41 protein-coding genes and 5 tRNA genes (1 of these 46 only partly in view) are annotated in these 57,671 nt (G+C 56.6%); 20 read left to right on the top strand and 26 right to left on the bottom strand.

Annotated elements, in window-relative coordinates:
* The 8 genes from thrS to HMPREF9238_RS00760 all read right to left on the bottom strand — a co-directional run.
* On the bottom strand, positions 1-1,975 hold the 5' portion of the coding sequence (gene thrS, locus HMPREF9238_RS00795) for a threonine--tRNA ligase (RefSeq protein ID WP_016443530.1). The gene continues 23 nt to the left of window position 1, outside the view; 1,975 of the gene's 1,998 nt are visible here — the first part of the coding sequence; the start codon lies at positions 1,973-1,975; its stop codon lies off the left edge, out of view.
* 81 nt (positions 1,976-2,056) lie between these two features.
* On the bottom strand, positions 2,057-3,106 hold the full coding sequence (locus HMPREF9238_RS00790; protein WP_016443529.1) for a lipid II:glycine glycyltransferase FemX: 1,050 nt from the start codon (positions 3,104-3,106) through the stop codon (positions 2,057-2,059).
* A 92-nt stretch (positions 3,107-3,198) separates the two neighbouring features.
* A tRNA-Val gene (locus tag HMPREF9238_RS00785) sits at positions 3,199-3,273 on the bottom strand.
* A 1-nt stretch (position 3,274) separates the two neighbouring features.
* Positions 3,275-3,345 (bottom strand) — tRNA-Cys (locus HMPREF9238_RS00780).
* 33 nt (positions 3,346-3,378) lie between these two features.
* Positions 3,379-3,451: transfer RNA gene (locus HMPREF9238_RS00775), tRNA-Gly, on the bottom strand.
* 89 nt (positions 3,452-3,540) lie between these two features.
* On the bottom strand, positions 3,541-5,487 hold the full coding sequence (locus HMPREF9238_RS00770; protein WP_016443528.1) for a heavy metal translocating P-type ATPase: 1,947 nt from the start codon (positions 5,485-5,487) through the stop codon (positions 3,541-3,543).
* 84 nt (positions 5,488-5,571) lie between these two features.
* Positions 5,572-5,646: transfer RNA gene (locus HMPREF9238_RS00765), tRNA-Val, on the bottom strand.
* 1 nt (position 5,647) lies between these two features.
* Positions 5,648-5,720 (bottom strand) — tRNA-Gly (locus HMPREF9238_RS00760).
* A 281-nt stretch (positions 5,721-6,001) separates the two neighbouring features.
* On the opposite strand from HMPREF9238_RS00760, the gene HMPREF9238_RS00755 reads away from it, so the two are divergent.
* The 9 genes from HMPREF9238_RS00755 (at position 6,002) to treZ (ending at position 19,075) form a co-directional block, all read left to right on the top strand.
* Positions 6,002-6,682 carry a sensor histidine kinase gene (locus HMPREF9238_RS00755; RefSeq protein WP_016443527.1) on the top strand — a complete coding sequence of 227 codons (681 nt, stop codon included), beginning with the start codon at positions 6,002-6,004 and terminating at the stop codon, positions 6,680-6,682.
* Positions 6,679-7,353, top strand: a complete 675-nt coding sequence (locus HMPREF9238_RS00750; RefSeq protein ID WP_016443526.1) for a response regulator transcription factor — start codon at positions 6,679-6,681, stop codon at positions 7,351-7,353. The genes HMPREF9238_RS00755 and HMPREF9238_RS00750 overlap by 4 nt, the downstream gene beginning before the upstream one ends.
* 115 nt (positions 7,354-7,468) lie before the next feature.
* Positions 7,469-8,848, top strand: coding sequence for an MFS transporter (locus HMPREF9238_RS00745; RefSeq protein WP_016443525.1), 1,380 nt, complete (start codon positions 7,469-7,471; stop codon positions 8,846-8,848).
* A 72-nt stretch (positions 8,849-8,920) separates the two neighbouring features.
* Complete coding sequence (locus tag HMPREF9238_RS00740) at positions 8,921-9,925, top strand: ABC transporter substrate-binding protein (RefSeq protein ID WP_051109744.1); 1,005 nt, start codon at positions 8,921-8,923, stop codon at positions 9,923-9,925.
* Positions 9,922-11,529 carry an ABC transporter permease family protein gene (locus HMPREF9238_RS08510; RefSeq protein WP_016443523.1) on the top strand — a complete coding sequence of 536 codons (1,608 nt, stop codon included), beginning with the start codon at positions 9,922-9,924 and terminating at the stop codon, positions 11,527-11,529. The genes HMPREF9238_RS00740 and HMPREF9238_RS08510 overlap by 4 nt, the downstream gene beginning before the upstream one ends.
* Entirely contained in the window at positions 11,526-12,620 is a 1,095-nt protein-coding gene (locus HMPREF9238_RS00725) for an ABC transporter ATP-binding protein (RefSeq protein WP_016443522.1), read from the top strand. Before HMPREF9238_RS08510 ends, HMPREF9238_RS00725 begins: the two co-directional genes overlap by 4 nt.
* Positions 12,621-12,720: 100 nt before the next feature.
* Positions 12,721-14,838 (top strand): glycogen debranching protein GlgX, encoded by a 2,118-nt coding sequence (gene glgX, locus HMPREF9238_RS00720; RefSeq protein WP_016443521.1) that lies wholly within the window; start codon positions 12,721-12,723, stop codon positions 14,836-14,838.
* On the top strand, positions 14,831-17,332 hold the full coding sequence (gene treY, locus HMPREF9238_RS00715) for a malto-oligosyltrehalose synthase (RefSeq protein ID WP_016443520.1): 2,502 nt from the start codon (positions 14,831-14,833) through the stop codon (positions 17,330-17,332). Before glgX ends, treY begins: the two co-directional genes overlap by 8 nt.
* Positions 17,333-17,335: 3 nt before the next feature.
* Entirely contained in the window at positions 17,336-19,075 is a 1,740-nt protein-coding gene (treZ, locus tag HMPREF9238_RS00710) for a malto-oligosyltrehalose trehalohydrolase (protein ID WP_016443519.1), read from the top strand.
* A 102-nt stretch (positions 19,076-19,177) separates the two neighbouring features.
* On the opposite strand, the gene HMPREF9238_RS00705 is transcribed toward treZ, so the two are convergent.
* A complete protein-coding gene (locus HMPREF9238_RS00705) occupies positions 19,178-20,401 on the bottom strand; it encodes a carboxylate--amine ligase (protein WP_016443518.1) in 1,224 nt (407 codons plus the stop codon).
* A 190-nt stretch (positions 20,402-20,591) separates the two neighbouring features.
* Between HMPREF9238_RS00705 and HMPREF9238_RS00700 the strand changes: the two genes are divergently transcribed.
* Positions 20,592-21,185, top strand: a complete 594-nt coding sequence (locus HMPREF9238_RS00700) for a DUF3000 domain-containing protein (protein ID WP_016443517.1) — start codon at positions 20,592-20,594, stop codon at positions 21,183-21,185.
* Positions 21,186-21,207: 22 nt separating this feature from the next.
* Positions 21,208-22,410 (top strand): ribonuclease D, encoded by a 1,203-nt coding sequence (locus HMPREF9238_RS00695; RefSeq protein ID WP_040316558.1) that lies wholly within the window; start codon positions 21,208-21,210, stop codon positions 22,408-22,410.
* 92 nt (positions 22,411-22,502) lie between these two features.
* Here the strand turns inward: HMPREF9238_RS00695 and dxs are convergent, their stop codons facing one another.
* A complete protein-coding gene (dxs, locus tag HMPREF9238_RS00690; RefSeq protein ID WP_016443515.1) occupies positions 22,503-24,407 on the bottom strand; it encodes a 1-deoxy-D-xylulose-5-phosphate synthase in 1,905 nt (634 codons plus the stop codon).
* Between the two features lie 113 nt (positions 24,408-24,520).
* On the opposite strand from dxs, the gene HMPREF9238_RS00685 reads away from it, so the two are divergent.
* Both HMPREF9238_RS00685 and HMPREF9238_RS00680 read left to right on the top strand, forming a co-directional pair.
* A complete protein-coding gene (locus tag HMPREF9238_RS00685) occupies positions 24,521-26,491 on the top strand; it encodes a S9 family peptidase (protein WP_040316414.1) in 1,971 nt (656 codons plus the stop codon).
* Entirely contained in the window at positions 26,481-28,319 is a 1,839-nt protein-coding gene (locus HMPREF9238_RS00680) for a chloride channel protein (RefSeq protein WP_016443513.1), read from the top strand. Before HMPREF9238_RS00685 ends, HMPREF9238_RS00680 begins: the two co-directional genes overlap by 11 nt.
* 148 nt (positions 28,320-28,467) lie before the next feature.
* Here HMPREF9238_RS00680 and HMPREF9238_RS00675 read toward each other — a convergent pair whose 3' ends face one another.
* The 4 genes from HMPREF9238_RS00675 to HMPREF9238_RS00660 form a co-directional block, all read right to left on the bottom strand.
* On the bottom strand, positions 28,468-31,308 hold the full coding sequence (locus HMPREF9238_RS00675; protein ID WP_051109799.1) for an aconitate hydratase: 2,841 nt from the start codon (positions 31,306-31,308) through the stop codon (positions 28,468-28,470).
* A gap of 195 nt (positions 31,309-31,503) precedes the next feature.
* Positions 31,504-32,472 carry a D-2-hydroxyacid dehydrogenase gene (locus HMPREF9238_RS00670; RefSeq protein ID WP_016443511.1) on the bottom strand — a complete coding sequence of 323 codons (969 nt, stop codon included), beginning with the start codon at positions 32,470-32,472 and terminating at the stop codon, positions 31,504-31,506.
* 81 nt (positions 32,473-32,553) lie between these two features.
* Entirely contained in the window at positions 32,554-33,831 is a 1,278-nt protein-coding gene (locus HMPREF9238_RS00665) for a class I SAM-dependent RNA methyltransferase (RefSeq protein ID WP_016443510.1), read from the bottom strand.
* Between the two features lie 9 nt (positions 33,832-33,840).
* The gene (locus HMPREF9238_RS00660; RefSeq protein ID WP_016443509.1) at positions 33,841-35,685 is read right to left on the bottom strand and encodes a hypothetical protein; all 1,845 of its coding nucleotides are present in this window, start codon (positions 35,683-35,685) and stop codon (positions 33,841-33,843) included.
* Positions 35,686-35,738: 53 nt separating this feature from the next.
* Here HMPREF9238_RS00660 and HMPREF9238_RS00655 point away from each other — a divergent pair, with 53 nt between their 5' ends.
* Both HMPREF9238_RS00655 and HMPREF9238_RS00650 read left to right on the top strand, forming a co-directional pair.
* Entirely contained in the window at positions 35,739-36,404 is a 666-nt protein-coding gene (locus tag HMPREF9238_RS00655) for a potassium channel family protein (RefSeq protein WP_198009451.1), read from the top strand.
* Complete coding sequence (locus HMPREF9238_RS00650) at positions 36,405-37,073, top strand: potassium channel family protein (RefSeq protein ID WP_016443507.1); 669 nt, start codon at positions 36,405-36,407, stop codon at positions 37,071-37,073.
* A 53-nt stretch (positions 37,074-37,126) separates the two neighbouring features.
* On the opposite strand, the gene HMPREF9238_RS00645 is transcribed toward HMPREF9238_RS00650, so the two are convergent.
* Genes HMPREF9238_RS00645 through HMPREF9238_RS00630 form a run of 4 tightly spaced genes read right to left on the bottom strand, consistent with a single transcriptional unit; the run spans position 37,127 to position 39,154 of the window.
* A complete protein-coding gene (locus HMPREF9238_RS00645; protein ID WP_232217580.1) occupies positions 37,127-37,846 on the bottom strand; it encodes a DUF3159 domain-containing protein in 720 nt (239 codons plus the stop codon).
* On the bottom strand, positions 37,833-38,141 hold the full coding sequence (locus HMPREF9238_RS00640) for a single stranded DNA-binding domain-containing protein (RefSeq protein ID WP_040316412.1): 309 nt from the start codon (positions 38,139-38,141) through the stop codon (positions 37,833-37,835). Before HMPREF9238_RS00640 ends, HMPREF9238_RS00645 begins: the two co-directional genes overlap by 14 nt.
* 1 nt (position 38,142) lies before the next feature.
* Entirely contained in the window at positions 38,143-38,811 is a 669-nt protein-coding gene (locus tag HMPREF9238_RS00635; RefSeq protein ID WP_016443504.1) for a DUF3710 domain-containing protein, read from the bottom strand.
* Between the two features lie 43 nt (positions 38,812-38,854).
* Positions 38,855-39,154, bottom strand: a complete 300-nt coding sequence (locus tag HMPREF9238_RS00630; protein WP_016443503.1) for a DUF4193 domain-containing protein — start codon at positions 39,152-39,154, stop codon at positions 38,855-38,857.
* A gap of 175 nt (positions 39,155-39,329) precedes the next feature.
* Here HMPREF9238_RS00630 and sepH point away from each other — a divergent pair, with 175 nt between their 5' ends.
* Complete coding sequence (sepH, locus tag HMPREF9238_RS00625) at positions 39,330-40,298, top strand: septation protein SepH (protein WP_016443502.1); 969 nt, start codon at positions 39,330-39,332, stop codon at positions 40,296-40,298.
* A gap of 11 nt (positions 40,299-40,309) precedes the next feature.
* On the opposite strand, the gene HMPREF9238_RS00620 is transcribed toward sepH, so the two are convergent.
* The gene (locus HMPREF9238_RS00620; RefSeq protein ID WP_016443501.1) at positions 40,310-41,449 is read right to left on the bottom strand and encodes an alkaline phosphatase family protein; all 1,140 of its coding nucleotides are present in this window, start codon (positions 41,447-41,449) and stop codon (positions 40,310-40,312) included.
* Positions 41,450-41,508: 59 nt separating this feature from the next.
* Between HMPREF9238_RS00620 and HMPREF9238_RS00615 the strand changes: the two genes are divergently transcribed.
* The gene (locus HMPREF9238_RS00615; RefSeq protein WP_040316555.1) at positions 41,509-43,932 is read left to right on the top strand and encodes a DNA gyrase/topoisomerase IV subunit A; all 2,424 of its coding nucleotides are present in this window, start codon (positions 41,509-41,511) and stop codon (positions 43,930-43,932) included.
* 112 nt (positions 43,933-44,044) lie between these two features.
* Here the strand turns inward: HMPREF9238_RS00615 and HMPREF9238_RS00610 are convergent, their stop codons facing one another.
* From HMPREF9238_RS00610 to HMPREF9238_RS00600, 3 genes are all read right to left on the bottom strand, one after another.
* The gene (locus HMPREF9238_RS00610; RefSeq protein ID WP_156824355.1) at positions 44,045-44,965 is read right to left on the bottom strand and encodes a GNAT family N-acetyltransferase; all 921 of its coding nucleotides are present in this window, start codon (positions 44,963-44,965) and stop codon (positions 44,045-44,047) included.
* A 102-nt stretch (positions 44,966-45,067) separates the two neighbouring features.
* Positions 45,068-46,087: a GNAT family N-acetyltransferase gene (locus HMPREF9238_RS00605; protein ID WP_016443498.1), complete on the bottom strand. Its 1,020-nt coding sequence runs from the start codon at positions 46,085-46,087 to the stop codon at positions 45,068-45,070.
* 88 nt (positions 46,088-46,175) lie between these two features.
* Complete coding sequence (locus tag HMPREF9238_RS00600) at positions 46,176-48,296, bottom strand: DNA gyrase/topoisomerase IV subunit B (RefSeq protein ID WP_016443497.1); 2,121 nt, start codon at positions 48,294-48,296, stop codon at positions 46,176-46,178.
* Between the two features lie 118 nt (positions 48,297-48,414).
* Between HMPREF9238_RS00600 and HMPREF9238_RS00595 the strand changes: the two genes are divergently transcribed.
* Positions 48,415-48,627: a DUF7455 domain-containing protein gene (locus HMPREF9238_RS00595; protein ID WP_040316411.1), complete on the top strand. Its 213-nt coding sequence runs from the start codon at positions 48,415-48,417 to the stop codon at positions 48,625-48,627.
* A 107-nt stretch (positions 48,628-48,734) separates the two neighbouring features.
* Here HMPREF9238_RS00595 and HMPREF9238_RS00590 read toward each other — a convergent pair whose 3' ends face one another.
* The gene (locus HMPREF9238_RS00590; RefSeq protein ID WP_232217619.1) at positions 48,735-50,456 is read right to left on the bottom strand and encodes an RNA polymerase sigma factor; all 1,722 of its coding nucleotides are present in this window, start codon (positions 50,454-50,456) and stop codon (positions 48,735-48,737) included.
* A gap of 689 nt (positions 50,457-51,145) precedes the next feature.
* Between HMPREF9238_RS00590 and HMPREF9238_RS00585 the strand changes: the two genes are divergently transcribed.
* Positions 51,146-52,240, top strand: coding sequence for a polyprenyl synthetase family protein (locus HMPREF9238_RS00585; RefSeq protein WP_016443494.1), 1,095 nt, complete (start codon positions 51,146-51,148; stop codon positions 52,238-52,240).
* Between the two features lie 31 nt (positions 52,241-52,271).
* Here HMPREF9238_RS00585 and HMPREF9238_RS00580 read toward each other — a convergent pair whose 3' ends face one another.
* The gene (locus HMPREF9238_RS00580; protein WP_016443493.1) at positions 52,272-52,610 is read right to left on the bottom strand and encodes an Rv2175c family DNA-binding protein; all 339 of its coding nucleotides are present in this window, start codon (positions 52,608-52,610) and stop codon (positions 52,272-52,274) included.
* 51 nt (positions 52,611-52,661) lie between these two features.
* On the opposite strand from HMPREF9238_RS00580, the gene pknB reads away from it, so the two are divergent.
* On the top strand, positions 52,662-54,866 hold the full coding sequence (gene pknB / locus HMPREF9238_RS00575; RefSeq protein ID WP_016443492.1) for a Stk1 family PASTA domain-containing Ser/Thr kinase: 2,205 nt from the start codon (positions 52,662-52,664) through the stop codon (positions 54,864-54,866).
* A 66-nt stretch (positions 54,867-54,932) separates the two neighbouring features.
* Here the strand turns inward: pknB and HMPREF9238_RS00570 are convergent, their stop codons facing one another.
* Together HMPREF9238_RS00570 and HMPREF9238_RS00565 are read right to left on the bottom strand one after the other, a co-directional pair.
* Positions 54,933-56,288 (bottom strand): class II 3-deoxy-7-phosphoheptulonate synthase, encoded by a 1,356-nt coding sequence (locus tag HMPREF9238_RS00570; RefSeq protein WP_016443491.1) that lies wholly within the window; start codon positions 56,286-56,288, stop codon positions 54,933-54,935.
* 79 nt (positions 56,289-56,367) lie between these two features.
* Positions 56,368-57,591, bottom strand: a complete 1,224-nt coding sequence (locus HMPREF9238_RS00565; RefSeq protein ID WP_016443490.1) for a pyrophosphate--fructose-6-phosphate 1-phosphotransferase — start codon at positions 57,589-57,591, stop codon at positions 56,368-56,370.
* Positions 57,592-57,671: the final 80 nt, after the last annotated feature.

Genomic DNA, 57,671 nt, shown 5'->3' with positions numbered 1-57,671 from the left:
TCGCTGTGACGATGCGCGCTACCGCCTCGTCAACGGGTACGTTATTGTCTTGTGAACCATCCCGGAAGCGGAACGATACCGCGCCCGCTTCTACGTCCTCGCCGCCCGCAATCAGGGTGAAAGGAATCTTGTCTTTCGACGCGTTCCGGATCTTCTTCCCAAAACGGTCATCCGACTTGTCAACCTCAACGCGAACGCCTTGGGCGCGAAGCTTGCCCGCTACGTCTTCCAGGTAATCAGTGAAAACGTCAGCAACCGGAATTGCCCGCACCTGGACGGGTGCGAGCCATGCGGGGAAAGCCCCCGCATAATGTTCAGTGAGCACCGCGAAGAAACGCTCAATGGAGCCAAACAGAGCGCGGTGAATCATCACCGGACGCTTACGCGTTCCATCGGCAGCCGTGTACTCCAGCTCGAAGCGCTCAGGTAGGTTGAAGTCCAACTGGATCGTGGACATCTGCCAGGTGCGCCCAATCGCATCCTTGGCCTGCACCGAAATCTTCGGGCCGTAGAATGCTGCGCCGCCCGGATCCGGAACTAGGTCCAAGCCGGAAGCCGTAGCCACTTCTTCGAGCGTGCGGGTTGCCTCTTCCCATGTCTCGTCATCGCCCACAAACTTTTCCGGATCCTTCGTGGACAGCTCCAAGTAGAAATCATCAAGGCCGTAATCACGAAGTAGATCCAACACGAACTCAAGAAGGCTGGTGAGCTCATCCTTCATCTGCTCGCGCGTGCAGTAAATGTGCGCATCATCCTGGGTAAATCCGCGCCCGCGTGCGAGGCCATGCACCACACCTGATTTCTCGTAACGGTAAACCGTGCCGAACTCGAACAGGCGTAGCGGCAGATCGCGGTAAGAGCGTCCCTTCGACGCAAAAATCAGGTTGTGCATCGGGCAGTTCATCGGCTTCAGGTAGTAATCCTGCCCCTCCTTCACAACCTTGCCGGTATCCTCATCAACAACCTCATCCAGGTGCATTGGCGGGTACATGCCGTCCTTGTACCAGCTGAGGTGGCCTGACTTCTCAAACAGCGCACCCTTGGTGATGTGGGGCGTGTACACGAAATCGTAGCCCGCCTCGATGTGGCGCCTGCGCGAATACTCTTCCATCTCCATGCGGACAATACCGCCCTTGGGGTGGAATACGGCAAGGCCTGAACCGACCTCGTCGGGGAACGAGAACAGGTCAAGTTCGTTACCCAGCTTGCGGTGGTCGCGCCTCTCGGCTTCCTCTAACCGGGTGATGTAGGCGGTCAGTTCTTCCTTCGAGGGCCAAGCGGTGCCGTAAATGCGCTGCAATTGGTCGTTTGCCTGGTTGCCCAGCCAGTAGGCCGCAGAGGTCTTCATTAGCTTAAAACCGTTGCCGATTAGCTTCGTGTTCGGAATGTGTGGGCCGCGGCACAGGTCAGTCCAGACCGTCTCGTCTTTACGATTACGGTTGTCGTACATCGTCAGCTCGCTGCCCCCAACCTCAACCGAGGCACCCTCAGCATCCGTATTGCCCTTGGAGGAAATGAGGTGCAACTTGAACGGCTGGTCGGCAAGCTCAGCCTCGGCCTCTTCTGGCGAAACCACGCGACGGCGGAAAACCTGGCCCTCCTTCACGATGCGCTTCATCCGCTTTTCGATCTCTTTAAGATCCTCGGGCGTGAACGGATCAACGTTGCCGAAATCGTAGTAAAAGCCGTCCTTAACGGGCGGGCCGATCCCCAGGTTCACCTGCGGATTAATGTCCTGCACTGCCTGCGCCATAACGTGCGTGCACGAGTGTCGCAATATCGCCAAGCCTTCCTCAGAGCCAATGTCAATGCCTTCGACGGTGGCTCCCGCAGGAATTTCCAGGTACAGATCCTTTGCCTCACCGTTTACTCGCATCGCGATAATCGTGCGCTGATTTTTGAAGAACTCCGTACCGGTGGTACCCGCCTCAAAAACGACTTCTTCACCATCAATTTGCGCCCTGATTTCGGCCACGAGAACTCCTAATAATATTCCCAACTATTTACTAGTTGTTATCGTACCGCGCACAAACGCTCCAATGTAAAAGGTAGCAACCTATCTGACTTTATTGAGGAGCTTTTCTCCCAATGCTCGCGCCCCCGTGTATGCCCGTTTACCCTGCTTCGCAAGGCGCAACCCATCGTAAAGAACAGGTTGAACCGGAAGATCCCAGGCACCATCAACCTCCGTGGCAGAAGCGGCGAAACGCCGTTTGTAAATGCCCAGCTCGTACAGTTCTGGGAACCGAGTTGAATCTACGCCCATGAGGTCAAGGCTGACTATGCCCTCCTTACCCAGCTGCACGGCTGTCCAGCAATCCAAATATTCGCTGGCCAGCACTTCCCTCCCCGCGTTCGAATGCGCACCGTAGTATGCTGCGGCCTCACCGTCATTCATAACGATCATGACCCACGCAACGATGGCGCCCTGGTAGCGCACTCCGTACAGGCGCGCATTATTTGGACGAAGGGCATCCAGCATGTTCCAATACACGCTGATCGGGTGAATCGAAAAACCGTTTCGCTTCGCTGTCTCTGCTATTACCGCGTACACCTCATTGAACGCCTCACGATCAATATCGGTAAGGTCAACGGCCTGCGCCTCTCCCTCCTGCGCGCGCTTAAACGAGCGACGCATCGAACGGCGCCCATCTTTTGGCATCGCGGCAAGCATCTTATCCATATCGCCACCACACGTGTCGATTAGGACCGTCCTGTCATAGGACATGGTGTTGATTAGCTCTTTCAGGTCAGGAGCTGAATACCTCGCATGCAGGCGAACGAAAGTAATCTTTGGGTCGCGGCGCTTAACCTCAGCCACCAGCGCTTCCCTTAAAGCCGCCTCGTTATCGGGCGACTGCGAGCGCAACCAAACAGGGCCCTTCTTTGCCCACAGGAACTTAACCCCGCGAATGTCGTGTTCAGTTAGGGAAATCAGTGCGATAGTGCGGCCGGCCCGCACAAATTCATAGCGGCCAAAAACTTTGCGGCCAACCCGCGTTTCAAAGGCATCCCACGCGGCAGATTGTTCAACCGGAAGAGGCTTCACGCCAGCTGCCTTAACTGCCATTTCTTCCGCCGAGATGCGAATCAACTCAAAAGTCATGGAACTCCCCGTCTAGAAATGCTCTAACAATGCTACATGTAAAACCAGGTTGGAATAGCCCGTAGCAACAGGGCGAGGAAAAGAAAAAGTGCTGGTGGGCGATACTGGGTTCGAACCAGTGACCTCTTCCGTGTGAAGGAAGCGCGCTACCACTGCGCCAATCGCCCGAGGTGGGTACCGGATTCGAACCGGTGTATACGGCTTTGCAGGCCGCTGCCTAACCACTCGGCCAACCCACCAAAGTTGGATTACCAGCGACCTGGCCCCAACAGAGCGGATGACGGGACTCGAACCCGCGACCCTCACCTTGGCAAGGTGATGCTCTACCAACTGAGCCACATCCGCGTACCGGACGCACCATTTAGCTGATTGCTGTTTGGTGCATGCGATACTTTACGCGATTTATTCCAGCAGAACAAATCAGCGCAGGCACGCTAAGCCTCCACTATTAACGCCTGCAAAGAATTCAGCTTAGTGGAGCCTTTTTCTTCATCAAACCTCTTCAACACTTCGTCGATAGGTGTTTCGTCCTTACCGGGACGAGATGCCAGGAGCGCCCAAAAGATACATGCTAGGTCGATGATTTCTTGCATGAATGCGCCCACTACGGCGGGCATTATGCCGGTTGCACCGATAAGCATGAGGATGACTGAAAGGCCCACGCCAATGCCAATAGCTTGGATGGCGACCCTCATGGTGCGCTTGCCGATGGTAACGGACCTGGCGGCGCGGTAAATATCATCCAGCATCACTACCACGTCGGCAGACTCAGAGGCGGCGGACGAGCCGCGCGCTCCCATCGCAATACCGACGTCCGCAACAGCCAGAACGGGAGCGTCATTCACCCCATCACCCACTGCGGCAACCGGATGTTTAGCCGACTTCACCACCTCCACCTTCTGTTGTGGAAATAGCGAGTGACGGACTTCGTCAATGCCAACCATCTCGGCGATTGTTTTCGCGGTTTCTTCACCGTCACCGGTAATCATCATGACGTGCTCTACGCCAAACTCTTTGAAGGCTGCGACGGTGGTAGCGGCATCGGGCCGCACCTTGTCTTCCAGGCTGAACGCGCCAGCCCACTTGCCGTCAACGCGCGCGTGCACCAGAATCTGCCCAGAATGTAGCTCCACGTGCTTGGTGCCGTCACTTAGCCACGAGCCAGAACCTACTTCTACCTTGTGGCCCAAGACTTCTCCGATAACGCCCTTACCGGTTATTTCAGTAACGTTTTTTGCTAGTGGAACCGCGATCTCCAACTGGTTAGTAGCCGAAACGATCGCGGTAGCAAGAACGTGGGCGGAATAGCTTTCCACGGCAGCAACCATGGCAAAAAGTTCCGCCCCATCCACGCCCTCGGCAACATAAATGTGTGATAGTTGCGGGTCTCCGAACGTAAGTGTACCCGTCTTATCCATCGCCACCGTGTTGATCTTGGAAAGCCGCTCCAGCGTGCCGGAGTCTTTGATTATGATGCCTTCCTTTGCCGAGCGGTTCATTCCGCCCAGGAATGCAACCGGCGCTGCAATGAGCAGTGGGCATGGCGTTGCCACCACGAGAACCTCGGCGATGCGAACAACGTCACCCGAAATCCAGTACGCAACACCCGCAATAATGAACGCCAACACGGTGAACGGTACCGCCACCCGATCCGCCAGGCGCACTGCCGGTGCTTGCGAGTCCTGCGCCTGTCGAACCAGGTCAATTATTTGTTGGTACTGCGACTGCGCGGCCACCGCCGTTGCAGTCATGATTATCGCGTCTGCGCCATTAACGCCGCCGGACAGCAGTTTATCTCCCTTGTGGTGCTCCACCGGAAGTGGCTCACCCGTTAGCGAGGACTCTTCGGTCAGCGCAAAGTCTGATTCCAACACGCCGTCTACAGGAACTACCTCACCTGGACGCACCAGCAGGCGAGCGCCAAGCTCAACTTCCTCGATCGCTACGTCCCTTGGCACGCCGTCGCCATCCAAAACATGAGCGACCGTCGGCGCCCCCTCCAGCAGACCGGTCAACTGTGACCTCGCCCGGTTACCCGCGAAGTCTTCCAATGCTTCCCCGCCGGACAGCATGAGACACACAATCAAAGCAGCCCAATACTCGCCCACCAAAACCGTGGAAATAATCGCGGTGATAGCCAGCAGATCGACGCCCCACGCGCCTCCCATAATCTCTTTCACCATGTCCCACGCCAGGATCATGGCCATCACCAGGGCGAACGCGGATACATACCAGCGCACCCAGCTCACATCGGCGAGCTCAAGCAGACCCGCAGTCACGCCAACAAAGAGCGTTGCCCCAACCTGCGGGTACGATTTGAAGAAGTTAATAACAGAACGCATAACCACATTGTCATATACGAAAATATGCGTTTCTAGCATGCGTAGGCTGTCCTAACCCCCTCGGGTGCCCAGTACGGACAGCTGATTTTTAAACAATAAAGCGGCTCCCGAGGGCCGCTTAGGTGGTGGGCGATACTGGGATCGAACCAGTGACCCCTTCCGTGTCGAGGAAGTGCGCTACCGCTGCGCCAATCGCCCGAGCGGATGACGGGACTCGAACCCGCGACCCTCACCTTGGCAAGGTGATGCTCTACCAACTGAGCCACATCCGCGTAAGTGTCCGTTTAACGAACATCGACAAGCTTAACGGAGAATCTAATTTTTGGCAAAACCTGCTCCACCTCACCGCGAACACCTGTATTCTGCGGATTACGCGCGTAATACTCACGCAAATGCAAAGATAGGAACGGTGATTTTAGTTACGCCCTCTTTAATCATTTGGCTCTGCTCTCTGGGCTTGCTTGCGCTCATATTGGCACTTCTCATACCGTTTGCATGGCGCAAGCACCGAAAGAACAGAAAGCCAAACTGTGGCGCGACAGTTGTTCCCAGTATGGATGTGCTGTCCCATGAAATACGCACGCCCCTTTCTCTCATCAAAGGGGCGGCTGAGCTTCTCGAATCTGCCGGCCCCCTAACCGAAGAGCAAAAACAGTTCACCAAAACCATCCAAGCCAACGCCGAACATGCCATCACGACCGCAGAAGACTTCCTCACACTTGCCAAACTCGATGCGGGTGAGGGGCGCCTTGCCCTCGAAAACTTTGACCTACGGGAACTTGCTCGCGACACGGCCCGAGAGATGCGCGCAATCCACGACTTTCCGATCCTCCTGACTGACTCTGGCGAACCGCTTCCCATCACCGCCGATCCTGCCCTAATAAAACACGTGCTTTGGAACCTCATCAATAACGCTGTGCGTCACGCAGGGGCGGACAGCCAAATCCTTGTGCACACCTACCCCAGCGCAAATTGCAGGTGCATCGAGGTTCGTGACCTCGGCTCGGGCATTAATCCCACCGACAGAGACTCCCTCTTTGTCCCTTTCCAACAGCTGGGACAGCAGGGGCAGACTGCAGCTGGGCAAGGAGCCGGCCTTGGCCTGGCCATCGTGAATAGAATTGTTACACTTCACGGCGGAGAAGTGCTTGTAGACAGCCTGTGGGGACGCGGAACGTCCATCCACGTCCTGCTGCCGAGCACGGCGACGCAACCGACTAGGAGACACAAGTGAAACACCTCGCACTCGTTGTCGATGACGAGAGGCAAATGACAGAAATCGTCAGCTTCGCCCTCGAAACAGCCGGGTTTGACACAATCACCGCGCACGACGGTGCCGGCGCATGGCAACTCTTCCGAACTCGGCCGGTTAGCCTGGTGATCCTTGATCTCATGTTGCCCGATATTTCCGGGGCTACCCTCGCCAAACGGATTCGAGCCAACTCGGATGTGCCCATCATCATGCTCACAGCGCTTGGTGACACCGAGCAGCGCGTTGCTGGCCTTGAGGCGGGAGCCGACGACTATATTGCGAAACCATTTTCTCCCCAAGAACTAATACTTCGTGCCAAGGCAATCGTTCGCCGCACCGCGCCCGCGCCGGCCGAGCCCGTCACCAACGTCGGGCCGATAATGATCAAAATGGACGCGGTATACGTAAACGGGACGGCGGTAGACCTCTCTGAAATCGAACGTAAACTGTTCCAATGCCTGCTTAATCACCGGGGTGAAGTTGTGCCTGTGCGCACCCTCCTTAACGAAGTGTGGAACACCGCAGCCACTGCGGGTGGGCGCAACATGGTAAAAACCACGGTTTACCGGTTGCGAAAGAAGTTGGAAGCTACGGGACTGCCCGAAACCACTATCCAATCGGTACGCGGACGCGGCTACACGCTCAATATGTAACAAAGCTGTTACCAAGTGTGACCACCGCGCGCGAAGGTGTTACTCCCCCACAGTCAGACTGGAAACGTAGGCCAAATGGCTAAGTTCAATTCTCGACTGCACATTGGAGTGCCAAATGAACAACTCCTCGATTCCAAAGTGGCTGCGCGCCCCCGCACCGGCAAAGCGCCTGCCCCAGGACGTCGTTGACCACATGTACCCCCGCCTTCGCCTCCAAGTATTTCTTGGCATCTTTATCGGCTACGCGGGTTTCTACCTAATTCGCAACAACATTTCTGCGGTCGCTCCGCTCCTTATGGACGACACGGGCATCGACACCGTAGGCATCGGCATCATCGCTAACGCTGTGCTGTTCTCCTACGGCCTGTCCAAGTTCTTCTCGGCGATGCTGTCCGACCGTTCGAACGCACGCTACTTCCTTCCCCTCGGCCTTGCGCTTTCGGCTGTTATGAACCTCCTCGTTGCATTTGCGCCGTGGGCTACCGCCTCCGTTGGCATCTTCGCAACCGTCATGTTCATCAACGGCTGGTTCCAAGGAATGGGCTGGCCCCCGTCTGGGCGCGTACTCGTACACTGGTTCTCCACCTCAGAACGTGGCTGGAAAACCTCCCTTTGGAACACCGCCCACAACGTTGGTGGTGCAGCTCTTCCCGCCCTCATCGGCGTTGGTCTTGCCTGGACTTCCAACAGCTGGCAGGCCGCCTTCTGGGTACCGGCCGTCGTTGCCCTTATCGTTGCGGTAATCGCATTCTTCTTGATCCGCGACACCCCTGAATCGATGGGCCTGCCACCAATCGAAGAATACCGCGATGACCCGGCTAAGGTCAGCGTAGACGATGGCGTGCATATGTCCGCGAAGGAACTCATCTTCAAGCACGTTCTCACCAACCACACCATCGTCATGCTTGCAGTTGCGAACGTATTCGTATATTCACTGCGCTACGGCGTGCTCTCCTGGATCACCGTGTTCCTCGCCGACAAGCACCACGCCGAGATCGGCTCTGGCCTGGTTGGCTACGCCGTGTTCGAACTCGCTGGTATCCTTGGCACCATCCTTTGCGGTTGGCTCTCCGACCACGTATTTAAGGGGTACCGTTCTGGCACCGGCATCCTGTTCACCATCGCCACAGCTATCGCGATCGCTGCCTACTGGCTCATGCCGGTTGGTACCCCGATGTGGATCCTTATCACCCTCGTTGGCCTTATCGGCGGCCTCATCTACGGCCCGGTCATGCTGATCGGCCTACAGGCAATCGACCTGTCGCCCAGCAACGTTGCAGGCACCGCAGCGGGCTTCACCGGCCTGTTCGGCTACCTGCTTGGCGCTACCCTCGCTTCCACGGGCGTTGGCATCATCGTCCACAAGTTTGGCTGGGACGCCACCTTCATCTGCTTCATTGTTTTCGCCATCATCACCGTGATCTTGTTCGCGATCGTTGGTCGCGACGAGAAGAGGCTAATGGCGCAGCGGGCTGCAGGCCACCGGGCCGAGTAGACATCCACCTGGATGAATGGGAATCAAAGTGGGGCGCGGCTTTGCCGCGCCCCACTTGGCTACACTTACACTATGCGTACCCGACTCCGCCTGGTAGTAGGTGCCCTCATCTGTGCCCTCCTCACTGCGGCGTGTACACCCGCAAAAGAGCTCGTCTTCCTGTGTTCGAACGAAGAATCTGTTTGCGAACAGTGGCGGGCAGATTTTGAACACGACTCGGGTATTTCCACCCGATTTTTGCGCTTACCCACTTCCGAAGCCCTCGCACGTCTAACTTCCACACGTGCCGAACCCGAATTCGACATCTGGGTGGGTGGCCCCTCAGACGGATACGTCCTCGCTAAAGAACGAAACCTCCTACAGCCATACAGGCCAAAGCATTTTGCTTCTATCCCCGAGCGGTTTAAAGATGAAGACGCAGCTTGGTTTGGCGTTTACGGATCCGTACTGGCTCTTTGCACCAATCCAGATGTCATCGAAGCAAACGATCTCCCGCGCCCAACAAGTTGGAAAGACCTGGAAAATCCGCGCCTCAAAACGTGGATTTCGGCGTCCTCTCCCCTCACTTCAGGCACCGCGTTCACCGCGCTATGGGCGCAGGCGCAAATTTTTGGATCCGAAGCGGACGACCACCTCGAAAAAGTTTACGCCAATGTCGCAAGGTTCACCCACTCGGGTACTGCACCCGCTAGTGTGATTGCGGCGGGTGATGCGGCAGTTGCGATTACCTTCGCACCCTACTGTGAGCAGCGGTTTGAGTCCGGGGTGCGGCTCGATGTGACGTATCCGAGCGAGGGCACGTTTTACGAGGTTGGTGGCGCTGGACTTCTTGCGGGTACGCGCTCCCAAGCTGAGGGCGAGGCAATGTTGGACTGGCTATCTAGCAAGTCTGGCCAGGAGGCAATGGCGAAGGCCGGTATTTCCCAAAGTCCGATTAGTAGGCAGTTGCCGGACAATCTGGAAAGTCTTTTGGCAACGTCGAATGTGAATATTTTGGATGCGACTTCAGATGAGGTGGCGCAAGATCGGGCGCGGTGGTTGGAATGGGCGGCGAATCATCTGGAGTTTTCCAGATGAGTTGGAAGCGCCTGCAAGCTCGTATGCCCGCGATCTTTGACGCGATCGCTACAATAGTTTTGGGTTTCAGCATGGTGACTGGATTTGGTTATCCGGCATTCGTTTTAGTTTTTAGTGCTGTGGTAAACGATACGAATGTGGCGGGCAAAGAAGTATTGGCACCCGTGTTTTGGTCGGTGCTTGACAGTTCGATAGTTGCTTTTGTTGCAACTATTTTCGCAGCTGTTTTGACGGCCCTTAATCGATCTTTGCCCCGCTCTGTTTCCCGCATTTTTGACGTAATTATTCTCGTTCCCGCAACATTTTCCCCATTTGTAATTGGGGCCGCTGTCTCACGCGGGGTCGGGCGCGGCGGCATTTTGGATCCGGGGTTCTTCCCTCCTTTCTTCGGGCGCGCCGCTGTGATATTTACATTCACTTTGGCTCTGTTGCCTTATGCGTATGCGCTGCTACGCCTATCGACTTTAAAGGTTCCACTGGCGCTAATTGATATTTGCCGCGTGAACGGAGCTAGCGAATGGGAGATCTTTAGGCACACCGTGTGGCCCAGAATGCGGCGCGGATTGCCCCTTGCCTGGCTGGTGGTCTTCATTCTGTCCGTCTCTGATCCAGTCGTTCCTTCCCTGCTGTCATATCCGCATCCGAACGCTTCGCGGGCGGTGTGGACGCTGACAACAGCGCTCGGTGATACCGGCGGGGCGGCGCGTATATCCTTGGCCCTGCTGCTGGCAACTCTCGGGCTTGGAGCTGTAGCTTTTCGCGCTTTGGAATCGCCCGACCTGCTCGGGGCGTTTCGCGGTTTCGAACCAGATAGTAACCGCACTTCATTCTCCCAGCCGGTGGGCTTGGCGCTCTGGCCGCGAGTAGTTACGATAAGTGCCTTGGCCGCAGTAACCACGGCGCCAGTGGTATTCATGGCTGCCCGGGCGGGAACGAACCAGACTTCCTCATCCCCCACGGTGATCACCACTGCGCTTGTCATCTCGATTTTCACGGTTGTGGGCTCTATCGTGATTGCCGGTAGCGGACTGTGGTTGAAAGCGCGCCGGCCCAGCCGCCACGTGGTCGATATAGTGTTCGGCCTGGCCCTGGTGGTTCCCGGTGCCACCACCGGAAGCGCGCTCGGCCTGGCCTACGGGCCCTCCTCGCATCTTGCGGCAAACCTATCTCCACTAGCGCAATCGGTCATGGCATCACTACTAACCGTCACCGCATACCTAACCTTGAGCGCGCCTCTTACCTACATGAGTGTACGCGCCTATGGGCGAGTGCTTCCCCGGCAGGATTTCGAAACCGCCCTCATGCTTGGTGCAAGCGTTGCGCGGGCTGCTCGAGTGAGCGCGCAAACCTGGTTGCGTCAATCTGTGGCCATGTCCGTCACCATCGTGCTTGCCGTTAGCGCCGTGAGCGTTGCCCCCATCATGTGGGTGACTTCTCCATCCACACCCTTACTCGTTCCCTACCTATACCGGCTTATTGATCACGCACAATTTGGGTCCGCCGCTCTCCTCGCCCTCACAATCTCTGCCATCATTTTGCTACTACTGTTTATTTCGTCCCTGCTACTCAGGATTCGCACTAGGAGCCGAGGAGGCCGGTCTTGAAACCCAGCTTGAGCCTGCAAAATCTGAACCTCAACCGCCACGGCCGCCGCGTGCTTCAAGACATCGATCTTGCGGTCTATCCCGGCGAACTTGTTGTTCTCCTTGGCCCCTCCGGCGCAGGCAAATCCACACTTTTGCGAGTCATTAGCGGCCTCACGCGTCCGGGCTCGGGCACGGTGCGCATGGGAGATAAGGACGTCAGCTTTCTCCCGCCCCAGCAGCGTCCCAGCGCAATGGTCATGGATTCGCCCGCGCTCTTTGGCCACATGACCGTGCAGCAAAACATCGCTTTTGCCGTAAACCGCGACCTGTTCGATTCGACTCCTGACGAGCAGATTCTTGTGGCAATGACCGTGTTGAACATTCGCGACTTGGCATATCACTACCCGGCAGAGCTTTCCACCGGTCAACGCCAAAAGGTGTCCCTAGCCAGAACCCTAGTGCGCCGGCCGCAAGTACTCCTCTTTGATGAGCCACTGGCCCACGTTGACGCATTCTCCGCCAAAACCCTGCGCAGCGAAATCCTGCGCGTACACAAACGAATGAACTGCGCGTCCATTTACATCACACACGACGTGAAAGAAGCCTTCTCTATCGCAGACCGCATTATCTACATGGAAGACGGGCGCATCGTGCAAGATGACCTGCCGCAAGAAATTCACGACGGGCCCGCAACCCTTTCAATTGCTAAACACCTTGGTGCAACCACGATCATTTCCGCCTCTGCAAATGCGAGGAGGCTAGTTTCCGGCCAGGTGGTGGCGAATGCGCATGTTCTTGGCAACAACCTCACCATCGCCGCATCGCCATATATTAACGAGGGTGAGGAGGTGCCGATCGTCATCGTTGGATACCCCGACTCGGTAGATATACAGCCCGCCAAATCTGCCTCCCGATTTCCTATCCGCGGTAACATCGGACAGATAGTTCAAAGCATATACACGGGCGAAACCTACCGGCTTCGCATAGAAACCGAACGCGGGGCGATCAGCGCGGAGGTTCAAGCGAACGAGCTTGCCGGTAGCGAAGGCGAACGCGTCAGTATCACTCTGCGCGAGGACCTGCTTTGGGCATTACCCGCCCAAACCTAGCCGCTAACACTTTCGTCGCATCAAATACGATTTATGCGACAAAATAAACAATGCACCGCATCGCATAGCTTGCCGCCAAAGAGTATGACACGCTAGAAGTATGCAAATTTGGCCTGGAGAACCCTACCCGCTCGGCGCTACATTCGACGGAACGGGAACTAACTTCGCAGTATTTTCTTCCGTGGCAGACTCGGTGGAGCTATGTCTGCTGGACGAAGAACGCAACGAACAGCGCATCGCTCTCACCGAAGTCGATGCCCACGTGTGGCACGCCTACCTGCCCGGTATTCTTCCCGGACAACGCTACGGCTACCGCGTGTACGGCCCGTATGACCCCGAGAACGGGCACCGGTGCGACCCCACTAAACTTTTGCTTGACCCGTACGCCAAAGCAATCGATGGCCAAGTGACCACCTCGCAATCCCTATATTCGTACAAATTTGAAGATCCAAGTGAACGCAACGAGGAGGACTCGATTGCAGACACTATGGTCTCAATCGTCATTAACCCCTTCTTTGATTGGGGTCACGACCGTCCCCCAAACCACGAGTACCACAACACGGTCATCTACGAAGCTCACGTCAAAGGTATGACGGCGCGCCATCCCGACATTCCAAACGAGATCAAAGGTACCTATGCGGGCATGGCGCACCCAGCAGTTATCGAACACCTTTGCGAGCTGGGCATCACCGCCGTCGAACTCATGCCGGTGCACCAGTTTGTAAACGACCCGTACCTGCAAGAAAAAGGGTTGTCGAACTACTGGGGGTACAACACGATTGGATTCTTTGCGCCTCATAACGCGTACGCCACTCAAGGCGGTGGCCAACAGGTACAAGAGTTCAAACAAATGGTTAAGGCCTATCACGAGGCCGGTATCGAAGTGATCCTCGACGTCGTTTACAACCACACGGCGGAGGGTAACCACATGGGCCCCACCCTGTCATTTCGTGGCCTTGACAATGCCAACTACTATCGCCTAGTTGACGAAGATAAGCGCCACTATTTTGACACGACGGGTACCGGCAACTCGCTACTGATGAACTCACCCCACGTACTGCAGCTAATCATGGATTCGCTACGGTACTGGGTAACTGAAATGCACGTGGATGGCTTCCGCTTTGACCTTGCCTCCACGCTCGCAAGACAGTTTCACGAGGTGGATCGCCTCTCTGCCTTCTTCGATCTGATCCACCAAGACCCCATCGTCTCGCAGGTAAAACTTATTGCTGAACCGTGGGACGTGGGTGTCGGCGGGTACCAGGTGGGAGGATTCCCACCCCTGTGGTCCGAATGGAACGGACAGTACCGAGACACCGTGCGTGACTTTTGGCGCGGCGAGTTTTCTTCCCTGCCCGCCTTTGCCTCTCGCATTTCCGGCTCCGCTGACCTTTACGAACATTCCGGGCGCCTGCCCATGGCATCGATCAACTTCGTGACCGCCCACGACGGTTTCACCATGCGCGACCTGGTTACTTACAACGACAAACACAACGAAGCTAACGGTGAAGACGGACGTGACGGAGAATCCAACAACCGGTCATGGAACCACGGCGTTGAAGGCCCCACCGATGACCCGGAAATAATGAAACTGCGGCTACGCCAGCAGCGCAACTTCCTCACCACTTTGGCAGTCTCGCAAGGCGTGCCCATGATCTCCCACGGCGATGAGATGGGCCGCACCCAAGGTGGTAATAACAACACGTATTGCCAGGACAACGAGATCTCATGGGTGGATTGGGAACTTGATTCGGATCAAAAGGAGCTACTAGCTTTCGCAAACCGTGTCATCGAGTTGCGCCACGACCACCCCGTGTTCCGCCGCAGGCGCTTCTTCAAGGGACTAGCTAAGCGCGGCGGCGAGTCTGATCTGGGCGAAATAGAATGGTTTAATTCCAGCGGACAGCACATGACCGAAGAGGAATGGGACCAGGCATGGGCAAGATCCACAATGATCTTCCTCAACGGCTTGGCAATTAATGAACCTGACGAGCGCGGCCGGGAAATCATCGACGATGATTTCATTCTCTGTTTTAATGCCTCTCCCGACGACATCGATTTCACGCTTCCAAAGCAAACCTACGGACAAACCTGGAGCACAGTCATTAATACGGCTGACGACTCCGACGGGTCGAAATACAGCGCTAACGCTAAGGTGAGAGTTACAGCCAGGTCGATACACATTCTTAGGAGCCCGCGAGGTAACGAAGATGAATAACCCACACCCCCACCTTCCAGCTAACGGAAAACGCACCCCCATTTCCACATACCGGCTTCAGGTGAACGAAAACTTCCCCTTTAGCGCGGCTGAGGAGGTGCTACCCTACCTGGTTGAGCTTGGGGTGACGGACGTTTATCTTGCGCCCATCTTGCAAGCGGCGCCCGGTAGCCTGCACGGTTATGACGTGGTGGATCACACCCACATTTCAGCTCAGCTGGGCGGATTGGACGCTTTCAAAAAATTTGCTGATCGCGCCCATGAACTTGGCCTGCACGTCATCGTTGATATCGTGCCAAACCACATGGCAGTCCCCACTCCGGTATGGCACAACAAGGCGATGTGGTCCGTGCTCAAACACGGCGCCAAATCAGGATACGCTAACTGGTTCGACGTTGACATCGACAGCCCTATCCTGATGCCCGTACTTGGCAAACGCATTGGCCAGGTACTTGCAGACCAAGAGATTCAGCTTGCAAAAATGGTGGTCCCAACCGAACCTCAATACGGCGAGCAGTGGGTTCTTACCTACTACGAGCACGTATTCCCGGTTGCCAAAGGCACCGAATCACTACCCCTGTCGGTGCTCATCGAACGCCAGCACTACCGCCTCGCGCATTGGAAAGTGGCGGACGAAGAACTAAACTACCGTAGGTTCTTTGACGTTGGCACACTTGCTGGCCTGCGCGTAGAGCAAGAGGAAGTGTTCCAAGCCACTCACGCACTGATCCTCGACCTGGTCCAAACTGGATACATCGACGGGTTACGCGTAGACCACCCGGACGGCCTCGCAAATCCAACCGAATACTTCAAGAGATTGCACGAGGCCACAGGCGGCCAGTGGATTGTTGCCGAGAAAATTCTGGAAGGTGACGAAGAGTTACCCTCCAACTGGCCCGTGGCGGGCACCACCGGCTACGACACGGCGTGGAGGCTACACGCGCTCCTGACCGATCCAGCAGGGGCGATGCCGCTGGGGGCGATCATGCAGAACATTGCCGGCGATTCCCCCTCCTCACTTCCAGCGATCATTCGGGAGGCGAAAGCGCAAATTATTGACACCTCACTGGCGGCAGAAGTGCGCCGCGTTGGCACCTTGATCTGGCAGATCTGTCAAGAAGATATCCGCCTGCGTGACTACACGTTCCGTTCCCTCATCGATTGCCTGCGCGAACTCGTGATTGAGTTTGACCGCTACCGCGCCTACGTTGGGGCATTCGAACCCGTTTCCGATGCGACTCGCGCGGTTGTAGAGGGCGCCGCCGAACGTGCCCGCACCCGGCTCGACCATGACCTTGACGATGCCATGGACGTCATCGTGGCTCTTGTTCTGGGCGATGAGGTGGGCTCCGCCGGCCTAGATGTGAGTGATGAGCGCCGGCGCGAAGTGATGGTGCGCTTCCAACAAATCTGCGGAGCCGTGCAGGCTAAGGGCGTAGAAGACACGGCCTTTTACCGCTGGACACACATGACTTCGCTCAACGAGGTAGGATCGACGCCCGAGGTGTTCAGCATCGACATTGACCGCTTCCACGCCTTTGAGTCCAAGCTACAAAGCAACTGGGCGGCTACCATGACATGCGGCACCACGCACGACACCAAGAGGGGCGAGGACGTCCGCGCACGCATTTCGCTCCTTTCACAGCGCTCCAAAGACTGGGCTAGCCTGCTGAACGAAATGCGTGCCCTCTCGCGCGAATACCGCCCAGCAAACATTAATGGGCGCGCGGAAAACCTCATGTGGCAAACAATTGTGGGCACTTGGGGAACGACTGATCGCATCACCGCCGACAGGCTGAGCAGGTACCTCACCAAAGCCATTCGCGAACAAAAAGAGTGGACATCTTGGACCGGCCCTGATGAACGCCTGGAAAAGGATTTCTTGGAATACGCCTGCACCATCATCGGCGATCCACAGATCATCGAACTTCTGAACGAATGGTGTGAATCCAACACGGACCTGCTGCGCTCGGTCATCCTTTCCATGAAAGCATTGCAACTGACCTTGCCTGGCGTTGCCGACGTGTATCAGGGAACGGAAATCACCGCGACTTCTCTCGTGGATCCCGACAACCGTAGGCCCGTGAACTTCACGGAGCTTTCACAAATTCTGGACAAGGTATTTACGTCCTCCCCGCAAAGCCTAGATGAAGAAAAGATGCTGATTACGGCCTCACTGTTACGGCTTCGCCGTGACATGCCCAGTGTGTTCGTATCTAAAGATTCGGGCTATCAGGCACTGCCCACCTCTTCGGGCCACTGCGTCGCATTTGCCCGCACGCTCTCGGGCGATCCTCGCGTTGTCACGGTTGCTACCAGGCGAAAGGCAGCTCTTGATGAGATTGGCGGTTGGGACGAAGTCTCGGTTGTTCTACCCGATGGCAAGTGGCAAGACGTGTTCACCAGTGAGGTTTTCGCCGGTGGCGCTGCTGCCGCCACCGATCTGCTCGACACTTTCCCGGTAGCCGTACTTAAAAAGATCGAGGAAAGTTAAGTCGTGAGCATACCAAAGAATTTTGTGGACACTCCTGGTCGCGACCTCGTCCCAGTATGGTCATCGACCGCGAAGTCAATAACTGTGCATTACGAGTTCGAAGGCACTCACGAGTTAGAAATGAAAAACTACGGGGGATGGTGGGTTAGCCCCTCCCCACTCCCCCCTGGCGCTACCTACCGCTACAGCGTGGATGGGGGCGCGCCCGTTGCGGACCCTCGCGCACTACGCCGCCCCGCTGGCGTGCACGGCCCCGCACAAACGTGGCAGCCACCAAAAATCAAACATTTCGATGCCGGTGATTTGCTGGGAAAAGTGTTCATGGAGATCCATATTGGCACTTTCACGCCCGAGGGAACGCTCGAAGCCGCAGCACACAAACTTGGGCACCTAGCTGACCTGGGCGTGCAGGTAGTTGAGGTAATGCCCGTTGCACCATTTCCCGGCACATTTGGGTGGGGATATGACGGGGTGAGCCTGTACGCAGTACACGAGGCGTATGGCGGCCCCGATGGGTTTGTTCACTTTGTTGAGGCCGCCCATGACCTTGGCATCGCGGTGTGTTTAGACCTCGTTTTGAATCATTTCGGCCCGGTGGGAAACTACATCGCTGCGCTCGACAACTACTATTCGAGCAAGCACGAGACACCATGGGGAGCGGCGCTCGATCTTGACGGCGATAACGCCGTCCATACGCGTGAATTTTTGAAGGGTGCAGCCTTGCACTGGTTGCGCAACATGGGGGTGGATGCACTACGCCTAGATGCCGTACACGCCCTAGATGATGATTCTAGCTATCACTTCCTCGCCGAACTTTCCGATGACGTGGCCAAGTTGGAGGCTCAGACGGGACGCACGTTCACGCTGATCGCCGAATCTGACCTAAATGATCCAATAATGGTCACCCCAACCGATAAGGGCGGCCGAGGCATGGACGCACAGTGGGATGACGACGTGCACCATGCCCTCCACGCTGCATTCACGGGCGAAACCCACGGCTACTACGCTGATTTTGAACCGCGTGAAGCGCTCGTGGCAGCGTTTGAAGACGTCTTTTTCCACGCCGGCACGTACTCGTCATTCCGGGGGAAAATGTGGGGCGCTCCCGTCTCTAAAGACATAGATCGGCGTCGATTCGTGATTTCGTCACAAAATCACGATCAGGTGGGCAATCGCGCGATTGGCGATCGCCCCTCGCAGGTACTCTCCGATGCGCAGCTAGGTTCGGTTGCCGCGCTGGTTTTGCTCTCCTCCTTCACGCCAATGCTGTTCCAAGGTGAAGAGTGGGCCTCGCGCAGCCCGTTCTTGTTCTTTTCTGACCAAGAGGGTGATGAGGAGATGGCTCGCGCTATGCGTGATGGGCGCCGCGCTGAGTTCGCCTCGCATGGTTTTGACTCCATTTATGGCCGCAAGGTGACGGTTCCAGATCCTACGGTTCGCTCCACGTTTGCAGCGTCGAAGCTGGACTGGCAAACAGCGCAGTGCGAGGCCGGCAAGCGGATGCTCGCGTGGTACAAGAAGCTGATACAGATTCGCAAGGAAGAAGCAACCACCGGTAAACCAATGCAAGTGCGTTTTGACGAGGATCTGTTGCGGATGCGTAGCGGACACCTCGAAGTGATAGTAAACATGGGCGCTAGCACGGCCCGCCCTGCCGTAGGCGAGAAGCAGCGCCTCATCTTGACTTGGTCTGGTAACGCGGGCGATCTACAGCCCGGGGAAGCCGCGATATACAACAGTTAGCTACCGGCCTTAGCCATACCGCTAGTTCGCTATAAGTCAAATGTAAAGCTCCCCGCGCACAACCTTGCACGAGGTAGCTTTACAGACAATAACGGCGCCTATTTAGAGCTCGGTTGGCGGGAACTTTTCAAACACCTGCGTCAGGCGCAGATCCCTGGCAGCTAGGAAAGCCACGCGTTTTAGCGAGCGGTCCTTCGGATTCTTCAGCGGGTTGAAGAGCCGCTTCGGCGCGAGTGTCTTCATGCGCTCGGCAAGTTCGCGGTCATCACACCACTTTGTTGCAACCCGCACGGGCACGAGGGCATAGAGGGCTTCTCGAGTACCTATTTTCAACTCACTGTCTATGCCATGCAAGAGGTCGTCAACGAGGACGCTCATAGGGTTTACTCCCCCAGCAAACACGTATCCGGAGTTGCGTCCGATGCGCGGATTAACTTCAAGGAAGTATGCGACCCCATCGCGTGGATCGATCTTGATGTCAAAGTTGGCAAAGCCCTCGTAATCAACTTTTTCAAAAAATGTTTTCACCTGGTTGAACAAACCTTCGTCCGGGCCAGTAACCATGGCCACCGGGTTGCCAACCAGGCTCGGACGGTGATCTTGCAGGCCAACGCGCGCGTGCACAAGCATCACCAGCTTGCCTTTGGTGTTCACATACGCGGTAATGGAACGGATCTGGCTATCACCACCGGGAATGTACTCTTCAATAACGAAATCGCCGGCATACCCGTAGCTGTCTAGCTGCGCCAGGAAATCATCGAGTTGCGCGGGAGTGTCAAAATAGTAGACCTTGTGTTTGTCTGGCATATCCAGTAGGTCAAACTCGGCCGAAAGCGCGGGCTTGGCCACCACCGGGTAGTTCAGATCGACGCCACGGCATCCGGCTTTAACCGTTGCAAAACGCGCGGTGGAGATGCCGGCCGCCTCGCAAATCGTCTTAAACGAGGCCTTGTCGGACACTGCCGCGAGCGTCTGGGAGGAAGGTAGCGCAATCTTGTATCCCTCAGGTAACCGGTCGCGTACTTCTACTAGATTCGCGATCTGCGCGTCAGAGTTCGTCATAAGTATTAAGGGACGCTGCGAGTAATTTTTTGCAACCTGATTCAAAACGCCGAGCACGCCGCTGTTTGTGCTGGCGTCTTCGACGGGCACCCAGTCAATGAAATTGGAGTAAATCACGGCCTTAGAGGGCGCGGTGGAAATGCACACCACGCGAGTGTTGTAAGCGTCGTTGAACTGGCGGGCAAGCGCGTAGGCTTCCACGCCTCCGCCAAGAATCACAGGTAGCCCTTCGAATCGGCTTGTATCTGCATTGCGAACGTCCACTGCTAGCTCCTTTAGACAGCCGGCTTTAACTCCATCAAGTCTAGTGCAACATCCGCTTTGGTTGGACTTACAAAGCGGTGGGCCCAACAATCCCCGCGCAAAGTGCCATTTTGTTCCGACCGGGCGTTTTCTTTTACCTCTCTGGGCGCGCCGTAGCCGAAAAGCCCAGCGGTGCTCGTAGCCTAAATGTGTGTTAGCCGAAGTCAGCGCGTCCCCGCGAGTTTCGCCTCCGCAAGAGTTCGTTGAGGCCCTGCTCAGTTTACGTTCCGTCGCGGTTGAACCCGGCATCGAGTTGCAGGAAGTGCCCGCCCCGCGCAAAATCGCCCCGTACGCGGCTGCACTTAGAGCATTCACGCAGGCGGAAGAAGATGAGCTTCCCGTTGCGACCGGCCGTTTCGTGGTGCTGTTTGACCCCGATGGGCAGCCCGGTTGGAACTCGCGGTTCCGTATAATCATGCACGCGCGCTCACAGGTGGAGCCCGAGATGGGCACCGATCCTCTACTTGGTGAGGTCGTGTGGAGTTGGGCTCACGACGCCCTCGATGATGCTGGCGCTAACGCGCACAACATGAACGGCACGGTTACGCGAGAATTATCTGACACGTTTGGAGGCCTGAAGCTGTCTGGCTCCGAGGTGGAGATCGAAATGCGCGCCTCATGGTCACCCGCAACGAATGATCTTGGCCCGCACATGGCGGCGTGGCTAAAGCTGATTGCCCGCACGGCCGGAACCTACATCGATGACGATCACCCATTTGAGATCGAACCGATTCCGCATGCCTGACCACCCGAAACCTATCGAGAACATGAGCGAAACCGAACCCACCCTCATAGTGCACCCGCGCGAAGGCACACCTGACCCAACCGATACGCCCGCAGACCTCGAACGTGCGATCAAGAAACTGGCTGCCTCCCCTATGCCCGTGGCAATTGATGTGGAACGCGCATCTGGCTTCCGCTACTCCGACCGTGCGTACTTGATTCAGATTCGACGCGAAGACGTCGGCACCTTCCTCATTGATGCCGCTACTCTGCCCCACCTGCAGTCCCTGGGGGCGGCGCTACAAAACGCGGTGTGGATCCTCCATGCCGCAGACCAGGATTTACCGAGCCTGCGCGAGGCAAACCTGCATGCCCCAGAACTTTTTGATACCGAGGTTGCGGCGCAACTGTTGGGGTTTGAACGCATTGGCCTCACCGCTGTTTTGGAGCGAACCCTGGGCGTGACGCTGGATAAAGAGCATCAAGCGTCCGACTGGTCTAACCGCCCACTACCGCGAGCATGGTTGCGTTACGCCGCGTTGGATGTGGAGTTTTTAACGCAGCTGTATCGCGCGCTCAGCCACGAACTGTACGAGGCAGGCCGCTGGGATTGGGCGCAGCAAGAGTTCGAACACATTTTGAATCTGCCGCCAAAGCCAGCTGATCCGAACAAGTGGCGTTCAATTCCAGGTGCGGGTAAGATCCGTACGCGCCGCCAGTTGGCGATTTTAGAGCAGCTTTGGCGAGCGCGTGAAGAGATCGCGAAGGAGCAGGATATTGCTCCAACCCGCCTTATTAGCAACCGCACACTTGTGTCTTTAGCGTTCAAACCACCACGCAACAAGCGTGCGCTCCTAAATATTCAACAGATGCGCCGCCCTCGTGCGCGTAGCCACACCGATGAGTGGATGAGCGCGATCAAACACGCCAAATGTATGTCCGAGGCTGATCTGCCACCGTTACGCAAGCACACGCCGCCCGGTTCTTTACCTAAGGTTTCTGGGTGGCGGTCTGCCCACCCGGATGAATTCGCAAGACTGAAGGTGGTTCGGAGGGCGATTGAGCCACTGGCTCAACAGATCGGTATTGACCCTGCTGTTTTGTTGGAGCCTCGCATCCAAAAGCGTTTGGCCTGGGATGGGCCGGTACTTCGCGCGGACGAAATGCGCGATTACCTGCGCCGTCGCGGCGCGCGCGAATGGCAGATCGAGCGCGTCGCTGATGCGCTGGTCGAAGCGATAAATTGAGGCTCGCAGAAGCGGGTTAGGCGAGGTCGCGCGAAGTGACATTTCGAAACCATTAGTTAAGCCAGCCGGCAACCGGCTGGTCAACACTTGACTTATGACAGCTTGTTCAGCTCCTGCAGGATCTCGCTGGCCGAATGCTTCGCATCCAGGTGAACGTCTTCGATTATCTGGTTTCGCTTCGCGTGGCTAAGGAACTGTTTTGGCACGCCGCGAGCCATGACTGGCGTGTACCTGCCCGCCTGGGCAAGCGCTTCTCGCACTGCGGATCCAAATCCGCCCTCTTGCAGGCCGTCCTCTAGGGTGACAACTAGTTTCGCTTCCGCAATATTCTCCACGAGGTCAGGATTAACTGGTAGTAGCCAACGCGGGTCGAGAACGGATACTGACACGCCCTCGTCTGCAAGCATTTGCGCGACTTCTAAACCGTTCTTCACAAAGGCACCCGTAGCGAGGATGGCCACGTCCGGCTGGTCTGCTTCGCGTAGCACGTCTGCCCAGGGATGGCGCGAGGTGGCGGGAATCGGCTGGGGAAGAGCGCCCTTGGGGTAGCGAATCACGGTGGGCGCGTCCTCTATTGCAACGGCTTCACGCAGGGCAAGACGCAAAGTTTCTTCATCGCGCGGGGCATTTAGGTGCAGGCCAGGAACAATGGACAGCATGGCAATATCCCACATGCCGTTGTGAGAAGCACCGTCATCTCCCGTGATTCCCGCCCGATCCAGTACAAACGTGACGCCCGCCTTATGGAGGGCAACGTCCATGAGTACCTGGTCAAACGCGCGGTTCAAGAACGTGGAGTAAACCGCGAATACCGGGTGCGCGCCAGCGAAAGCCATCCCGGCTGCGGAGGTAACCGCGTGCTGTTCCGCTATGCCCACGTCAATCACGCGGTCGGGAAACTCTTCTTGCATTGGGAGCAGGCCCACCGGGGCCATCATCGCCGCGGTGATTGCCACTATTTTCGGGTTTTGCCTTGCAATCTTTACGATCTCGTCTGCAAAAACTGCGGTCCATCCAAACCGGGAGGGAGCTATCGGCAACCCTGTTTCCGGGTGAATCTTCCCCACCGCGTGGAAACGGTCAGCAACGTCCTCCTCCGCAGGAACATAGCCGCGGCCCTTATTGGTGATTACGTGCACCAAAATGGGTTGTTTCGCCGCTTTTGCGCGCGTAAGGGCAAACTCGACCGCTACTTCGTCATGCCCGTCGAACGGGCCGATGTACTTAATACCGAGGTCGGCGAACATCACGCCCGCACTAATCGCGTCACGCATGCCCTCTTTTACCCCGTGGAGGGCGTCGAACGCTACCTCTCCGGGGCGACCGTGCGACAGGAGCTTCTTCTTCCCCCACGCCAGCGCCTTTTCATACCCTTCGGACACGCGCAACGCATCCAGGTGGTGCGCGAGCCCCCCGATAGTGGGCGCATACGAACGCCCATTGTCGTTCACGATGATCACGAGGTTGCCATCCGCATGGTCACCGATGTTGTTAATCGCCTCCCATGCCAGGCCGCCCGTCAAAGCACCGTCACCAATGACTGCAACCACGTGATCTTCTCGCCCCGTGCGCTGGTATTCACGCAAGACGCCTTCGGCCCACGACAGCGCTGTTGAAGCATGCGAATTTTCCACCACGTCATGAGGAGACTCCGTCCGCGACGGATATCCGGACAAACCTCCCTCTTGACGTAGCTTTGAAAAGTCGGTGCGTCCCGTCAACAACTTGTGAACGTACGCTTGGTGGCCCGTGTCAAAAATGATCGTGTCGCGCGGCGAATCAAACACACGGTGGATCGCCAAAGTCAGCTCCACTACCCCCAGGTTCGGGCCCAGGTGTCCACCCGTGCGGGAAACGGACTGCACCAAGTATTCGCGGATTTCGCCAGCCAACACTTCTAAGTCGGCAGAAGTGAGGTCTTTCAAGTCCGAAGGCTGCTTAATGGAAGCTAAGAGTCTTCCGGGCTTAGGGGCTGGCTTTTCACTCATGGGCACCATCTTAATGGGCAAAGTTCATTCACGAGAACTAAAGGCGAAATCCGTCCGTCTGCCCACACGCAAATCAAACGCGCTAAATTAGGGGTTAGGCCACCGTGAAGATTGGAACTAAAATGACGCAAAAACGCCCTTATGGTACTTGGGATTCTCCCATCAGTGTTGATGATTTAACGGCGCGGACGGTGACGCTGTCCCAACTTCGCGTAGATCGTGACGCGACTATGTGGGTTGAGGGCCGAGCCAGCCAGGGTGGCCGCAACGTTCTGCTTCGCCGGGGGCGCGTGGGTATTACCGAAGAGGTTTTACCCATGATCGAAGGCACTATCCTACCCGATGTTCGCACTCGCGTACACGAATATGGCGGCCGCGCCTACGCGGTTCACGAGGGCGTGATTGTGTTCTCGCACGCCGGGGATGACCGCGTGTACAAGTTTGACTTGAACGATCAAACGCCGGGAATCATTCCACTGACGGAGCTGTCTAACCGCCGCTACGGCGACTTCCACATTGCTGATGTGCGCGACGTGGTTTACGCGGTTTGTGAAGACCACACAGCTGAGGGCGAGCCAAAGAACTACCTGGTTTCGATCCCGCTGGACGGTTCGGGGGCGCGCGAACCCGAGCGCGTTAAGACGCTGTACGACAAGACCGATTTCGTGGCCGCTCCCACGCTTTCACCCGATGGCACGAAACTGGCGTGGCTAACTTGGAATCACCCGCACATGCCGTGGACCTGCGCTAAGCTCCACGTCGCCTCGATCACTTTCGAGGGCGATATTGACCAAATGGTTACGGTTGTTGGGCAGAAGGATGTGGCCGTTTACGAGCCGCGGTGGACGGATGCAGGAGACCTGATCCACGTTGACGATTCGAGCGGCTGGGCAAACCTGTACCGGACCGAGGGGTTTGAGTGGCATGAAGGCGAAGATTTGAATGCGTGGACAACACGTTTACGCACCCGCCGCCTGCATCCCTCCCAGAAGGCTTTTTCTCACCCGCACTGGCAGTTGGGCTTGCACTCATTTGACAATCTAGATGATGAGCACCTGATCTGCTCTTGGGCGGAAGGCCCGTATTGGCACCTGGGCACGGTACGTCTAGACAACGGCCAGCTGGAAACCTGGCACACCGATTGGCATCCCGTTGGCAACGTCGCATCCTACAACGGCCGGGTGGTTATGCTGGCGGATTCCGATACGCGCACCCCCGCGATCGTGCAGATCAAGAACGGTGAGGTCAGCGAGTTGCGCTCCTCCACCTGGACGGATCTACCTGAACGCGTGATCTCTAAACCCGAGCCCATCGAGTGGCCTACCGGGGATGGGGAAATCTCCCATGGATACTACTACCCACCGGCCTCGCCCACATTCACCGCACCCGAGGGCGAACTTCCCCCTCTGATCGTCATGATTCATGGCGGCCCCACGTCTGCCGCGCGGCCGGGTCTTACCCTGTCACAGCAGTTCTGGACCTCGCGTGGATTTGCGATTCTTGACGTTAATCACCGAGGTTCAACGGGTTGGGGCAGACCGTATCGTGAGCGCCTGAACGGCCACTGGGGTGAAATGGTTGTGAGTGACGCTGAAACCGGCGTGCAGTACTTGGTAGAGAAGGGCCTGGCTGACCCGAAGCGCATTGCGATTCGCGGCGGCTCCGCAGGTGGCTTTGCCACCCTACTGGCTCTGGCCACGTCCAAAACCTTCACTGCCGGCACCTCCCTATACGGCATTGCGGACCTCGCGGCAATGGTCAAAGAGACGCACAAGTTTGAGTCACACTACATTGGCCGCCTGGTGGGATCGAGCGATCTTTCTGACCCGATTTGGGCCGAAAAGTCTCCGATCAACCACATTGAAAACATTGCGGCGCCCCTCCTTCTGTTACAAGGCAGCGAAGACCGCGTGGTTCCGCCCTCGCAGGCGCTCATGATGAAAGATGCCCTAGAAAAGCTGGGCCGCACGGTGGAACTAAAAATATACGAGGGTGAGGGCCACGGGTTTGTCCGCTCCGACACGATCCAAGACGCTCTTTTGACGGAACTGGATTTCTACAAGCACGCTTGGGGAATCGCCAGTGCCAAGTGAGGGCGGCGCCCCACCCCACCCGCGTGAACTTGCGGGAAGGATCCGGCACGCCCTCGTCTATCGGCGCACCGGCCAGGCGGCCGTTGCGGTAACCGCCGGTGCCCTCACCGGACTGATGGTTGTGTTCATGCACTACCTGATCATCGGGTGGGAGTATCTGATGACCGGCTACACGGACTACGCTCCCACCGGCGGCGCGGCGCACGGTTGGCTTGGGATTGGCTCGTGGTTTGTGATCTTCACACCCGTTATCTCCGCCCTCATTTATGGCCCTCTAATGCAAAAATGGGCGCCCACCACGCGCGGGCTGGGCATTCCCGAAGTTATGCTGGCAGTTCGCCGTAATGGTGGCGACATGCCTCGAAACGTGTGGTTTATCAAAGTAATCGCTGCGGCGCTCACCATTGGGGGCGGCGGATCCGTTGGCAAGGTGGGTCCGGTTGTGCAAACGGGGGCAGCGATCTCATCAATGATCGCGCGCCGCCTGCGCATGCCTGTAAAACGCGTGGTGGTGCTCGTCGCGTGCGGCGCTGCGGCGGGTGTCTCCGCCACGTTCAACGCACCCCTGGCAGCCGCCGTGTTCGCGATGGAAGTAATCCTCGTGCAGTTTTCTGCAGAGATTTTCGGCCTGGCCGTACTATCGTCTGTCTCCTCCGCGATTGTTTCGCGCGCAGTCCTCGGTGATAAGTTCATCATTAGCCTTCCGGGCACCTATAGCTTGGAATCCCAACTAGATCTGTGGGCCGTTCCCTTGGTGGGCCTCCTGTGCGGACTAACCGGCCTGCTACTGTCAAAAACACTGTATGCACTTGTAGATTTCCTCGATCGAATCGACCAGGGCCCCGAATGGCGCCGGCCCGTCATCGGTAGCATTTTCCTTGGTTTTGGCCTGTGGATGTTCCCCGAACTGTTCGGCACTTCTACCACCATCCAAACCGAGGCACTCCTGGGTGCCTATACCGCTTCTGCTCTGCTGCTACACGCGGGCTTGAAAATACTGTTTTCTACCTACACCGTTGCAATCGGCGGAGCGGGCGGACTGTTTGCCCCCTCCATGTATATTGGCGCGATCGTTGGCACCGCGATCGGCATGTACCTAGAGCCACTGACTTCCACCAGCCCTGCCGTTTTCGGCGTTATCGGTATGGGCGCATGCTTTTCCGGTGCCATCCGCGCCCCCATGGCAGCCGTCCTCCTGATCATTGAAATGACCGGTCAATACGGTCTTGTTCTGCCACTAATGCTTGCCATCGTCATCGCAACTGGTACTTCGCGTTTCCTTAGCCGCAAAACGATTTACACCGAAAAACTCATTCGCCGCGGCGACATCCTCGACGATCCCGTTGACGCCACTCTGATGGGCAATAATGCTGCGAAAACCCTGATGGGCCCCGTTCCAGGCCTGATCGTTACCACTAATACGATCCCGGAGGCCTCACAAATCATGCGCTCGGCTGAGTCCTCACTTCTACCCGTCGTGGACGAGGAAGGTAAGTTCGTTGGCACGGTATCTTCAATGGAGTTGGCTAGCGCCCGCCTGTCTGACGATACTCCCCCAACTGTGGCTGACCTGCATCTGAGCACGGCTTCCGTGCCGGCTAGCGCAATGCCTTCAGTGTTCATGCAACGTATGCTTGCCTCGCACGTGGCCGGAATGCCGGTGGTTGAAGGCGGCGAGGTGGTTGGCTGGATTTCGTCCGAGGAGTTGGTTCGCCGCATGTATCGCGAGCAGCGCCGCGCCTTGGATCGACGCGAAGCTGAGTCTTCTTGGGGTTCGCGCTGGCAGAAACGCCACGCTAATCGTGACATCGACGAGGCTACTTCTTAAGTCTCCGGGAGCCGTCTTCACATCACTTCAATGCCCTTGTCTTCAACGGGTTTAACGTGCGTGAGTAATACGGAGTCTGCGTGGTTTCGACCCGCGCATACATAAGCGAGCGAGGCCAGTTGCTAGACCCCGCCCGCTTAGTGCGTGTTTACTTTACGAGTTCACGAAGCACGTACTGCAAGATGCCACCATTGCGGTAGTAGTCCGCTTCACCCGGTGTGTCGATGCGGACAACCGCGTCGAACTCAATCGTGTCACCGTTTTCCTTGGTAGCGCGTACCTTAACGGTCTTCGGTGTTACGCCCTCGTTCAGCGCCTCAATACCTTCAATGTCAAAGACTTCGGTGCCATCAAGGCCAAGCGAATCAGCAGTTTCCCCAGCCGGGAACTGTAGCGGCATCACGCCCATACCGATCAGGTTAGAGCGGTGAATGCGCTCGAAGGATTCGGTAATAACTGCCTTTACGCCCAGCAGGCTGGTGCCCTTAGCAGCCCAGTCACGAGACGATCCGGAGCCGTATTCCTTGCCGCCGAGTACCACGAGTGGAACGCCGGCTTCGCGGTAGTTCTGTGCAGCCTCGTACACGGTGGACTGCGGCCCGCCGGGAGCCGTGAAGTCGCGGGTGTAGCCACCTTCAACATCGTCAAGCAACTGATTCTTAATGCGGATGTTGGCAAACGTGCCACGAATCATTACTTCGTGGTTGCCGCGCCGAGAACCGTAGGAGTTGAAGTCGCGGCGCTCCACACCGTTGTCAACCAGGTACTTACCGGCCGGCGTGTCAGCACGGAACGAGCCTGCTGGCGAAATGTGGTCGGTAGTTACCGAGTCACCGAGCTTCAGCAGTACGCGCGCGCCCTTCACGTCCTTGACCGGATCCGGTTCCATCGTCATGCCCTCGAAGAACGGGGCTTTGCGAATGTAAGTGGAGTCTTCCGCCCAGTCGAACGTTGCGCCGTCCGGCGTTTCAAGGGCGCGCCACTTCTCGTCACCCTTGAACACGTCAGCATAGTCGTGTAGGAACATTTCGCGGTCAATCGTCGCGTCGATCGTTTCCTGTACCAGCTTCGGATCGGGCCAGATGTCGCGCAGGAACACGTCATTGCCGGCCTGATCTTGGCCAAGCGGCTCTGTTTCAAAGTCGAAATCCATGGTTCCGGCCAGCGCGTAGGCGATTACGAGCGGCGGCGAGGCCAGGTAGTTCATCTTGACGTCGGGGTTAATACGGCCTTCGAAGTTGCGGTTACCCGAGAGTACCGACACAACCGTCAGGTCCTCCTCATTCACTACTGCCGATACTTCGTCGGGTAGCGGTCCGGAGTTACCGATACACGTGGTACAGCCGTAACCAACCAGGTTGAATCCCAGCTCGTTCAAGTACGGCCACATTCCGGTCTTCTCGTAGTAGTTGGTGACAACCTGTGAACCGGGCGCCATCGAAGTCTTGACCCAAGGCTTGCTCTTCAAGCCCTTCTCTACCGCGTTCTTCGCAAGCAAAGCGGCGGCCATCATGACGGAGGGGTTGGACGTGTTGGTGCACGAGGTGATTGAGGCGATTACAACATCACCGTGGTCGAGCACAGTCTCGGTGCCATCCGTAAGCGTGATGCCCGCCCTGTGGTGAGGACGCTCATCAGCAAGCTTTGGCTCGCTCGGCGGAACGGCATCTTCTTGGCTACCAAATTTAACCGGGTCAGAAGTTCCCATGGAATCTGCAAGAGCCTTGTCGAGACTGGTGGGCTCCAGGCCCTTACCCGAAATGTAGTCCGGGAGCGTGCCGGCGAAGGATTCCTTGGCTTCAGATAGTTCGATGCGGTCCTGCGGGCGTTTCGGGCCGGCAATGGATGGGACAACCGTGGAAAGATCGAGCTCAAGGTATTCGGAGTACCTCGCTTCGCGCGACGGATCGTGCCACAGGCCCTGTTCTTTGGCGTACACCTCGACAAGGCGGATGAGGGACTCGTCGCGGCCGGTGAGGCGCAGGTAGTCGAGGGTGACATCGTCAATTGGGAAGATCGCGGCGGTAGAGCCAAACTCTGGCGACATGTTACCAATCGTTGCTCGGTTGGCCAGCGGCACTGCGGCAACGCCTTCGCCGTAAAACTCAACGAACTTGCCTACCACACCGTGTTCACGCAGCATCTGCGTGATGGTGAGGACGACGTCGGTGGCGGTTGCACCCGAGGGAATCTCGCCCGACAGCTTGAAGCCCACAACCTTTGGGATCAGCATCGAAACAGGCTGGCCGAGCATCGCGGCCTCAGCCTCAATACCGCCAACACCCCAGCCGAGCACTCCCAAGCCGTTCACCATCGTGGTGTGCGAGTCGGTACCCACGCAAGTGTCCGGGTAGGCAATGGTCTTGCCGTCTTCTTCCTTGGTGAACACGGTACGAGCGAGGTATTCGATATTCACCTGGTGGACAATGCCCGTACCCGGTGGAACCACACGGAAGTTTTCAAACGCGTCCTGGCCCCAACGCAAGAACTGGTAGCGTTCGCCGTTACGCTGATATTCCAGCTCGACGTTACGAGCAAATGCACTTTGCGTGCCGAACGAGTCGATCTGTACCGAGTGGTCTATCACGAGTTCAGCCGGGTTCAACGGGTTGATCTTGTTCGGGTCACCGCCCAGGTCAGCTACGGCCTCACGCATGGTTGCAAGGTCCACCACGCAGGGCACACCCGTGAAGTCTTGAAGTACTACGCGTGCTGGGGTGAACTGGATTTCCGTGTCCGGATCGGCCGAAGGATCCCAGTTAACCAGGGCCTCAATGTGTTCTTTAGTGGTGTTCGCACCGTCTTCGGTACGAAGAAGGTTTTCTACCAAAACCTTCAGAGCATACGGTAGCTTCGATGCTCCCGGCACAGCGTCGAGCCGGTAAATTTCGTAAGACTTACCATCTACATCAAGATCCGCGCGGGACTTGAAACTGTCTAGGCTGGTCACGTCATCTCCTCGTGAAATATGAGACTTGCTCTCCAACATCAATATCTCGATGTCAAGATACTTAATGCTAACACTTTCACTCAATATTTTCGTTGGTTGGCGCGCTTTTCGCTGTGTTTCAGATAACAGGCCCGAGATTATGCGATTTTCACGCAAAAAGAACCGTCCTTGGTCGCATACTTTTCGCTACGAGAGGTTTCGTTAAATAGCGCGGCAACGACGGTTCGCTGCTGATTAGTATTTGAGCTCGTAGTTTATCTGGTTGATGAGTGGCTCACCGCGGCGATAGCGGCGAAGGTTTTGCACGAAAATCGCGAACGCGCGCTTGAAATAGTGTTGACTCGGGCCGGAGTTGTGCGGAGTCATCAATAGATTGTCCAAGTCCCAAAGTGGCGAATCTTTCGGAACCGGCTCTGTAGCGAACACATCCAGGTAGGCGCCCTTTATTGTTTTTTCCCGCAGCGCGCAAATGAGGTCGCCTTCAACGGTGAGGTCACCGCGTCCGACGTTTATGAAAACAGCTTCGGGATTCATTAGCTCAAACTTGGAAATATCAAACAGGCCCCGCGTGGCTTCGGTGGAGGGAAGTACGCTTACGACGTAGTGCGCTTGTGGTATGAGGCTTTCCAACGAATTCATGGTGAACATGGCGTCGAAGTGTGTCGGGAGCTCATCGGTGAGGTGATTTCGGATCCCTGTAACGTGCATGTCGAAAGCTTTTGCCTTGCGAGCAATTTCGCGCCCAATTGCCCCGGCTCCAACGACCAAGAGGTTCTGATCGGCTAGTTCACTAACCGGAATCGTCTGATCCCAGGCCCTTGCCGCTTGGTTTTGGAAAGCGGTTATGAGGTTTCGTGAGAACATGATCATTGCGCCAAAAACCTGTTCTGCGATGGGCTTTGCTTGCACGCCGGAGGTGTTGGTCAAAACTACGCCCATCTTAGAAAGTTCGCGAAGCGGATACCGATCGATGCCTGCAGAATAGGAAAATACCCAACGCAAGTTCTGGAACTGATCTAGTTTTGCTGGGTTCAAGGGCGCGTTGTTCAAGATGATTTCGATGTTTTCTTTATCGGGAAGCATCGAATCAAAATCGGAGTAGACCTTCCACGTTTCTGTATCTCCAAACTCCCGGCGCATAGCCTGGTCGATCTGGTCAGCATCGATTTTCACAAAGCCGCCGCTGTCCGTTACTGCAATCATCGCTGTTCCTCCCGTTCGTAAACGCTTAATTCCACACTACAGCCATACCAAACGCATGGCTCGAACTAGTTTGGTGCGAGGCTACTTTCGAGTCAGCACAGAAACCATCTCTACGTGGTGAGTTTGTGGGAACAGGTCTAGAGCATTGAACGATTCCAGCTGATAGCCCGCGTCGAAGAGGCCGGCGAGGTCGCGCGCGCCCGCTGCCGGGTCGCAAGACACCAGCACAACCCGGCTCGACCCCACGGCGGCGATCGCATTGATAACGTCCTGGCCGGCACCGCTACGAGGAGGATCAAGCACAATGGCATATGGCCTCTCCCCCAGGTCGGACCACGCGCGCATGATGGACTTCGAGTTCACTCGCCCAAAACGCAAGTCACGATCGACCTCGACTCCGCGCAAGTTTTGCCTCGCGAACCCAACGGCCTCCTTCGATCCTTCGATTGAGACAATAGCTCCGCGCGGCCCAAGCTCGCGGCCCAGGAACTTGGTGAACAGGCCCGCCCCGGCGTAAAGCTCAATCACGGCGTCACCCTCTTGGACGCGCGCACCGTCAAGCACGAGCTCCACCAGGTCGGCGGGCGCAGACACGTGTGCCTGCCAAAAACCCGAGGCAGCCACCGAGAACTTCTCAACCGTGCCGCGAGCGCGCACTTCCCAATCTGCCCGGTCGGTTACACGCCGGTTGGCGGCGTTGAATACCTGGTTGCCGATTACAACCCGGCGTCCGCCGTGGTTGGGGGCAACGATGCGTACTTTCTTGCCGGGGCGCAGGTATTGTTTCCATGGGGAGTCCAAAAGGATACCAAGTTCGAGGATGGACTCCACGGCCAGCGGCATGGTTTCAATTTCGACCAGCTCGTTGGAGGTTTCTTTCTTCATCGCGAGACGTCCGGCAGGCGATACCTCAAAGTCAACGCGGGTGCGCCAGTTAAGGGCGCGAGGATCACTAGCCGGACGTACTCGCAGGGCGTCTTCTCCCACAGCGTCTCCCACCCGCTGGAGAGTGCTTGCTCCCCCAACCCGCGCCAACTGGTCTTTGATAACTTCCGTTTTCCATTCGCGCTGATAGTCGAGGCCAACGTGTCCAAGGTCGGCGCCGCCAACACCCTTTGCTTGCGCCTCGGTCCAAATATGAGGCACGCGGTGTGCGGATGGTTCCAATATATTAATGGCACTACCGTAGGAGACTTTGGAGCGGCGGCTGTCCACGCGCACGTCTACGAGCTCACCCGGGATTGTTCCAGAGATGAACAGGGGCCGGCCGTCCACGAGGCTAAAACATGTGCCTCCGTGGGCGGGGCGCAGTGCCCTCACCTGTTTGCTGATGTCCGAACTTTCGCCGTTGGGGTGCATTATGTTTCCTTAATCTGCCCAGGGCACGATTGTTACCAGTACGCCGGGTTCGTCTAGGAGTGTCTTTTCGAGGTGTTTCATTTCCGTGTTGTGCAAGTGCCCAAGGAGCGCGGTTTTGAACACTACATGAGGTAACACCACGTTTACGAGTCGGTTCGGGTGCGCTGCCCGGGTTCGACGCACGTGTTCAATGATCGCCTCGGTTGGGCGGGATGGGCCGGCATCGAGGATGGTCAGGTTTGCGCCCAGGTTTTCTTCGCGCCACTTTTTCAGTGCTTCCTCATTGTCACTGCCGCCGGTGTCTACGTGGATGAGTTCGATTGAATACGGCCTGGTAGATTTAATCCACTTGGTTGCGCGCGTGAGGGCGGGCCCCATGCTTTGCGCGATGATCATGTAGTGTACGCGTCCGGGCGTGATTGGGTCTTCGGTAGTGGTTTCACCAGCGCCCACGCCGTAGTTCAGGTAGTGGCGGCGCACAGTGTAGAGCACGACGTACAGCAGCAGGATGAGACCCGCCACTACCCAGGCGCCCTCGAGCATGCCGGAGGCTACTACTAACACGAGCACGACCACACTGATTACGAGGCCGCCTAGTGCCATCAGACGTGCGCGTCTCATTTTATTCCTCTCTGGGAAGTGCCCTTCGTGTTTCAATTTCGTGTTCCAAAACTTCACGATTGACCACCTGGTGAGGCTAAGTGACAGGAATCCTGACACGGCAAGCATTGGCACGAGGATGCGGAACTGTGCTGAGCTCACCAGTAACAGTCCTGTAGCTCCCAGGGTGAAAACGAAGGGGGTAAAGGCCAGCCTCGTTGGATCGTTCATGAGGTGGACGGGTAGAAGGTGGAAGTTTGCAAGTTCGGCGCTCAGTTTGTCTGCACTGTGCAGCACTGTCCTTGCTGAAGCGATCGCAGCAATAATCAAAACAACCGTGGTGATGAGCAAGAACCACTCTTGCACGCCCACGGTTCGCAGGGCCGCGTAAAACGTGTTGCGCCGTCCAATGAAGCGCGCAGAATCGACGTCGCGGATATTCAGCATGGTCAGCATTGCCGTCATAGAGGCGGCGAGGCTCACCGAGATCTTGGCAATACCGGCATGTTTAACATGCGGGTAGGAAAAGTAGGACAGGTCTGCCGTCAAGTGCCGCATGAGGAGGGCGGGGGCGAGCACTACGCCGAGGCCAAGGCCAAGGGCTGGTGCGATTCCAAGCGCAAACGGCGAGCGATTTCCAACCTCGCCCGTGACCATCGCCAAGTCCGCTGAGGACGTTTGCGAAAAGTAGGGTGATGACCCGATCATGCCGGCGGTCAGAAACAGAAGTAGCAGGAAGCTGAATACCACGATCGTTGCCCCGCCCCGGGTTGCGCGCGGTGCTACTTGAAATGTCTGAAACATTGCAATGGCAACAACGGCGCATATTGCGATCGGGGTGCGCGTCGGCATGAGCACTGGCCACATGGATCCGAGCAAGAAGCTGATTGAAGCACCCGCGATGGCGAACGTAGCGATGTATTCAGAAAGTTGCGCCGCCGCCGTGAGGGTGGACATCCGGGTGCCTAGTGAATCGTCAACACCGGCAAAGTCACCTACGTACCTGCGCCGGGCCAGTAGTACCGGAATGTCAGAAATCGTGATAAGTGCGATGAGGGGCACCGCAAACACTGTGAGCCATGCCGCGATCGAGGCGTCGAGATAGCCCAGCGGCGAAAGGACGTGCAGGAGCGCATCGGGTTGCCAAATGGGGATCAAAACCAGTAGCGAGGCCGAAGCGAGGAATGCGGATACTCGCGCCAGCGGATATGCTCCGCCCTTTGCGCTCGCCCTGCCCACGCTCGTTGATGTCATGTCCCCAACTCTACAGGCACACGAAGCGAGCGCGTTCTTGATAGTTTTATTAGATGCACTTTGTTGTCATGGGAGCCGGGCGGGTAGGAACAACGCTCGCCACGCTTTTAGATCAAAGAGGCCACTCGGTGGCCGTCATCGACCAAAATCCCGAGGCTTTTCGTCGCCTGCCCGCTAACTTTTCTGGCCGGCGCGTAACGGGCGTCGGCTTTGACCGCGACACGCTGAGGCAAGCCGGTATTGAAGATGCCTACGCCTTTGCTGCAGTATCTAACGGGGATAACTCGAACATTATTTCGGCCCGAGTGGTGCGCGAGACGTTCAAAGTTGAACGCGTTGTGGCCCGAATCTACGATCCCACTCGCGCCGAGGTCTACGAAAGACTCGGGATCCCCACCATTGCGACGGTTCGACGCACCACCGAAGCCGTTCTGTCTTGGATGATGCCCCCGGACGTGAACCGGGTGTGGACGCACCCTACCGGAGATGTTGCCCTCGTTTGCGCCCGGCCCGCATCAGGTTGGTACGGGCTGAGTTTTGCCGTGGTTCGTCAGCTCACCGAATACCCCGTTGTATTCGTCTCTCGCCAAGGTCATATGGATGTTGCTACCGATGATCTAATCGTGCAAGAAAATGACGAACTTTACTTCGCGATTTCGCTGGCGCAAGAGACTAAGATTCGCGAAATCCTTGCTAATGATCCAGCAGTGGGAGCCTGAATGCTTATCGTAATCGCCGGAGCAGGTTCGGTTGGGCGCTCCATCGCTCGCGAACTTCTACTCAAGAAACACGAAGTTACCCTCATTGATCGTCTGCCTGACCAGATGCGGGTTGCCACTGTGGCCGAGGCAGATTGGATCCTGGCAGATGCCTGCTCGCCCGAAGCCCTCGAGGCTGCAAACGTGGGCAATTGTGATGTGATGGTTGCCGCTACCGGGGATGACAAGGCCAACCTCGTGATCTCCCTGCTTGCCAAAACCGAATTCGGAGTTCCCCGCGTCGTCGCGCGCGTGAATAATCCGAAAAACGAGTGGATGTTCAACTCAACGTGGGGTGTTGACGTGCCTGTATCCACGCCGCGCGTCATGACTGCCCTCGTTGAAGAAGCCGTGAGCGTTGGTGCCCTGGTGCGCCTTTTCCAGTTCCACGAGGCTGGCACCGCAATCTATGCCATAACGCTACCCGCTGATTCACGCGCAAGCGGGAAGAAGATCACCCAGTTGGGGCTACCTTCCGACGCGCGTGTGCTCACAGTGCTACGCGATGACACGCCCGTTGACGACGATGATGAGTTTGAACTTGCCGCCGGAGACGAAGTGGTTCTGATGCTATCCTCGTTTGCAAAGTCACTGAGTCAAGACGTTGAGCACGTCTTCGGCTCCAAATAAGTAACCGCTAATGGGATCCACCCCAGCCAAATTTTACGACACTGGCTCCTAATCTAGTTAGAGTCAGGATCATCGCCCGCAAGCGTTTCATGAACAACGCTGCTAAAGGGGCGTAGCTGGGCCCAAGTTACCCAGGCGACGAGAAGGAATAGGGGCAGACCCAGGATCAGCTTTGCCGTACCTAGCACCGCAACCTGCCCCCCGAGCCACAGCAGGATCTGCACAAAGAAGCGCACGGCAAACAGGCCAAACCACAACCACGAAAGGTTTCGCGACACGCGCGCCAGGCGCGCAAGAACGCCCGGATTTCGCCACCATTTCCATTTGAGCTGCCAAACCGGACTTAGTGCCATTGAAACCACCGGGAAGCGCGCCAGGTTAGCCACCATAACGGCTAGCCCGTACACTGCCGAAGCGATAATGCCAAAAGCAAAGAAGTTCTCCCCTCGCCCAGACCACAGGGCCCACACAACGCCTATTGCAACACCAAAAAAGCCTGAAAGTGAATAGGTAATCGGCTGACGGCTCACAAGTCGAACCAAAATCAGCACTGCGGAAATACCACCGGCTAAAATCAGTGGCCATTTCAGATCCATAGTGATCACGTAAGCGACCACAAACACCAATACGGGAAGCACCGACTCGATTGCGCCGCGCACTCCCCCAACAGCCTGCCACGCATCGAACTGATCAGCATTAAGTTGACTCGCTAAAGATTTGCCTTTGTCTCCCGGCTCCGACCCGGCCTGATCGATCGAATCAACCATCATCATCCTCCAGGATTTGGAAATGCGGATTCCACAGAAGTTGCTCCGAGGACTGATACATCACGTTGCCCTCCACCACCATGCGGGCGCCCACGTGAACACCCGGAATCTCCCGCCTACCCGGCCAGGCAACAATAAGCGTGCCCGTCTCATCTTTCAGATGAGCCCGAAGTATCATAGATGAGCCTTCAATCGGGTACGTAATAGCAACTACCCGCCCTGAAACTACCGCGCGCATCCGCGGTTTCAGCGCCGCGATATCAGTGCGCGGCTGATCGATTAGTCGCGTTGGAAGAGTCAAACTACTGGCTGTCATCCTGCGGTTGGTCACCCGCCGTAAGCTCGGCTGGCAGCGTGAAGGGAATTACCGAAAGCGGCGCTCGCGGTGCACCATCGCGTTCAACAACGAGGCTGGATATGACCGCCGCAACGGGATCCCACGCTTTCTCATCGGACAGCGCCGCCCCGGCAAGGTCTATGCGTAGGGCCCAACGGTTTCCTTCAATAGCGAAAATCCTGGTGGGAGCAATAGCATCGCGCCCATCTTGGGTCTTCACCACCGTGTGCGCAACCAATTCTTCGCCCCATGGACCTTCGCGTACCTCAACCTTGGCACCCTGCTGTTCCAGCGCTTCCTTCGTGGCGCGTAGCACCTCCTGGGCTGCACCACCGGACTTCGGATTCGCAATCACCATCATCTGCATGACGGAGTTACCAATCACCGCGTTCATGCGCAAAATAGTTTTGTCCGGCGAGAACACGGGCTGGATTTGGATTCCCGCAATAGCGGGGAACTTTAGTGGCCCCAGATCAACGTAGCCCTTGGAAACGTCACGCTGACTAATGTCGAACGGCCCATAGTCGGGCGCCTGCTCGCCGTCTGCTACCGCAGGCGCTTCATCTACGCTCAGCTCATTTGTGCTGGCTGACGCCACGCCTTGGGCTTTCTTCTTGCGTTTGAAAAAGGCCACTAAATTTCACCTACTACGATTAAAACCCTACCGCCTGGCTAGTCTACTCCGCGCACTCGGTGCAGACAGGCAGACCGTCCTGCTCGTAGGCGAGCTGGGAAATGTGGTGAACCAAGAAGCACTCCGAGCAGGTGAACTCGTCATCTTGACGGGGAACTACCCGAACTGTGAGTTCTTCGTTAGAAAGATCTGCGCCCGGTAGTTCGAAGTCTTCCGCAACCTCGTTCTCATCCTCATCAACCACATTCGAGCCCTGGTCTTTATGACGGCTCTTTAGTTCTTCTAGAGAGTCCTCCGAAACATCATCATCGTTCTTACGAGGCGCATCGTAATCTGTAGCCATGGTTACCTCTTCATACTCGTCTGGGTGGACATGACAGCTGTTACTGCATATTAATGCCGCGCGGGGATATTAGCATTGATTTGACCAATGAACGCAACCGACAGGCGACACGCGCATAATGTAGCACGATGAGGGCCACTTAGGTGCCATGCTTCATACTAGGGACGGAGGATTGATGATCGAGCTGGAACTTTTAGGCCCGCATGGGGATGGTTCGCAGTTGGTTTTTACCGACAAAGACGGCGAACGTTACATGATTGTCGTGGATGACGCGCTCAAGGCCGCAATCAGGCGCGGTGAGCTAAAGCTCGAGTCGTTTCCTAAAACCGGATCCAACCTGCGTCCTCGTGAAATCCAACAACTTTTGCGCGCGGGGATGCCAGCCGCCGAGATCGCGGCGAACTATGAGATCGACATTGACCGAATCAACCGTTTCCTCGCGCCCGTGGTCACCGAACGCAACTACATCGTGTCTTCCGCATTGGCCGCTCCTGTTGGCGGCGAGGCCGGCGCCCCGCAGCTGGGTGACCTCGTAATCGATAGGCTGGCAACGCGCGGTGTTGATGCCCACTCCTTGTCTTGGACTGCACTTCGTGAAGGCGATAGCCCGTGGGAGCTACACCTAACGTTCGTGCAGGCTGCCACCGAGCGCCGCGCCTCTTGGCAGGTGTCCAACCGCGGCGCCCTCATATACGCTCTCGACGAAGAAGCCCGTTGGCTCACGGAAACGACCACACCCGCAGCGGCCAACGTGGCGAACCTACCGGAGGGGGAAGCTCTCACCAATACGCCGGGAGAGGCAGCCTCGCCGGACGATGTGGAGAAGATTCTTGACGATTTAGCTTCAAAACGAGGACGGCGCCGGGAGGTTAAACCCCAAGATAAGGCTGAGAGCGCGCAAAAGCCTTCCCTGCTGCGCTTCCCTAAGCCCGTCGAGTCAGGTAGCAAGGATGAGGCCGACGAGCCCACTCGCGAGCCCGAACCGCTCCAGACTAAACCGGCCGTAAGCGAAGACAGTGATGCGCTACCCGGCTTTGAAAAACTCGAAGTTCAAGAACCGGAAGCGAAGAAGAACTCTCGCAATGCCAAACGCCGCTCCGTTCCCTCCTGGGACGAGATCGTTTTTGGAACACGTAGCAGTTAGTCACGCACTAACTAATCGAAGCGCAGAATCGGAATGGTGAGCTCTGTGGCGCTGAATGAGCCGTGTACGCCAACCAGGTTAATCATCGTCTGTGACTGAGTGCGTGAGTCCACTACTACCCAGTCATCGTGCATGAACGCGATGGCATCGCCCGTGAGCCGTGCTCCGCTCTCCCCGCCGAGCAGTTCCACCACTTCGTTACCGCACGCGATGGTGGCGCGCTCGCCCAGCTCTTCCTTCCAGCGGCGGACCACCTCGTCGGGATTGTTTGCGGCGTGGATGTGCACGGCCCTGCCCTCGCCCGCAATCAGTTCTAAGTCCTGCTGCAACTGCGGGTTTTGCGCCACGTCGATGCGCCTTTCCGTCCGCGTGTTAACCATCCCGTGATCGCCCGTCACAAGCGCGCACACGCCTTTTGGCAGTTCCCTATTTATGCGCGCCAGCGCCGCATCCACCATCTCAAGTTCGCCGACCCACTTGTCGCAATTCGTGCCGTAGCCGTGCCCCACGTGATCGAGGTCAGACCAATACAGGTAGACCATGGCCGTGCCCTCCCTTAGCTGTTGCATTGCCGCGTCTATTCGCTCGTCAAGGGTCTCAGCACCAACCGGGCACGCCCCGCGCAGGGCCGCCATAGTTAACCCTGATCCGGCAAACCGCTGCGGCATGATCGCTGCAGAACTTACGCCCGCTCGGCTCGCGACCTCAAACATGGTGGGGTTAGATTGCCATTCTTCAGGGGGAACACTCGCGTTTTCGAAGGTAAGAAGCGTAGTTACCTGGCCACTGTCCTTAACGGACCAGCCCACCATGTTCGTTTGTCCGGGCCTAAGGCCGGTTGCGAAAGACGAAATAGCTGCGGCGGTGGTTGAGGGCAGAACGGTGCACGCCCGGAGCATGTCGGCTTTTCTCGAGCGCAAAAACGGCGTGTAAGGAAAATGGTTTGCTACAAGCTCAAATCCAAAACCGTCGATCAACACCACGAGGGTTTGCTGGCCCGGTTCCAGTTGCAGATAATTTGTAAGGCGGTCGCGATTCTTTTCGGACCGAGGTGCCGGCCCGCTCACTCCCCACGCGCCAAAAACAACCGGCAAAATATCGCAGATAGACGGGTGCGAGGCGCGCATAACCTGCGCTTTGTGCAAACTCATAGCCGCTTCCAACAGACATGCCCTCGCTTAAATTTCAGTTGTGCAAACTTTTTGACACAATGAGAGTTATGCCAAAAACGGTTGATACCAGCGTAGACGAACATATTGTAGAGATCGATGTCTCTAGCGAAATGCGAGGATCCTTCCTCGAATACGCCTACTCCGTAATCTACGCTCGCGCACTTCCGGACGCACGTGATGGCGCGAAGCCCGTGCAGCGCCGTATCCTCTACCAAATGTCTGAAATGGGGCTGCGCCCCGAACGTGGCCACGTTAAGTCGCAAAGCGTTGTCGGCGAGGTGATGGGTAAGCTCCACCCGCACGGTGATGCGGCAATCTACGATGCCCTCGTGCGTCTCGCACAAGACTTCAACCTACGCGTTCCCCTCGTTGACGGGCATGGCAACTTCGGCTCGCTAGATGACGGCCCGGCTGCCGCAAGGTACACGGAGGCTCGCCTCGCACCGGCCGCCCTCGACATGGTAAAAGACCTGCATGAAGACACCGTTGACTTCGTACCAAACTACGACAACCGTCTGACCCAGCCCGATGTTTTGCCAGCAGGATTCCCAAACCTTTTGGTCAATGGCGCATCCGGCATTGCGGTGGGCATGGCTACAAACATTGCTCCGCACAACCTCGGTGAGGTCATCGCCGCAACCACGCACCTGATTGACAACCCGGATGCCACCGTTCTTGACCTCATGCGATTCGTGCCCGGTCCGGATTTTCCCGAGGGCGGCATCATTATCGGACAGGAAGGCATCGAAGAGGCCTACACCACCGGCCGCGGATCATTCAAAGTTCGCGCCAAGATGAACGTGGAGCGAGTGACTCCCCGCAAGCGCGGCCTAGTTGTCACCGAACTGCCCTACATGGTTGGCCCAGAGCGCGTTATAGAACGCATCAAAGATCAGGTGAACGCAAAGCGCCTCCAGGGAATCTCTAACGTCACAAACCTGACGGATCGCCACCATGGCGTGCGCCTGGTTATTGAAATCAAGAACGGGTTCAATCCCGAGGCTGTGATGGAGCAGCTGTACCGGCTTACGCCGCTCGAGGATTCGTTCTCCGTGAACGCCGTGGCCCTAGTCGATGGCCGTCCGCAAACCCTGGGCCTCAAAGAGATGCTTGAGGTGTACCTCGACCACCGCTACCAAGTGGTGCGCCGCCGGTCTCAATTCCGCCGGCAAAAGGCGATGGACCGCCTCCACCTGGTTGAGGGCCTACTCGTTGCAATCCTCGACATCGACGACGTGATTGCCATCATTCGTTCCTCCGACGACGTCGATGAGGCCCGCAGTCGCCTCATGCTGGCGTTCGAACTGGATGAGATCCAAGCCGACCATATCCTGTCACTACGCCTGCGCCGACTCACCAAGTTCTCGCGTATAGAACTGGAAACTGAGAAGGCCGAGTTGGAGGCCGAAATTCGCGGACTCGATGAGATCTTGGGTTCGGCAAAGACACTTCGCAATGTGGTGAAAGACGAGCTTTTGGAAGTATCCAAGCGACTGTCCACCCCGCGCCGCACCATGCTACTGTCGGCCGACGTCGCACAAGTAGCCGCCAGCGCGAAGAGCGCCATGCCGTTAGAAATTCCGGACGGGCCCACAACCGCGGTGCTAACTCCAGATGGCGGCCTCATTCGCGTGGAGGGAAATGAGCCCCTGGAAAAGACCGATGCGAGAGCCGTGTCCGACACGTACCGTGTGGCGATCCCCACCACCACACGCGGGGAGGTAGCCGTGGTGGACAGCGCGGGACTTGCCCACCGCCTCCACGTGGTTGATCTGCCCGCAGTACCCCGCACGGCCGCAAACGCTTCATTTGCCGCCGCCGTGTCCGCCAGCCACCTATTGGGCCGTGATATTGAGCCACGCGGCCTCATTGACCTTGAAGGTGAAGCGATCACCGGCATTGTCACTAAGCAAGGCGTCATTAAACGCATGCGACCCGAGTTTGCCAAGTCCGACGAGTTTGAAGTTATGAGCCTTTCCGACGGGGATGAAGTGTTGTTCGTCGCCCCTTGTCCCGACGAAGCAGACGTTGTGTTCATCGCTTCCAACGCGCAGCTTCTGCGCACACCGGCCGGCAAGATTCGCCCGCAAGGCCGGGTTGCAGGAGGCGTGGCAGGCATGAAGCTAGCCGACGGTGCTAGCGTCATAGAGGCAGCGTTCATGGATTTGGACGCGGCCGAAGTTGTAACCGTGGCGGCTGCAGATGACGGCATGCTTTACCCGACACAAACCTCGCTAAAGGTTACCAGGGGCGAGGTATTCCCCGAGAAGGGCCGCGCCACCCGGGGCGTGCGTTGCCACCGCTTCTTGAAGGGCGAAGACACTCTCGCGCTGGCTCGAGTGTGTCCGGGCACCGCGATTGGTGCTTCCGCTACCGGATCCCCCATTGAATTGCCCGAGGCGGATGAGCGCCGTGACGGTTCTGGCACGCCGGTGAAGAAACCCATCGTGTCGCTGTCATAACGGCTAGCGTCCAAAGATGACGTAGTACACGAAAGCGCGGAGGATGATTTTCGCCTCGGCGCTTTCAACCCATTCGGTGAGTTTTCCGCAAATACGGAGAGGTTGCCCGCAACTACTCTTCGGTTACCGCAAGCGTGTACACTCGCGAGGTTGCTACAGTGGCAAATCCCAATGAATCATACACCGACATCATCGAGGGAGATGACAGAGATGACAGTCCCGCAAGGACGGCATCCATCCCCGCATTTTTCTGCGCGCGCATCGATGCGGATATGAGGGCGGGAGCAATGGTTTGATCTTTGAAGTCCGGGAGCACGGCAAGCATGTCGATAGTTCCTTCACGCCAGCCCAGCACAGACCAATCTTGAAAGTACTTTGACGCCATAATCAGACCCGCAATCGCCTCGCGATCAGTGGCGCGCGAGAGGGCCACGAAAGACCATTCGGGAATGAATCCCGCACGATCTTCGCCGTTCCATTTGTAGGTCTCACCTCGGCCTCCCTCACCGCGTGTTATGAGATCCATCGCATGATCGATTTTGTCCTCATCAACGCTTTCCCACGGGACGATGGTTATAAATGGGTCTACTTCTACAAATTCTGGTTCCTTATCCAGAGCCGCCCGCATGTCAAAGTAGGAGCGATTCCACTCATACCCGTATTCCAGCAGATATTCCTCGAGGACGCGGTGACCTTCTTCAACGTTAAAGAGGATTTGCTTGGACTCCCCGCCCATAGCAAGCAAAGCAGCCGTTGCAGTTTGCGTATGCCATTCAACGAGCACACGCCCAAAACCGATACCGCGAAACTTAGGATCTACCCCGCCGCGACAGGAAGCTACTACCGGCTCGTCATCAAACAGGCGGATATAACCGTAGACGCGTAACTTATCGTCAATGAAACCACCGATGGCAAAAAACTCATCCGAATAGCTGAACAGTTCCGCTATTTCTTCTTCGGAAGTGCGGTACGGAAGGTTATCAGACTTTTCGATGCGATGCTGGAGGTCAGCAAGCATACGTGAATCACGCACGTCAAGGAAACGCCACGAGCACTCTTGACCGGGCGGGAGCATCGCGGGAGTCGCGGGTAGGGACGCTAGAATAACGGATCCTTTCTATCTCATACCACGTGACTAAAAATCGAGACTATAAACAAAGTAGTTGCCTACAGCCTCAAATCCAAGCCGCTCGTAAAAACTGTGAGCCCCGTGCGGATTATCCATATCCACATCTAGTCCCAGGCGTTGCATACCCGAGTCATGTGCGGCTTTCGTGGCCTTAGTGATCAGCGCACGGGCGAGGCCGACGCCTCGCGTTTGTGGATCAACACCAAGAAGTTCCGCGTAGGCTTCACTCATCCCCGTGTGTAGCCACCTGGCGGGGTGACGTACAACGAGAATGTATCCACAAACCTCACCAGTGGGTGAAATTGCCACAAAAGACCAGCGCTTTTCGATGGACGCAATCGCGTCATCCCACCATTTCGTGGCGTCCGCGCTGCTCCCCCAGTGATCCGCAAAGGCGCGCAGATGCAAAGCCTTAATCTGAGATTCGAGCTCTGCAATCCACGGAACCACCGTGTAGCCGCCCCGAGGCTCATCTACCGTAGGTTCCTCTCCCTCCAAATTGCGGTACATGACTTGGAACTGGCGTTGCTTTTTGAAGCCCGCATCCTCCAGTACCGCAACCCGGTGTTGCAGGTGCCCATCAACATTCGTGGCGATCTGAGCCGGGAGCTCGCAATCCGGACCGTACGCTTCTAACAGGAGCTGGGCTGCGCGAGCCTTCTGCCATTCCAAAATGGCTTGGCCGATGCCTCGTCCGCGAAAATCTGGGTGGACTTCGCTAGAAATCTCAACTCTTACCACTTCCCCATCGGGGGGAAGGACTTCGACAACGGCTACGGCTTGGATCTTGCCGTGATCGTCACGGCCAACAATCACATCTTTGCCTTCACCTGTCACCAGCAGGTCTGCAATGCGATCTTCACTGGTGGAGAATAAGGTGGAATCAAAAAACTCGCACTTGTGCACCTGACGGGCAGCGTCATAGCCATCACGTGGCTCAATTTCGAACCACTCCAGACCCAAACTAGAGGGCGGGTAGGTTGCGCCGATAAGAGGCGCTGTTCTTTTGGCCAAAGTTGCGGACATAATGACATTCTAAAGGAGAGGCTCACCCCCACCCAATCAGCACCAAAGTTTTACCTGCAGCAAGCACCAGCTAAAGACGCGAAATACCCTACGCATCAATCTTTTCGCGGTCGAAGTCGTTCGCTCCCGCAACGATAAAACTGCGGCGTGGAGCTACTTCCGATCCCATCAGAAGTTCAAAAACCTTCTCGGCCTCAAGGAGCGCAGCTTCATCGGCAAGTGTGATGCGACGCAGGGTACGGTGTGCGGGATCCATGGTGGTTTCAGCCAGCTGATCCGCGTCCATCTCGCCCAGACCCTTATACCGCTGAATCGGCTCCTTATAGTTGCGACCCGAACGGTGCAGTTTTGCCAGTTCGCGGTGCAACTGCTCCTCGGAGTAGGTGTAAATGACCTCCGCCTTTTTGCGTCCCTGTTTCGGAACATCAATGCGATGCAGCGGGGGCACAGCCGCATAAACGCGCCCGGCCTCGACCAGCGGCCTCATGTATCGGAAGAACAGAGTTAGCAGTAGCGTTCTGATGTGCGCACCGTCCACGTCAGCATCCGTCATCAAAACGACCTTGCCATACCTCGCGGCCGAGAGGTCAAACGTTCTGCCCGAACCGGCTCCAATCACCTGAATGATCGCCGCGCACTCCGCGTTTGCGAGCATGTCAGCAGTGGATTTCTTCTGTACGTTTAGAATCTTGCCGCGAATCGGAAACAGCGCCTGATGCTCGGAATTACGTGCAAACTTTGCGGTACCAAGAGCCGAATCGCCCTCAACAATGAACAATTCGGAAGAATCCACATCGTTTGAGCGACAATCGGCAAGTTTTGCGGGCAACGATGACGTTTCAAGAGCGTTCTTACGACGCGATATCTCTTTGTGTACACGCGCTGAAACGCGGGCCTTCATCTCGCCCACGATCTTCTCTATAAGAGCATCATTGGTTTGCTTCACGTCGCGCTTACTGGACTTGAAACGGGTTTGGAAGTAGTCGCTCACAACCTTGTTAACAACCTGACGAACCTGCGGAGTGCCAAGTACTTCCTTAGTCTGTCCTTCAAACTGAGGCTCTGGGAAACGCACGGTGACAACCGCGGTCATACCGGCCAGGATGTCATCCTTCTCAATGCGCCCATCCTTCTTTGTCACCTTGTAACGCCGCTGATTCTTATCCACCTGGTCACGAATCACCTTGAGCAACGCGGCTTCGAATCCCTGGACGTGCGTGCCCCCCTTTGGAGTGGCAATGATATTCACAAACGAACGCTGCGTCGTGTCATAACCAACGCCCCACCGAAGCGCAATATCAACGTTGCAGGTGCGTTCAATATCAACTGGTTGCAGGTGCCCGCCTTCGTTCAAGCGCTGTACAGTCTCGTTGTAAACGCCCTCTCCGGTTATGTGCATCGTCTCTGTAACAGGTCCATCAACCGCAAGGAAATCGACGAAGTCAACAACTCCGCCGTCAAACTGGAGCGTTTCTTCGATAACCTCGTCACCGCGCTCATCGATACATGTGATAGCCAGGCCTGGAACCAAGAATGTTGTTTGGCGGGCTCGACCAAGTAGCTGCTCGAAGTCAAATCCTTCATTTTTTGGGAAAATCTGGAAATCAGCCCAAAAACGCACGCGAGTGCCCGACTTACCTCGAGCGGCCTTGCCCACCACGTCCAGCTGGGACGCATCCACAAACGGAGTGAACGCAGAGTTTGGAGTACGATCCTTGGAATCATCAAACCGGCCCGGCTCACCGCGCAGGAATGACATCTGGTAAGTCTTTCCCGCCCTATCTACCTGCACGTCCAAACGGGCGGACAAAGCGTTCACTACGGACGCGCCAACGCCGTGTAGACCGCCCGCAGACCCGTACGAACCGCCACCAAACTTACCTCCGGCATGTAGCTTCGTGAATACAACCTCAACGCCGGAAAGGCCCACGCCTTTCACTTCATCAACTGGAATACCGCGCCCATTGTCACTGATTGACACCGAATAGTCCGGGTGGAGCGTAACGGTAATGTGGTCGCAATACCCCTCAAGCGCCTCATCTACCGCGTTGTCAATGATCTCCCACAGGCAGTGCATAAGGCCGCGCGAATCCGTTGAACCTATGTACATGCCTGGACGTTTACGAACCGCCTCCAGGCCTTCCAGTACGGAAAGGTGCCTTGCCGTGTACTCTGACGCCTTCGATTGGGTTTTAGTCTTACTAGCCACGCAAACATGTTAGGCGAAAATCCGGCCAAACTAACATTCCCACGCGGCCTTCTTAAGCTGATCGCGAAAACGAATGCCAAAACAGGACTTGCCGCTCGCGCACTGCAACAATGGAAGCATGACATACGAATCGAACATTACTGAAAGTACCGGACTTAAAGTCGCTGACCGCTGTGACCTCTGTGGTGCACAGGCATTTGTTGAGGTCGTAATGGAGTCAGGCACCCTAATGTTCTGCGGTCACCACTCGCGAAAGCTACGTGACTCCTACTCTAAAACAGCAGTCGAGGTTCGCGACTTCACCGACCAGCTATACACCTCGGTGAACTAGCCAGACTCGGCATATTACTGTCCTAAAAGGGAGCGACTCGCAATGAGTCGCTCCCTTTTCACGTGTGAGGCAGGGCGCACCGGCCGCACATATTAAACTGCTTGAACTTAGTCAAGGTAGTCGCGGAGCACCTGCGACCGCGAGGGGTGACGTAGCTTCGACATGGTCTTCGACTCGATCTGGCGAATACGCTCGCGCGTAACTCCATACACCTTGCCGATCTCATCCAAAGTCTTCGGCTGACCGTCGCCAAGACCAAAACGCATCGATACAACGCCGGCCTCACGCTCTGACAGCGTGTCGAGCACGCGGTGGAGCTGTTCTTGCAAGAGCGTGAACGCAACCGCGTCGGTTGGCACAATCGCTTCGGAGTCCTCAATCAGGTCGCCAAACTCCGAGTCACCATCCTCGCCCAGGGGAGTGTGGAGCGAAATCGGTTCGCGACCATACTTTTGAACTTCCACGACCTTTTCCGGGGTCATGTCGAGTTCTTCCGCAAGCTCCTCGGGAGTGGGCTCGCGGCCCAAGTCCTGCAGCATTTGCCGTTGGACGCGCGCAAGCTTATTAATCACCTCAACCATGTGCACCGGAATACGGATGGTGCGGGCCTGGTCTGCCATTGCGCGAGTAATCGCCTGACGAATCCACCACGTTGCGTACGTGGAAAACTTGTAGCCCTTCGAGTAGTCAAACTTCTCTACCGCGCGAATGAGGCCCAGGTTGCCTTCCTGAATCAAATCTAGGAACAGCATGCCACGGCCCGTGTATCGCTTAGCCAGGGAGACTACTAGACGAAGGTTTGCCTCCAGCAGGTGGTTCTTTGCAAGCTGACCGTCGTGCACCAAGATCTGTAGTTCACGGCGAAGCTTGGACGGCATTTCGTCACCCTCGCGCAAGATCTTTTGCTCGGCATACAGGCCGGCTTCAACCCTTCGGGCCAGATCGACTTCTTCTTCTGCGTTTAGGAGTGCAACCTTACCGATCTGCTTCAGGTAGTCCTTAACCGGGTCAGCCGTCGCACCGGCGACAGTTACCTTCTGCGCCGGCTCGTCGCGATCATCCGAGTCCGAGACAACGAAACCGCCAACCTTCTCGGTCTGCTTATCCTCGCTCTTCTTTCGGCGCGAACGACGCTTACCCGAGCCGGCCGAATCTGGGTCATCCTTATCGTCGTCTTTTTCGTCGTCCTCGGCGTCGCTCTCGTCCTCATCTTCATCGTCTTCGTCATCATCGTCAGAAAGCTCGCCGGATTCAGCTGAATCAGCTGAGTCGAGGTCGAGATCGAGGTCGTCATCTACGTCCTCGTCATCAAAGGTATCGGGAGCGTCCTCGTCGATATCTGTGGCCTCGTCTTCAAGCTTTTCGTCTTTATTTTCCAGCTCTTCCGCCGGCTTTTCTGCCGCCTTTCGAGCCGTTGTACGCTTAGTGGTCTTCTTCGCCGGGGTAGCCTTCTTGGCCTTAGCGCTCGTTTTCTCCGCTTCTGCTTCACCCGCATCTGTGGCCGTCTTGGTAGCCGTCTTGGCCGCCGGCTTACGAGTAGTCTTGGTAGCAGCCTTACGCGCAGTCTTTGGTTTTTCTTCCACTGCCACGGTCTCATCCGTCTTGGTAGCGGCTTTCGAGACGGTCTTGGTAGCCGTCTTGGCCGCCGGCTTACGAGTAGTCTTAGTAGCAGCCTTACGCGCAGTCTTTGGTTTTTCTTCCACTGCCACGGTCTCATCCGTCTTGGTAGCGGCTTTCGAGACGGTCTTGGTAGCCGTCTTGGCCGCCGGCTTACGAGTAGTCTTGGTAGCAGCCTTACGCGCAGTCTTTGGTTTTTCTTCCACTGCCACGGTCTCATCCGTCTTGGTAGCGGCTTTCGAGACGGTCTTGGTAGCCGTCTTAGCCGCCGGCTTACGAGTAGTCTTAGTAGCAGCCTTACGCGCAGTCTTTGGTTTTTCTTCCGCCGCCGCAGTTTCCTCTACCCTCGCCGCAGGTTTAGAAGCAGTTTTCTTTGCCGGAGCTTTCCTGGTTGTCGTTTTCTTCGCGGGAGTCTTTGCAACCTGCTTAGCGGTGTCCGCGCGGCTATCCACCTCAGTTTTCGTAGCCGCCGTCTTCTTCGTAGCTACGGTCTTCTTAGTGGTTGCGGCCTTCTTCGTAGTTGCCGTTTTCGTTGCGCCCTTCTTGGCAGTGGTAGTGGCCTTGGCGGCTGGCTTCTTCCTCACGGCAGGCTTTTTTGCTACTTTCGTTTTAGTAGCTTCGGCTGCCTCAACTTCGCTAGTGGTGGATCCTGCGGTCTTAGAATTAGTCTTAGAGGCTTTAGAAACTGCCACGAAGTTTTCCTTTCCACGGGAGCAGTGAAGTGTTCTCACTCTTCAATAGGCGCGAGGTTGCGCCACTTGGCCGGACTATGAACGATCGTGAGAGACGAAACTAAAACCAATTATAATCAGGTCTTGTATTTTTCGCCCAATTGAGGTAGTGAATCGCCTCGGCAAACTGTTGCTACGGCACGGCCACTTTGATTCGGTATGTTTAGAGTATGGAAACGGATCGAAACGCCGCGAGTGCCACGAAGCCCGCATTTAACCACGCCCTGTTTGCGCCGGTAATGAACCACAAGGCTCTGGATTTCTTTAACGCTTTTGCAGCCACCCTGGCTCCCCATCCCGAGCTTGATCGTTTCTTATCGTTCGCCCGCTCCTACGTGGGATCAGGCAAGGCGCTACGCGGCCTGGGGGTTTCCATAGGCAACTTCATCGCAGGAGGTGAAGACATAGGTCATAGTGAAACCGCAATGAACCTTGGAGCTGCCCTCGAGCTTTACCAAAGTTCTGCCCTCGTGCACGACGACTTCATCGATAATGCGCCAACTAGACGCGGGATCCCTTCTGTTCACGTGCAGGCGGCGCGCGAGATTGACGAGGGGGTAGCCGGGCCGGTAGCAATCTTGGTTGGTGACCTATTGTTGTCGCTAAATCACCTGGCAACTGAGCACAGTCTTAAAGACCTGGACGCCAAAACCGCACACCGCATCTCTAGCTACATGGCTCAAATCACCGCCGAGGTTGCTTGGGGCCAGTACTTGGATGTCCTCACTGAAAGACATCCGCTGTCTGACCCGCAGGCACTGCGCCGCTACGTCTACGACGTCATCGCATTAAAGTCCGGACACTACTCCGTTATGAGACCCCTGGTTCTGGGCGCCCTGCTACAGAACCCGGACCCGCAGTTCATTGAGACGCTGGAAAAAGTAGGCCGCGCGTGGGGCGTCGCATTCCAAATGCGCGACGATGAGATCGGCGTTTTTGGTGACGAGACAGTTACGGGCAAGCCCACCGGATCCGACATTCGTGAGGGCAAGCGCACGATCCTCATCACGATGGCGTTGGCACGAACAACCGGAGCGGATCGGGATTTTCTGGAGGACGCACTGGGAGATCCGAGCCTGTCCGATGAGAAGCTCGCTCGCCTCGTAGAAATTATTGATTCTTCTGGTGCGCGACTCGAGCACGAGCAGGCTATCGCTAACCTGGCTGCGGAAGGCCGCAAATACATGCGGGAACTAAAACTGGACGAGAAGCGGGAGGCCACCCTCGCCCAGTTTGGGAAGATACTTCTAAGTCGTGACTTCTAGCCCCGTGTCTAGTACCTACTAGTTACAGAATCTAGAAAGCCAGAGGCAAGATCGCGTTGCGTACCTCACGCACGCGATTTTGCGCCAGTAGCTCCAGCGGGGTCTCGTCCAGATCATCGTGGCGAGAAAGAATCCACTCGGTGGCCTCATCGTGGCTAAACCCAGCGTCTAACAGCATCAGCATCGTGCCGTGAAGCGCCTTGAGTGGGCGTGGCTGCCCTTCCCCATATGCGATGCAAAGAGCCGGCACCATAGGTTTGCTGTCTTCTACTACCTTCAAAAGCTCATTTTCGGCCCAAAGTTGCTTGATACGCGCGGGAGTTACGCCCAGCATTGTGGCCGCTTCGCGCTGTGACAAGAGTTCGATCATGCTTATGAGTTTAAAGTAAATCTGGCGCCTTGTTGGAGGCACACCCCCGCAGTGTTCAACATTTGCGGGCTTTACACGTACAATCGCGGCGTGGGATTGTTTAGAAATTGGCGCGAGCAGGCGGGGGACGATAACCCCGACATGCCGCCTCCCCCTGCGCCGGGATTAGAGGATGACGCTCAGCCGGGCAGCGAACCACCTTCTGACTTGGCCGAAGATGACGCGGCGCGCGAGGCCAAGTCCCCTACTGGGGAGCACCGTCAAGACTCTTCCAGCAAAGATGAGGCCCGCGAAGAAGATCACGTTACGAAAAAACAATCAGATGATGACGACCAAACCGACGAGCCCCCGAAGTCGGCAGCGCAAGATTCGGCATCCAAGCTAACTGACCCCCTAGTTGGCATGGTTCTAGACGAGCGTTACAAGATTGAACGTCTTTTGGCTCGCGGCGGTATGGCCACCGTTTACGTGGCATACGACAACCGGTTGGAGCGCCCGGTGGCCATCAAAGTGATGCACCCCCACCTTGCGCAATCAGCTGACTACGTAAATCGATTCCGCAAGGAAGCCCGCTCTGCAGCGCGCATAATCCATCCCGCAGTTGTGACAGTTTTTGACCAGGGCATTATTGAAGGCTCCGGGTATCTCGTTATGGAGCTGGTACACGGATCAAACCTGCGCACCCTTTTGAACGAGGAGGGCGCGCTTACTCTCGATCGTTGCCTGGCAGTCACCGAAACCGTCCTTCAAGCCCTGTCAGCCGCACACCGCGGCGGGGTCATTCACCGCGACATCAAGCCCGAAAACGTCCTCGTGCCAAACGATGGCAACCTCAAAGTTGCAGACTTTGGCCTGGCGGGCGCAGTTTCAGACGTTTCCGCCGCTTCCACCGGATCAGTAATGGGCACGGTGGCTTACCTCGCCCCAGAGCTGGCTGCTGGCGAGCACGCAGATGCCCGCTCTGACCTTTTCTCCGTCGGGATTATGCTGTACGAGATCCTTACCGGACACACCCCCTTTGAAGATCTTTCCGTCTATCAGATAGTGAAAACGTACGCGGAAAAAGATATTCCTCCGCCCTCCGCACGCGAATCTTGGATTCCTTCCGAGGTTGACGATTTCGTCTGTTCCCTCACCGCACGTGACCGCAATGATCGACCGCAAAGTGCGGGAGAAGCCCTGGAAACCCTCGTACGTATCCGTTCACAGCTTCCCGAATCACTGCTTGCGCGCAAGGCCGATGTTTCCCCAAAGGTTACGGCCGAGACTACGCACAAGATTCAGTTGCGCGGTGAGACCGTGGCGCTTCCTATTCCCGCCTCGAAGCCAACCACATCCGTGCGCACCATGCCGGCTACTCCTAAAAAGAGCAAGCGCGCTCCCCTCATCATTGCAACCATCATCACGCTACTCGTTGCCGCAGGAAGCGGTTTCACCTGGTGGTGGTTCGAGTACGGGCCCGGTTCCTACATTGATGTTCCCGCCATCGCCGGCGCAAACCTGAAAGACGGCACCGCCAAACTCGACGCGCTAGACATTCAAAGCGTGGTGGAAGAAAAGTTTGACGACGTTGTTCCCGCCGGCATCATTATTGATACGCGCCCATCGGCAGACGAACGCGTACACAAGGCCGGGGTTGTCACCATCTTGCTTTCCAAAGGCGTGGAGATGGTTGAGGTTCCAGACCTCACCAACGCCACCAGCGAAGAACTCGACAAGCTTCTAAAAGGGGCCAAACTAACCCGTGGAGATACGAGCGAAGCCTACGACGAAGAGGTCGAAAAAGGACGGATCATTTCCCAGTCGATTCCTGCTGGGGAAAGCGTGAAGCACGATACGACTGTGGACGTGGTAATCTCGAAGGGCCGCGAGCCCATCAAGGTGCCAAAAGTTATCGGCCTGCCTTCCGCCGAGGCTAGCCAGTTGCTCTCTGACGCGGGCCTACAGGTACAGACAAGCGAAGAGTTCAGCGACGAGGTAGAAAAGGGCGTCGTCATCTCCCAGACCCCAGTTGCTGATGAGATTTTGCACCTGGCCGACCCAGTCTCAATTGTTATCTCTAAGGGCCCGGAAACCGTTACGATCCCCAATGTGATCCGCATGTCCGAGGCCGAAGCCAAGGCGGCTCTAGAAGAGCTGGGGCTGGTGGTAAACGTGGATCGAGTGTTCATGCTGGTAGACATGGTGGCAACTGTTAATCCAGGTGTGGGCACGGAGGTTAAGGTTGGCTCAACCGTAACTATCCGCGTGGTTTGATCTGTAATTCTTTTGGGGCGCATCCGTTTACGGAATGCGCCCCAAAACGTTTAGTTGCCCGGCTCCTTACTCATCAAAACTTTCGCTCTGCCTAAGTAGCTCCGCCACCCGAAAAGCGATCTCTAGGGACTGCTGGTGGTTAAGCCTTGGATCCACCCTCGTTTCGTAGCGCTCATTCAAACGCAATTCGTCCAGGTTTTCCGACCCACCCAGCACCTCGGTAACGTCATCTCCAGTGAGCTCAATGTGCATACCGGCCGGAACCAGGGAGCTTTCCTGCAACACCGCAAAGAAACCTTCAACCTCGTTCATGATGGTGTCAAAGTCGCGAGTCTTCACACCCGTTGCAGTTTCAATGGTGTTTCCATGCATCGGGTCGGTAATCCACACAACCGGCCGGCCGTCGCGCGCCACCGCGCTCGCGATATTTGGAAGAACATCACGGATCTTATCTGCGCCCATGCGAGTGATGATGGTGAGGCGACCTTCCTCCCCATCGGGGTTCAGCTTGTCGATTAGACCGATTACTTCTTCCGGCGTGGCCGACGGGCCGATCTTCACCCCAATGGGGTTGCGAACCTCGCGCAACAACTCAATGTGAGCACCGTCAAGCTGGCGCGTGCGCTCACCGATCCATAGGAAGTGACCGGAGGTGTTGTACAGCTGGCCCGAACGTGAATCAATACGAGTCAGAGCCGCCTCGTATTCGAGTAGGAGCGCCTCGTGTGCGGAGTAGAGGTCCACCACCTTCAGCGCCTCGAAGTCGGCCCCCGCTGCCTCGATGAACATGATTGCGCGATGGATTTCGCTGGCTAGAGCCTCGTAGCGTGCGTACGCCGGATTCTTAGTAAATCCACGATTCCAAGTGTGGACGCGGCGCATGTCCGCGTAACCGCCCTTTGTGAATGCACGAATCAGATTGAGCGAGGCTGCGGACTGCTGGTAGGTCTCCAGCAGGCGCTCCGGGTCAGCCACCCGCGCTTCCTCCGTAAACGCGATGTCATTGACCGCATCGCCACGGTAGGACGGCAAAATCTTGCCATTGCGCGCCTCGGTATCAGATGAACGCGGCTTGGCGTACTGGCCGGCGATTCGCCCCACCTTAACTACGGGTAGCGATGCTCCATACGTCAATACAACCGACATTTGGAGCAAAGTTTGAATCTTTAAACGAATCTGATCAGCAGTGGAACCGTCAAACGTTTCGGCGCAGTCCCCGCCCATCAGCACGAAGGATTCGCCGCGCGCAGCACGCCCCATCTGTTCACGCAAAGAGTCAGCCTCACCGGCAAAAACTAGGGGCGGGCGTTTGCGAAGCTTGGTTATGACCGCTTTCAAATGGTCCGGGTCAGGGTAGTCCGGCTGCTGCGCCGCAGGGAAGCTACGCCACGAATTCCACGGGAAACTTTGATCCGTAATCATATACCTTAGGGTAGACCTTCCGCGTAAAAGTTCGGCGCGCATCCCGCAGGCTGGAATGCGCGCCGAGAACCGTTAAATGTTAGTCAACTGCCGGAGCCGGCGAGACGCGCTCGCCGATCTCAGCCATCATTTCCTGGAACCACGGAGTGTTGATGTCGAACTTCTTACCGCCGGCAATGCGCTTGAACGCAATAGCCTTGAGGCGGTCCCCATCTTCCTCATCGTGGCCAATAACGCCCGAGGTGCCCTCAAGGGCGCACTGCACCGCATAATCCGTCATTGACTTGATGAGGCGCAGGTCATCCTGGTTAGCCTTCGCTGAACGCGAGAAGTACCCGGATTTTTGCACCATGACCTTCTCAGCGCCAATCAGCTTAGCGAACTGCTTTGCAAACCACTCGCCCGGGTTGATGGTGTCAAGCTTTACGTGACCGAACGGGTCGCGCTGTACCTCTTCACCGTTTTCTTCCATCTCGCGAACGATTTCCGCAACGCCAGCACCTTCAGACAGGAAGATGTTCACGTTTCCATACTTGTCCATGATGGCGCGCAGGCGTTCCGCTTCACGCTCAATCTCAACGTGGTCTTCCGGAACGAATACAGCATGAATGTCCCAGCGTTCCTTCATGAGACCAAGTTCGGGAGCCCATTCCTGCTGCTTCCACCACTTGCGGTAGTCGTATGCTGCTGCCGCTGTGAGGTAGCCACAGTTACGACCCATTACTTCGTGAATGATCAGCATACGCGGGTTAGAGCGGTGCTCACCAATGATATTGCGCGCGAAGATTGAGGCCTGCTCTGCTGCGGTCCATGCGCCCAGCGACTGCCTGATCGGGATCACGTCATTATCGATGGTCTTTGGCAGACCAACAACAGTGAGTTCGTAGTCGTTGTCGTGCAGGTAGTGCGCAAGATCCGCCGCAGTGGTGTTGGTGTCGTCGCCACCAATAGTGTGCAGGACATCTACGTGGTCTGCGCGCAAGCGCTCGGCCGCGACCTTCAGCGGATCCTCGCCTTCCTTAACAAGGCCGCGCTGCACCAGGTCTTTAGCATTCGTGAGCTTCACGCGGGAGTTACCGATCGGCGAGCCACCAAACTCGTGGAGTAGCGCCGCCTTCTTGCGCGCTTCCGGCGTGACGGTCACGTAGTTTCCCGTGAGGAGGCCGTGATATCCGTACTGGTAGGCAATGATTTCGATCGTTGGGTCTAGTTCGCTGTAGCGCTCAATCAACCCTCCTACGGCTGAGGACAGGCACGGTGCGAATCCACCGGCAGTTAGTAGAGCAACTCGCTTGACTGACATCTAAGAACCTTTCAGTTAGAAAACTGGTTTGCACAGCTTTGCACGTCTTCAGTCTACATTGAAAACATTTTGCAGACTTT

Source organism: Gleimia europaea ACS-120-V-Col10b (genome assembly GCF_000411155.1).
In the GTDB taxonomy this organism is placed as follows: Bacteria; Actinomycetota; Actinomycetes; order Actinomycetales; family Actinomycetaceae; genus Gleimia; species Gleimia europaea_B.
The sequence above is the reverse complement of the archived record's forward strand: the minus strand, read 5'-3'. Positions and strand labels throughout refer to the sequence as shown.

Bases quoted from the DNA above. Each gene is read 5' to 3' on its own strand.
- HMPREF9238_RS00790 (WP_016443529.1), bottom strand. From the start codon at position 3,106: ATGACTTTTGAGTTGATTCGCATCTCGGCGGAAGAAATGGCAGTTAAG.
- HMPREF9238_RS00770 (WP_016443528.1), bottom strand. From the start codon at position 5,487: ATGCTAGAAACGCATATTTTCGTATATGACAATGTGGTTATGCGTTCT.
- HMPREF9238_RS00755 (WP_016443527.1), top strand. From the start codon at position 6,002: ATGGATGTGCTGTCCCATGAAATACGCACGCCCCTTTCTCTCATCAAA.
- HMPREF9238_RS00745 (WP_016443525.1), top strand. From the start codon at position 7,469: ATGAACAACTCCTCGATTCCAAAGTGGCTGCGCGCCCCCGCACCGGCA.
- HMPREF9238_RS00740 (WP_051109744.1), top strand. From the start codon at position 8,921: ATGCGTACCCGACTCCGCCTGGTAGTAGGTGCCCTCATCTGTGCCCTC.
- HMPREF9238_RS08510 (WP_016443523.1), top strand. From the start codon at position 9,922: ATGAGTTGGAAGCGCCTGCAAGCTCGTATGCCCGCGATCTTTGACGCG.
- glgX (WP_016443521.1), top strand. From the start codon at position 12,721: ATGCAAATTTGGCCTGGAGAACCCTACCCGCTCGGCGCTACATTCGAC.
- treY (WP_016443520.1), top strand. From the start codon at position 14,831: ATGAATAACCCACACCCCCACCTTCCAGCTAACGGAAAACGCACCCCC.
- HMPREF9238_RS00695 (WP_040316558.1), top strand. From the start codon at position 21,208: ATGAGCGAAACCGAACCCACCCTCATAGTGCACCCGCGCGAAGGCACA.
- dxs (WP_016443515.1), bottom strand. From the start codon at position 24,407: ATGGTGCCCATGAGTGAAAAGCCAGCCCCTAAGCCCGGAAGACTCTTA.
- HMPREF9238_RS00685 (WP_040316414.1), top strand. From the start codon at position 24,521: ATGACGCAAAAACGCCCTTATGGTACTTGGGATTCTCCCATCAGTGTT.
- HMPREF9238_RS00675 (WP_051109799.1), bottom strand. From the start codon at position 31,308: ATGTTGGAGAGCAAGTCTCATATTTCACGAGGAGATGACGTGACCAGC.
- HMPREF9238_RS00670 (WP_016443511.1), bottom strand. From the start codon at position 32,472: ATGATTGCAGTAACGGACAGCGGCGGCTTTGTGAAAATCGATGCTGAC.
- HMPREF9238_RS00665 (WP_016443510.1), bottom strand. From the start codon at position 33,831: ATGCACCCCAACGGCGAAAGTTCGGACATCAGCAAACAGGTGAGGGCA.
- HMPREF9238_RS00660 (WP_016443509.1), bottom strand. From the start codon at position 35,685: ATGACATCAACGAGCGTGGGCAGGGCGAGCGCAAAGGGCGGAGCATAT.
- HMPREF9238_RS00655 (WP_198009451.1), top strand. From the start codon at position 35,739: ATGCACTTTGTTGTCATGGGAGCCGGGCGGGTAGGAACAACGCTCGCC.
- HMPREF9238_RS00650 (WP_016443507.1), top strand. From the start codon at position 36,405: ATGCTTATCGTAATCGCCGGAGCAGGTTCGGTTGGGCGCTCCATCGCT.
- HMPREF9238_RS00645 (WP_232217580.1), bottom strand. From the start codon at position 37,846: ATGATGATGGTTGATTCGATCGATCAGGCCGGGTCGGAGCCGGGAGAC.
- HMPREF9238_RS00630 (WP_016443503.1), bottom strand. From the start codon at position 39,154: ATGGCTACAGATTACGATGCGCCTCGTAAGAACGATGATGATGTTTCG.
- sepH (WP_016443502.1), top strand. From the start codon at position 39,330: ATGATCGAGCTGGAACTTTTAGGCCCGCATGGGGATGGTTCGCAGTTG.
- HMPREF9238_RS00620 (WP_016443501.1), bottom strand. From the start codon at position 41,449: ATGAGTTTGCACAAAGCGCAGGTTATGCGCGCCTCGCACCCGTCTATC.
- HMPREF9238_RS00615 (WP_040316555.1), top strand. From the start codon at position 41,509: ATGAGAGTTATGCCAAAAACGGTTGATACCAGCGTAGACGAACATATT.
- HMPREF9238_RS00605 (WP_016443498.1), bottom strand. From the start codon at position 46,087: ATGTCCGCAACTTTGGCCAAAAGAACAGCGCCTCTTATCGGCGCAACC.
- HMPREF9238_RS00595 (WP_040316411.1), top strand. From the start codon at position 48,415: ATGACATACGAATCGAACATTACTGAAAGTACCGGACTTAAAGTCGCT.
- HMPREF9238_RS00585 (WP_016443494.1), top strand. From the start codon at position 51,146: ATGGAAACGGATCGAAACGCCGCGAGTGCCACGAAGCCCGCATTTAAC.
- HMPREF9238_RS00580 (WP_016443493.1), bottom strand. From the start codon at position 52,610: ATGATCGAACTCTTGTCACAGCGCGAAGCGGCCACAATGCTGGGCGTA.
- HMPREF9238_RS00570 (WP_016443491.1), bottom strand. From the start codon at position 56,288: ATGATTACGGATCAAAGTTTCCCGTGGAATTCGTGGCGTAGCTTCCCT.
- HMPREF9238_RS00565 (WP_016443490.1), bottom strand. From the start codon at position 57,591: ATGTCAGTCAAGCGAGTTGCTCTACTAACTGCCGGTGGATTCGCACCG.